Origin of the sequence: Dactylosporangium sp. CS-047395 (genome assembly GCF_050942185.1) — a bacterium.
Taxonomy (GTDB): Bacteria; Actinomycetota; Actinomycetes; order Mycobacteriales; family Micromonosporaceae; genus Dactylosporangium.
Genome location: NZ_CP192015.1, coordinates 6,665,654 through 6,722,876, shown reverse-complemented (window position 1 = coordinate 6,722,876; position 57,223 = coordinate 6,665,654). Strand labels below are relative to the sequence as shown.

The window sequence follows — 57,223 nt, the reverse complement described above, 5'->3', positions numbered from 1 at the left end:
GGCGATCCTGCAGGGCCAGCACGCGGGCACGGCCAACGCCGGCAGCCCGATCTACCGCGCCCCGCTGCTGCCGGTCGCCTCGGCCTCCTCCGCCGGTACCGCGCTGGGCCTGGCCAAGGGCGCGCTCGACGCCTTCCTGGGCCGGCTGCCCGAGCGCAAGATCACCTATACGTCCTACGAGCGGCAGGCCGAGGCGCCGCTGACCCACCACCAGGTCGCGACGGCCACCATGAAGATCGACCAGGCCGAGTTCCACGGCCACCGGCTGACGTCCCTCGTGGACACCAAATGCGCCGACGGTACGGCGTGGACGGTGCTCGAGCGCGCGCAGGCCCGGGCCGACCTCGGCGCGGTCTGCCGGCTCGCCAAGGAGGCGGTCGACATCCTGCAGACGGCCAGCGGCGGCTCCTCGATCTACCACGACGTGGCCATCCAGCGCATCCACCGCGACATCGCGGCGGTGAACCTGCACGCCCTCATGCACCCCGACACCAACGACGAGCTCTACGGGCGCGTGCTGTGCGGCCTCGAGCCCAACACGCTGTACATCTAAGGGGAGAAGCGCCATGACCGACATCCCGCAGGAAGATCTCGCCGCCGTCACCGCGCTGCCGCAGCGGCTCATCGAGGCGTGGTCCAAGGCCGACGCCGCCGCCTTCGGCGACCTGTTCGTCGAGGACGGGACAATGATCATGCCCGGCCGGTACTTCCAGGGCCGCGCCGCCATCGAGGAGTTCATGGCCCAGGCGTTCGCCGGCCCCTACAAGGGCACCCAGGTCACCGGCACCCCGCTGGAGCTCAAGGTGCTCGACGCCAACGCGATCGTGCTGGTGTCGCTGGGCGGCGTCATCGCCGCCGGCGAGGACGAGCTCAGCGAGGCCGCGAAGATCCGGGCGTCCTGGGTCACCACGAAGCGCGACGGTCAGTGGCGCCTCGCGGTGTACCAGAACAGCCCCGTCCAGGCCGCCTGACCGACCGCGATGGAGGCCACCGTGAGCGCACGAGTCGGAGAGTGTGCCGTCGTCCTGGGCGGCGGCATGGCGGGCATGCTGGCGGCCCGGGTGCTCGCCGACGCCTACACCGAGGTTCTCGTCATCGAACGGGACAACCTGACCGGCTCCACCGGTCCGCGCAAGGGCGTGCCGCACGGCCGGCACGCCCACGCGCTGCTCGCCGCCGGGCACCAGATCATCGAGGAGCTCTTCCCGGGCCTCATCGACGACCTGGTGGCCTCGGGGGTCCCGGCCGGCGACCTGGCGCAGAACCTGCGCTGGTACGTCAACGGCCGCCGCCTGCAGCCCGCCCCGGCCGGCCTGATCAGCCTCTCGGCCACCCGCCCGGTCCTCGAGGACGCGGTGCGGGCCCGGGTGAGCGCGCTGCCCAACGTGAACATCGCCGACGGCTGCGACATCACCCGCGTCACCACGACGAAGGACCGCTCCCGGGTCACCGGCGTGCGGTACGTCCGCCGCGAGGACGGCAACACCGACGAGGAGGAGGTGGCGGCCGACCTCGTCGTCGACGCCACCGGCCGCAGCTCGCGCACCACGGCGTGGCTGGCCGAGCTGGGCTACGCGCAGCCGCCGGAGACCCGCGTCAAGGTCGGCCTGGCCTACACGACCCGGCACTTCCGGCTGCGCACCGACCCGTACGGCACCGACCTGTCGATCAACCCGATCGCCACCCCGGACAACCCGCGCGGCGCGTTCTTCCCGAAGCTGCCCGGCGACATGAGCATGTGCTCACTCACCGGCCTGCTCGGCGACCACCCGCCGGCCGATCTCGAGGGCTTCCTGGCCTTCGCGAAGTCGCTGCCGGTACCGGACATCTACGACGCCATCCAGGACGCCGAGCCGCTCGACGAGGGCGTCACGTTCCGCTTCCCGGCCAGCGTCCGCCGCCACTTCGAGCGCCTCACCGCGTTCCCGGACCGGCTCCTCGTCATCGGCGACGGGGTGTGCAGCTTCAACCCGGTCTACGGCCAGGGCATGACGGTCGCCGCCCAGGAGGCCATGGCCCTGCGTTCGCAGCTGCGCTCGGGCCGGGCGCCGGACAGCCGTCGCTACTTCTCCGACATCGCGAAGATCATCGACGCCCCCTGGGAGATCTCGGCGGGTGCGGACCTGGCCTTCCCGCAGGTCGAGGGCAAGCGCACGCTGAAGGTCCGGATGGCCAACAAGTACATGTCCAAGCTGCACGCCGCGGCCACCCAGGACGGCACGCTGACGGCCGCCTTCATGCGGGCCGCCGGTCTGGTCGACCCCCCGACGGCACTCATGCGCCCGAGCGTGATGCTGAAGGTCCTCCGGGCGCCTTCGAACTGACGCCGAACCACGAACAGCGGGGCCGTCCACTTCGGACGGCCCCGCCGCCGTTGACGGGCCGTTGGCTTTACTGCTTTACTACGTGCCTAGTAAAGCGGGAGGTCAGGTGTTCCATTTCCGGCTCGACACCAGCTCCGGCGTGCCGCCGTACCTGCAGCTCGTCCAGCAGGTTCAGCAGGCCGTCCTGCTGGGTTTCCTGCAGCCCGGCGACCGCCTGCCCCTGATCCGGGAGGTCGTCGAGTCCCTCGCCATCAACCCGAACACGGTGGCGAAGGCGTACCGCCAGCTGGAGCAGGAGCGGCTCGTCACCGGCCGGCCGGGACACGGCACGTTCGTCACCGAGACGCTGCCGGCCGCGGTGCTCCCGGCCACCTACACCGCGCTGCGGCACGGCCTGCAGACCTGGCTGCGCCGTGCCTACGCCGCCGGGCTCGACGATCGCGCGATCGCCGCACTGTTCGCGAGCGTCCATCACCAGACGAATCCGGAGACGGGCACGGAGGCGGAGACGGCATGACGGACCAGCCCGCGCTGCGCACCCGGAACGCCGGCAAGCGGTACCGCAAGGCCTGGGCCCTGCGCGACTGCACGCTGGAGCTGCCGCCGGGGAGCGTCACCGCGCTCGTCGGCCCGAACGGGGCCGGCAAGACCACCCTGCTGCGGCTGTCGGTCGGGCTGCTCGCGCCGACGGCGGGATCGGTCGAGGTGTTCGGCGAGTCGCCCGCCACGAACAGCGTGGAGGTCCTGGCCCGGATCGGCTTCCTGGCTCAGGACCACCCGCTCTACCGGCAGTTCACCGTGGCGGACCTGGTGCGCTTCGGCCGCTCGTGCAACGTGCGCTTCGACCGCGAACTGGCGGTAGCGCGCCTGACCCGGCTGGGCATCGCGCTGGACGCCCGGGCCGGCGCGCTCTCCGGCGGGCAGCGGTCCCAGGTGGCGCTCGCGCTGGCGCTGGTCAAGCGGCCCCGGCTGCTGGTGCTCGACGAACCGATGTCCAGCCTGGATCCGCTGGCGCGGCAGGAGTTCCAGCAGACCCTCATGGGCGCGGTCGCCGACGGCGAGCTGACCGTGTTGTTCTCCTCCCACGCCGTGCACGAGCTCGAGCGGGTCTGCGACCACCTCGTGGTGATCAACCACGGCCGGGTCGTGCTCAGCGGTGACATCGAGTCGCTGCTGGCCGAGCACCGCCTGCTCGTGGGTCCGCGGGTCGAGACCGATCCCCGGTCCGTGGTCGAGGTCAAGCACAGCGACCGGCACACCACCTTGCTGGTACGCCAGGCGGCGGCGCCGGTCATGCCCGGTTGGCAGGCCGGCCCCGTCGGGCTGGAAGAGCTGGTCCTGGCCTACCTGCGCCGGCCCGCTGCGGACGAGGAGGAGGCGGCATGACGTGGATGGTGTGGCGCCAGCATCGCGCCGAGGCCCTGGCCCTGACGCTCCTCGTCGGCGTCGTCGCCGTGGCGCTGCTCGTGCTCGGCCGGCCGATGCACGCCCTGTTCCCGCTGGGCCCGGCGCACTGCCTGACCACGCCGCTGGATCAGGGCTGCCGCGCCGCGCTGGTCCGGCTCCGGGAGGACTACGGCTACAGCACCACGATGCTGATCCTGCTCAACTTCGCGCCGTACGCGATCGGCGGGTTCCTCGGCGCGCCGCTGCTCGCCCGCGAGCTCGAGGCGGGCACCTGGCAGCTGGCCTGGACGCAGGCGGTGCCCCGCCGGCGCTGGCTGGCGTTCAAGATCGGGGCGCTCGGCACCGTCAGCGTCCTGCTCGCCGCCGGCCTGGCCGCCGTGATCGCCTGGTACCGGCAACCGCTCGATCTGCTGGGCGGCGGGCTGGACATCACCGCGTTCGATCTCACCGGCACCGCGCCCGTGGCGTACACGCTGTTCGCGTTCGCGCTGGGGGTCGCGGCCGGGGTGGTGCTGCGGCGCAGCCTGCCGGCGGCCGCCGGGGCGCTGCTGGTCTTCGTGGCGGTGCGCGTCACCGTCGCCGGCTGGATCCGTCCGCACTTCGTCGCGCCGGTCACCCGCATCGAGGCGTTCGTGCCGGGGTCCGGCGACATCCCCGAGGGCACGTCGAACGTGCGGGACATGGTCCTGGACCAGGGCTTCGTCGACGCCGACGGCCGGCGCATCACCGGGCTCGCCGCCGTCGTCCTCGAGGGCCGGGCCCGGGAAGGGGGCGGCGACCCGAGCGTCTACCTCCACGACCACGGTATCCAGCACTGGGTCGTCTACCAGCCCATGGAGCGGTACTGGACCTTCCAGCTCATCGAGAGCGTCACCTTCGCCGTACTGGCCGTGCTCCTGCTGGCGCTGGTCTTCCGGCGGATCCGCCGTCCCGCGTTCTGAACCTGGACGGACGCGGGACGGCGGATGCGTGGTGCCGGGCCCGGTCTAGGACCGCGAGGCGGCGGGGGAGAACTGGCCGGGACGGCGGCCCTCGCCGGCCGGGCCGCGGTAGGCCTGCGCGATGTCCAGCCAGCCCTCCGCGACGGCCCCGGTCGCCTCGAGCGCGAGGTCGTCCCGGTGCCGGCGGCGGGTGACGAGCAGGCAGAAGTCGACCGCCGGGCCGCTGATCCGCTCGGTGGCGTCCGCCGCGCCGAGCTGCCACGGGGCGCCGGACGGGGCGATCAGGTCGAAGCCGAGCGAAACCTCCGGCGTCGCGAGACCGCGCGAGATGTACCCGAAGTCCCAAACCCGCACCGCGAACTCGCACAGGTACCGCAGCCGGTCGCTGTGGGATCGGGTCACGCCGAGCCCGTCGGCGATGTCCTGGCCGTGGCCGAAGAGCTCCATCATGCCCGCCATGGCGAGGACCGGCGCCGGGATGGGGCGCACCAGCCACGGCACGACCTGCCCCTCGGGGACGGCGGTCAGGGCCGTCTCGGCCGCGATCCGCTCCTCGCGGAAGCGGCGCAGCAGCACGGCGGGCTCCTCGGCCAGGTACGGCGCCATGGCCCGCTCCACGTTGCCGCTGAAGTCCTCGTTGAGGTGCGCGAGGAGCTGGCGGAACGCGTCGGGCTGGCCGGCCGCCATCGCGGCCATGCGGAACGTGGCGGCGAGGTGGGCGACCTGGTGGGCGACGGTCCAGCGCGGCGCCGGGGTGGGCCGGGTCCACTGGTCGGCGGGCAGGTCGGCGACCAGCCGGTCGACGTCGGCTCCGTCGGCCGCCAGCGCGGCGATGACATTCTGTCCGGTCATGCGAGGTGCCTTTCGGTGAGAGGGGTGAGCAGGGCGGCGGTGCGCCGGCGGGCCGCGGCGAAACTCGCCCAGGCGGTCACCGCGATGAGTGCGTCGTCGGTGGGCAGGGCCGCGCGGGCGCTCGCCACGATGCCGTCGGTCATCCGGTACGCCGCGATCGCCGTCAGCAGCGCCAGATCCGCGACCGGCCGCTCCTGCGCCGGCAGCCCGGCGGTCGCACCGTCGAGCCAGGGACGGCTCCCGACCGCGATGTCGGCCTCCACGTCGAGCCGTGACTGGACCAGCCGCAGCAGCGCGTCGGACAACCACGGCCCCGCCCGCAGCGCGAGGACCGAGACGGCGTGGGTCACCGCCTCGGCCACGTGCGGCGCCGGGGCGGCCCAGGCCAGGTCGGACGGCAGCGCGGTGCCGCTCAGCAGCGGCTCGTGGGCCGGGCCGGGTTGCACGACGGTGCGGGCCATCGAACCCATCAGGCGGGCGGCGACCTTCGTGACGAACGCCGGGGCGCGCGCCGGGATCGGTGACGGCGGCAGGAAGACGCTCACCATCCGGTTGAGGTAGTGGAACGTGAGAGCCACGCCGGCCAGTTCGGCCCGCGCGGCCGGGGACAGGTCGCGGATCAGCCGCAGCTGCGCCGGATCGGCCCGGCCGGCGGCCCAGGCGGCAGCGGCGGGGATCAGCGGGTCGGCGGCCGGGCGCAGGCCGTCGAGGGTGGCGCTGTGGACGGTCACGCAGTACGGGCACTGGTTGGCCCGCGAGACGCCCGCGGCCACGGCCTCCTTCACCGCGCGGGCGGCCGCGCCGGTGGCGAGCAGCGACTCGCGGAGCAGGCACCAGGCCGCGCCGAGGACGGCCGGGTCGGCGGCGTGCAGGGCGATCGGCGGGGCGAGCATGCCGAAGTCGCGTTCCACCTGTGCGTACACCGCGGCGACCGGGGCCGGAGCGCCGGTCGCCGCGATGGCACGGACATGGCGGATCTGCTGCAGCGGCACGCGGCGCGCGACGGGGCGGATCAGCCGGTTCATGGGCTCAGACCACGGTCGTGGTCAGACCGGCGCGGGCGATCGCGTCGCGGGCCGTGGTCTCCCCGGCCGGGCCGGGGGCGCCGCCGCGCACGGCGATCCCGCGCTCCTGGGCGGCGCGGATGATGCCGGGGATGGCCCGCTCGGCCAGGGCGGCGATGGTCAGCGCCGGGTTCACCGTCAGCGCGGTCGGCACCGCCGAGCCGTCGGTGACGAAGATGCCCGGGTGGTTGCGCAGCTGGTGGCCGTCGTCGAGGGCGGAGGTGGCCGGGTCGTCGCCGATGCGGCACGAGGAGAGCGGGTGCACCGTGTAGGCGCCGACGACGTCGTTCGTCCACGGCATGACCCGCGACAGGCCGTCCCGCTCGAGGATGTCCTTGATCTCGGCGTCGGCCAGTTCCCAGCCGCGCCGGGTGTTCTTGGTCGGCTGGTACTGCAGCGTGCCGTACCCGAGCATCTGCTGCGAGAAGCGGTGCGCGTTGCCGGTCTCGGGCGGCGGGCCGAAGACGCCCTCGTTGTCGTCCTCGGACATCGTGAAGATGGTCAGCCACGACTGCCAGCGCCGCAGCATCTCCTTCTTCTCCTTGCCGAACCAGCTCGGTCCGGACGCGTCGGGGATCTGGGCCAGGATCGTGCCGAGGCCCGGCGGGAAGTACAGCTGCTCCAGCGAGAACCGCTCGTACTCCGGCAGCGTCCCGTCGAGCTTGTCCCAGCTCGCGACCGTCGGGCCGCGGCCGATCTGGTTGGCCGCGTAGGCCTTGCCGTCGGCGCGGGACAGGCCGAGCACCTCGCGCACCCGATCCTCGTCGAACACGGCGGTGTTGAGCCGCTCGCCGTTGCCGGAGAAGTACCGGCCGACGCCGTGCGGCATCGGGCCGAGGTGCGGCTCGGAGCGCTGCAGGATGACCGGGGTGGCCCCGGCGCCGGCGGCGACGATGACGATCTTCGCGTCGATGGCGCCGGCGTCGTGCAGGATGCGGTAGTCCTCGCCGTCGACGACGCGGTAGTGCACGCGGTAGCCGCCGTCGCCCGTCCGCTCCAGGTGCTGGACCTCGTGCAGCGGGCGGATCTCGGCGCCGTGGGCCAGGGCCGCAGGCAGGTAGTTGAGCAGCAGCGAGCGCTTGGCGTCGAACTTGCAGCCCGACATCATCCAGTTGCAGTTGGTGCACAGGTCGACGTCGACGGCCGAGGGCACCGGGTTGGCGGTCCGCCCGGCGTGGGCGCAGGCGGCGCCGAAGAGGCCGCCGGCGAACGGCACCCGCTCCCACTGCTGCTTGGTGATCGGCAGCGCCTCCTCGACCCGGTCGTACCACGGGTCGAGGGTTTCCCGGGACACCGCGCCCGGCCACACGCGGCGGCCGATGCTGCCCTGGCGCTCGAAGACGAAGCTCGGCGTGCGGGGCATGGTCGCGAAGTACACGACGCTGCCGCCGCCGACGCAGTTGCCGCCCAGCACGCTGATCCCGTCGCCGATGACGAAGTCGAAGATGCGGGTGCCGGACTTGCCCAGCTCGAAGTCGTGGTCGAACTCGTCGGCGGCCAGCCACGGCCCGCGCTCCAGCACGACGACCCGGGCGCCGCCGGCGGCCAGGTGGTACGCGGCGATGGCGCCGCCGAAGCCGCTGCCGATGACCAGGACGTCGGTGGACTCGATGCTGCTCATGCCGGGCTCCCGGAGGCGGTGGTGTGCGGATGCATGGGTGCGAGCGGGCGGCCGTACGAGGCGGGCTCGAAGCGCCACAGCCTGTCCGGCCCGGGCGGCGCGTAGCCGATGGTCAGCAGGCCCGGGTGGCCGGCGGCAAGGGCGTCGGCGGTGCTGATGTGGGCCGCGCTGTCGAAGGCCATGTTGCTGAACAGGGCCAGGCCGACCCACATGCCCTTCTCGGGGTTCTCCGGGCCGACGAGCTGCTGCACCAGCGCGGTGCGGTGTTCGAAGGGCAGGGCCACGAACGGCGGCAGCGCCTCGTCCAGCGCCAGGCTCTGGGCCTGGGCGTAGCCGGCGGCCTGGGCGTTGAGGCCCATCGACAGCGGCTCGAGCACGTCGGCGAGGCCGCCGGCCGGGTGGGACAGCAGCTCGAGCGCCCCGGACGTGACCGCGCCGCCGCCGGTGGACACGCCCGCGATGGCGTGGTCGTCCGGGTGGCGCTTCTCGCCGGGCACGATGGTGTCGGCGAACGCCTCGAGCGTCATCAACGCCACGGGATCGGCCACCGGGGGGCCGGGTTGAGGGTGCACCACAGGTTCCTCCTGTCGCGAAACGGGGATCGCGCGGGGGCCGGCCGGCCGCCGGTTCATCGTTCCCGCGGGCTTGACGGGGCCGCATCTCCGTGCGTGCGGGGGAGCACAGGGCCGAAACGCCCCGCCGGCCATCAGAGCAATCTGGAAGAACTGCCGGGGCGGGAAGGACGAGAGGATCGGCGGCGGAATGCGCACTCGCACCGTGACGCTGCGTCGACAACCCGGGGAGTGGCCCATGGCTGCCAACGACTCATACCTGCCCGCCGCCGCCGGTTTCGCGGCACCGGGCGGCCTGACCGGCTGGCTCAGCGGCAGCCGGCACCGCACCGCGGTCAACCTGTTCATGGTCGTCGTGCTGGCCCACTGGGCCGAGCACGTGGCGCAGGCGTTCGAGATCTACGTGCTGGGCTGGAAGCTGCCGGCGGCGCGCGGGGTGCTCGGCCTGCCGTTCCCGTGGCTCATCAAGTCGGAGTGGATGCACTACGGCTACGCGCTGATCATGATCCTGGCGCTGTGGTTCCTGCGCGCCGGCTTCCACGGCCGGGCGAAGACCTGGTGGATGGTCGCGTTCGGCATCCAGTTCTGGCACCACATCGAGCACCTGCTGCTGTTGCTGCAGGCGCAGACCGGGCACTTCCTGTTCGGCAAGGCGGTCCCGACCAGCGTGCTGCAGCTGGTCTTCCCGCGCGTCGAGCTGCACCTGTTCTACAACACCATCGTCACCATCCCGATGGTCATCGCCATGTACTACCACCTGCGGCCGAACAAGGCCGAGCAGCAGGAGGCCACGTGCACCTGCGCACCGGAGTCGCGGCCGCTGGCCTCCGCGGGCGTATGAGGCGTCGCCTGCTGCGGGCCGGGGCGCTGCTGGTCGTCGCCGGGGTCGCGGTGCTGATGGTGCTGGGTGCGGTCCGCCCGACCCAGCTGCGCACCGTGAGCCCCGGCGACGGGGCCACCCTGACGGCCGGTCCGGACGAGGTGGCGCTCACCTTCGACGGCACCCCGGCCCTGGCCGAGTTCCACCTCTCCGTCACCGGACCCGACGGGCGCCTGGTCAGCCAGGGCGACCCGCGGCTGACCGACCGCCGCCTGGCCGTGCCGGCGCGGATCGCGGGCGACGGGACGTACCAGATCGCCTATCACGTGCTCTTCACCGACGGCCGTGAGGTCACCGGGAGCACCGGATTCACCGTCGCCGCGGCCGGCGTCGCCGCACCGGGCAATCCCGCGATCACCGTCGCGGCCACCCAGTCCGACCACGACCACAGCGGCGGGGGCGACCCGTTCAACGCCTTCCTGGCCGTCCTCGGCGTCGTGCTCGCCCTGACCATCGTCGCTCTGCTCCTGTGGCGGCCCCGGCCCGAGCGCCGGCAGGCCCTGCGCGACGCCCTCGCCGGGAGCCGCCCGCCCAGCTGACTTTCGAGGAGGCCCGACGTGGCAACACTGTTCGGATCCGTACGGCGGCACATCTTCACGCCGTCCCTGCACGACGTCACCTTCGCCGCCCGCGGGTTCCCGGTCACGCCGAGCGCGGCCACCCGCCGGCTCGAGGCCATCCCGCAGTCCGTCATCTGCGGCTTCGAGTGGGGCATCGAGACGAAGACCAACGACGAGCTCGAGCGGCGCCTGGAGTTCATCGACGCCCCGCTGCGCGGCTTCGCCTACGAGGGCGCGGCGATGGCCCTCACCGTCCTGGACGCGATGCGCCCCGGCAGCCGCAGCCGGGCCCGCGAGCTGCTCACCGGGGCCGGCCGCCCGCACACGCTGCTCACCTACATCGGCATCGGCTTCGCGATGTCGCACCTGCCGCGGCCGTTGTGGCGCAACGTGATTCCAGACCTCTCCGGTACCGCGTACTACCCGACGATGAGCTGGCTCGCCGTCGACGGCTACGGCTTCGACCTCGCGTACTTCCACACCGACAAGTGGGTCCGCCAGCAGCGCCGGCCCGCCCCGTACGCGTGGGAGGGCGACCCCGACTACTTCCTGCGCGCCTGCGACCAGGGCGTCGGCCGCGCGCTGTGGTTCATCCACGGCGGGCAGCCCGCCGACGTGGCCGCGACGGTCGCGAAGTTCGCCGAGCACCGCCGGGCCGACCTGTGGAGCGGCGTCGGCCTGGCCGCCACGTTCGCGGGCGGCACCGATCCCGAGGGGTACGCCACCCTGCGCAAGCTCGCCGCCGGCCACGTCCCGGAACTGGCGCAGGGCGCGGTGTTCGCGGCCAAGGCGCGCGACCTCGCCGGCTGCGTGCCCGAGCACACCGGCGAGGCGGTGGGCGCGCTCACCGGGCTCAGCGTCGCCGTCGCCTCGAAACTCGCCGACGACGTCGCGGCCGGCGGGCTGCGCGGCGACGGCGTGCCGGCCTACGAGGTGTGGCGCCGGCTGCTGCACGCGCACTTCGCGGAAATGGCGACCGTCACTCACTAGTTCCGATTCATCAAGCGCCGCGGGCTCGGCCCGCGGCGCTTTTCCATGACCGAAATTGCGCAGGTCGCCGGTCCGCACAAGTGAAGAAGACATTGGTGTACGCGCATGCGAGCGTAGGAAACCAGATCGAGTTTGAGGGGCCTCGAATGACTGTATTCGGAAAGCTTCGTCGTGCGTTGCTCACCCCGAACGTCAAAGAGACGACGATGGCCGTGCGGGGATTCCACGTCAAGAACGACACCGGCCGGGATCTGCTGGAGACGGTGGGCAAGTCCTTCCTGGACGGCTTCGCGGAGGCCGCCGAGGCCCGCACCGTGCAGGACGTCGTGGCGCCGCTGGCCGACGTGCCGGTCCGGTTCCGCGGCTTCGCCTACGAGGGCGCGGGCATGGCCTTCGCCATCCGCGACGCCACCGGCCTGGGCCGCGGCCTGACCCGCGCGTTCCTGGAGGGGCCGGGCCAACCGCACATCTACATGGCCTACGTCGGCGTCGGCTGGGCGATGGCCCGGCTGCCCCGCCCGCTCTGGCGCGGCCTGTACGCCCCGGACCCGCTGCTGCGCTGGCTGGTGCTGGACGGCTACGGCTTCCACCAGGCGTACTTCCAGACCAGCCGGTACGTGTTCGAGCAGTACCGGCACACGAACTTCCCCTGGCCGTCCGGCGGGCCCGGCTGGTACGCCGACCGCGTCATCGACCAGGGCGTCGGGCGCGCGATGTGGTTCGTCGGCGGCGCCGACCCGCAGCTGGTGGCCCGGATGATCGACCGGTTCGCCGAGGACCGCCGGGCCGACCTGTACGCCGGGGCCGGGCTCGCCGCCACCTACGCCGGAGCGGCCGGCGAGGACGAGCTGCGCGACTTCCGCGAGCGCGCCGGGCAGTACCGCCCGGAGCTCGCCCAGGGCTGCGCGTTCGCCGCCGCCGCAAGGGTCAAGGCCGACCTGCTCATGCCCCACAACAGCCTCGCCACGCAGGTGTTCTGCGGCACCACGCCGCAGGAGGCCAGCGACATCACCGACGTCACGCTGGAGCAGCCCGGGACCGCTCCCGCCGGCACCACCGTGCGGCCCGGCACACCCGAGTACGAGCTGTGGCGGCAGCGCATCGCCGGCCAGTTCGTCGCGCTGGGGCGGTGCTAGGCGTGCCCACCGCCCCCGATTCGCTCAGAGCCGCCGCATGTGCAGCAGGAAGGGTGCTCACACGATGACCAGGATCGCTGTCATCGGGATGGCGTGCCGGTACCCGGACGCCACTTCACCGAAGGAACTGTGGGAGAACGCGGTCGCCGGCCGCCGCGCGTTCCGGCGCCTGCCGGACGGCCGGATGCGGCTGGAGGACTACTGGTCGCCCGACCCGGCGGCGCCGGACCGGTTCTACGCCCGCAACGCGGCGGTCATCGACGGCTACTCGTTCGACCGGGTCGGCTTCAAGGTCGCCGGCAGCACGTTCCGCTCGGCCGACATGACGCACTGGCTGGCGCTGGACATGGCCGCCACGGCGCTCGCCGACGCGGGCTTCCCGATGGCCGAGGGGCTGCCGCTGGAGCGCACCGGCGTCGTCGTGGGCAACACGCTCACCGGCGAGTTCTCGCGGGCCTCGCAGCTGCGGTTGCGCTGGCCGTACGTCAAGCGCACCGTCTCCGCCGCGCTGCGCCAGGAGGGCTGGGACGACACCCAGCTCGCGGCGTTCCTCGGCAAGTACGAGACGGCCTACAAGTCGGCGTTCCCGGAGGTCGACGAGGACAGCCTCGTCGGCGGGCTGTCCAACACCATCGCCGGGCGGATCTGCAACTACTTCGACCTCAAGGGCGGCGGGTACACCGTCGACGGGGCCTGCTCCTCGTCGCTGCTGTCGATCGCCACCGCCTGCAAGGCCCTGGAGGCGGGCGACCTCGACGTCGTCGTGGCCGGCGGGGTCGACCTGTCCATCGACCCGTTCGAGATCATCGGCTTCGCCAAGACCGGAGCCCTCGCGACCGGCGAGATGCGCGTCTACGACAACGGCTCCAACGGCTTCTGGCCCGGCGAGGGCTGCGGCATGGTCGTGCTCATGCGCGAGGACGACGCCCGCACGAGCGGCCGGCGGCAGTACGCCACCGTCGCCGGCTACGGCATCTCCTCCGACGGCAAGGGCGGCATCACCCGGCCCGAGGTCAACGGCTACCGCCTCGCCCTGGCCCGGGCGTACGAGCGGGCGGGCTTCGGCGTGGAGACCGTCGCGCTGTTCGAGGGGCACGGCACCGGCACCAAGGTCGGCGACGTCACCGAGCTGACCGCGCTGTCCCAGGCCCGCGAGCAGGCCGACCCGCAGGCGCCCCCGGCCGCCATCAGCTCCATCAAGGGCATGATCGGGCACACCAAGGCCGCGGCCGGGGTGGCGGGATTCATCAAGGCCGTCATGGCGGTACACCATGAGGTCCTTCCGCCCTCGCTCGGCACCATCCAGCCGCATCCGGTGCTCACCGAGGACGGTGCCCGCCTGCGCACGCTGCGCAAGGCCGAGGCGTGGCCGACCGACCGCCCGGTGCGCGCCGGCATCACGGCGATGGGCTTCGGCGGCATCAACAGCCACGTCATCGTCGAGAACCCCAACCCGCGGCGGGCGGCGATGAACGTGCGCACCCGCGCGCTGGCCGCCTCGCTGCAGGACGCCGAGCTGCTGTGCCTCGACGCCGCCTCGCCGCGCGAGCTGCGCGACCGGCTGAGCACGCTCATCGAGTTCGTGCCGCAGCTGAGCTACGCGCAGCTGGGCGACCTGGCCGCGACGCTGCACCGGGACCTGCGCGAGCTGCCGTACCGGGCCGCGGTGGTGGTCAGCTCGCCCGAGGACGCCGTGGCGCGCCTGACCAAGGTGCGCGACATCCTCGACGGCGACGAGACCACCCACTTCTCCGGCGACGGGCGCACCCTGCTCGGGCACGCCTCCGGCCGCGGCCGGGTCGGGCTGCTCTTCCCCGGCCAGGGTTCGGGTCGCGGGGTCAGCGGCGGGGCGATGCGCCGGCGGTTCGCGGAGGCCGACGGGGTGTACGAGCGCGCCGGTCTGCCCACCGGGGCCGACAGCGTCGCGACCGAGGTGGCCCAGCCCCGCATCGTGACCGGCTCCGTCGCGGGCCTGCGGGTGCTCGAAGCGCTCGGCATCGACGCGTCCGTCGCCGTCGGGCACAGCCTCGGCGAGCTCAGCGCCCTGCACTGGGCCGGCGCGATGGACGAGCGGCAGCTGCTGCGCATCGCCGGGCAGCGCGGGCGCACCATGGCCGAGCACAGCGCGTCGGGCACCATGGCGAGCATCGCCTCCTCGCCCGAGGCGGTCGCGCCGCTGCTGGCCGGGCTGCCGGTCGTCATCGGCGGCTACAACGGCCCGACCCAGACCGTGGTGGCCGGCCCGATCGACGCGATCGGCGAGGTGGGCCGGCGGGCGGCCGACGCCGGGCTGCACTCGGCCCAGCTGCGCGTCTCCCACGCCTTCCACTCGGCGCTGGTCGCCCCGGCCGCCGAGGCCTTCGCCGGCGTGTTGGAAGCGGAGTCATTCGGTACCGTCGACCGCCGCATCGTCTCGACCGTGACCGGGGACGTGCTGGCCGCCGAGACCGACGTGCGGGACCTGCTGCACCGGCAGATCGTCGACCCGGTGCTGTTCGCGCAGGCCGTCGCGCTGGCCGCCAAGGACGTCGACCTGCTCGTCGAGGTCGGCCCGGGCCGGGTGCTCAGCGGCCTGGCGGCCAGCACCACCGACGTGCCCGCCGTGGCCCTGGACACCGACAGCGAGTCCCTCGCGAACCTGCTCGGCGTGGTCGGCGCGGCCTACGTCGTCGGCGCGGCTCCGGTCGACCCGGCGCTGTTCCACGGCCGGCTCGTCCGCCCGCTCGAGGTCGGCGCCGAACTGTCCTTCCTGGAGAACCCGTGCGAGCGGGCGCCGGTGTCCACTGTGGACGCGGTGGCCGCGGTCGAGGTCGCGGCGCCCGTCGAGGTCGCGGCCGACCCGTCGGCCACGAGCCTGGACCTGCTGCGCCGGCTCGCCGCCGAGCGGGCCGAGCTGCCCCTCGACCTCGTCGGCCCGGACAGCCGGCTGCTGGACGACCTGCACCTGAGCTCGATCACCGTCGGCCAGGTCGTCAACCAGGTCGCCGCCCAGCTCAAGGTGGCCGGCTCGCAGCTGCCGACGAACTTCGCGGTCGCCACCGTCCGCGAGCTCGCCGAGGCCCTGGACAACGTCGCGGCCACCGACACCGGCACCGGCGGCGCGGGCGGCGACGTCGTGCACGGCGCGGCCGCCTGGGCCCGGGCCTTCCGGGTGCAGCTCGACCCGCTGCCGCTGCCCGGCGTCGAACCGGCGGACGAGGTGGGGACCTGGCGGGTGTACGCCGGGCCGGACAGCCTGCTCGCCGAGCCGCTCCGGCACGCCCTCGCGCGCACCCGGGTCGGCGGCGGCGTGCTCGTCTGCCTCCCCGAGGGCTGCACCGAGGAGCAGCTGCAGCCGGCCCTGCACGCGGCCAAGGCGGCCGCGGCCCAGCCCGCCGGCGGCCGGTTCGTGCTCGTCGAGCACGACCGCGGCGCGGCCGGTCTGGCCAAGACCCTGCGCCTTGAGGCCCCGCACCTGCGGGTGACGATCGCGCACGTGCCGGCGATCCCGGCCGCGACCGACTGGGTGGTGGCCGAGGTGGCCGCGACCAACCGGTTCAACGAGGCCTTCTACGACGCCGACGGGGTGCGCACCGTCCCGACCCTGCACCCGATGCCGGTCACCCCGGCCCGCACCGAGGCCCCGCTGACCGCGGACGACGTGCTGCTGGTGACCGGCGGCGGCAAGGGCATCACCGCCGAGTGCGCCCTCGCGCTGGCCGGCGACAGCGGCGCGACCCTGCTGCTGCTCGGCCGCTCCGACCCGGCCGAGGACTCCGAGCTCGCCGCGAACCTGGAGCGGATGCGCGGCCAGGGCGTGCGGGTGCACTACGGCCGGGCCGACGTCACCGACCCGGCCGCGGTCCGCGCGGCCGTCGAGGGGCTGACCCGCGAGTCCGGTCCGGTCACCGCGCTGCTGCACGGGGCCGGGCGCAACGAGCCGGCCGCCCTGCACAGCCTGGACATGGACGCGTTCCGGCGCACGTTCGCGCCGAAGCTCGACGGGCTGCGGGCGGTCCTCGACGCCGTCGACCCCGAGCGGCTGCGGCTGCTCGTCACGCTCGGCAGCATCATCGGCCGGGCCGGGCTGCGCGGCGAGGGACACTACGCGACGGCCAACGACTGGCTGGCGGGCGAGACGAGCGCGCTGGCGCAGCGGTACCCGAAGCTGCGGGCGATCTGCCTCGAGTGGTCGGTCTGGTCCGGCGTCGGCATGGGGGAGCGGCTCTCCGTGGTCGAACAGCTCAACCGGGACGGGGTCGTGCCGATCACCCCCGACCAGGGCGTGGCCATGCTGCGGCGGATCCTCGCCGACCCCGACGCCCCGAGCGTGGTCGTCATCAGCGGGCGCACCGAGGGCATCGACACGGTCCGCCGCAACGCCCCGCAACTGCCGCTCCTGCGCTTCGTCGGGCGCCCGCTGGTGTACTACCACGGCGTCGAGCTCGTCACCGAGGTCGACCTGGACGCGGGCACCGACCTGTACCTCGGCGACCACGAGCTGGACGGCAACCTGCTCATGCCGGCGGTCTTCGGCATGGAGGCGATGGCCCAGGTCGCGTCGGCGGTCACCGGCATCGAGGCGGTCCCGACCGTCGAGGACGCCCGGTTCCTGCGCCCGATCGTGGTGCCGCCGGGCGGCTCGACCCGGGTGCGCATCGCCGCCACCGTGGTCGACGACGACCAGGTCGAGGTGGTCATCCGCAGCGCCGAGACGTCGTTCGCGGCCGACCACTTCCGGGCCCGGCTGCGTCTCACCGGCGCGGTGCCGCCGGAGGGGGCACCGGAGCAGGTCGACGCCGGGCTGCCGGTCGTCCCGCTGGTGCCCGCCGAGGCACTCTACGGCGACGTCCTGTTCCAGGGTCCGCGTTTTCAGCGGTTGTACCGCTACCACCACGCCGCCGCCCGCCGGGTCGACGCCGCACTCGTCGAGTCCGGGCCGGTCGGCTGGTTCGCCGGGTACCTCCCGTCCCGGCTCCTGCTCGGCGACCCCGGCGTGCGGGACACGCTCATGCACGGCAACCAGGTGTGCGTACCCCACGCGACGCTGCTGCCCGAGGCGGTCGAGCGCATCCACCCGGCCGGCGAGCACGGGATGGACGCCGGCGAGCTGCGCTACTGCGCGACCGAGCGCAGCCGGGACGGGGACAGCTACGTGTACGACGTGGTCCTGCGCGACGGTTCCGGCCGGGCGGTGGAGCGCTGGGAAGGGCTGCGGCTGCGGGCGGTGCGCAAGAACGACGGGCGCGGGCCGTGGGCGCCGGCCCTGATCGGGCCGTACCTGGAGCGCAGCCTCGGCGACCTGCTGGGTGCGAGCCCCGCGGTGGTCGTGGAACCGTCCACCGTGGACGGCGGCGGGGACTTCGTGGCGCAGCGGCGCGCGTCGACCGCGGTGGCGCTGAGCCGGGCGGTGGGCCGGGTGGTCGAGGTGCGGTACCGGCCGGACGGGCGCCCGGAGGTCGACGGCGTCGACGCGGTCTCGGCCGCGCACACCGACGGGCTGACCTTCGCCGTCGCCGGGAGCGGGGCGCTCGCCTGCGACGTCGAGGTGGCCGCCGAGCGCGACCCGGAGACGTGGAGCGGGCTGCTGGGCGCCCACGCCGGGCTGGCCCAGCTGGTGGCCGGGATGGACGGCGAGCCGCCGTCGACCGCGGCGACCCGGGTCTGGTCGGCCGTCGAGTGCCTGCAGAAGGCCGGGCGGCTCGGCTCCGACCCGCTCACCCTGCTGCCGGAGAGCCGCGACGGCTGGATCGTGTTCGGCTCCGGCGACGCGCGGATCGCCACCTTTGCCACGACCGTGCACGGCCGGCCCGAGCCGGTGGTGTTCGCGATCCTGACCCAGGAAGGAAAGTAGCGGTGGGCGCGTACTTCGAGTACCTGCACACGGTCGGCTTCGAGGAGACCAACCTCGTCGGCAACGTCTACTACGTCAACTACCTGCGCTGGCAGGGCCGCTGCCGGGAGATGTTCCTCAAGACCCGGGCCCCCGAGGTGCTGGCCGACCTGCAGCAGGACCTCAAGCTGTTCACGCTGAAGGTCGACTGCGAGTTCTTCGCCGAGATCACCGCGTTCGACGAGCTGTCGATCCGGATGCGCCTCGTCGAGCTGGGCCAGACCCAGATCCAGTTCGCGTTCGACTACGTGCGGCTCGACCCGGACGGCACCGAGGCGCTCATCGCCCGGGGCAGCCAGCGGGTGGCCTGCATGCGCGGGCCGAACACCCGCACCGAGCCGGCCCGCGTGCCGGATGCGCTGGTGCGTGCGCTGGCGCCGTACACCGAAATGGCTCAGGTCTGAACATCTGCTGTTGGTTTGTGGAGGCCCGCGTGGACGTCCAGCAAGAAGCACCGACCGGCACCCTCGACACGCGCGTGCTGCGCACCACGTTCGGGGCCTTCGCGACCGGCGTCACCGTGGTGACCGTCGGCGGCGCCGCACCGCACGGCATGACCGCGAACTCCTTCACCTCGGTGTCGCTCGACCCGCCGCTGGTGTCGGTGTGCGTGGAACGCCAGGCCATCATGCACGCCTCGCTCACCGACGCCGGCCTCTTCGGCGTCTCGGTCCTGTCCGCGCGGCAGGAGGCCGTCGCGCGGCACTTCGCCAACCGGCACCGCCCGCTGGGCCGCCAGCAGTTCGACGCCGTCGACTGGCTGCCCGGCGAGCGGACCGGCGCGCCCCTCATCGCGGGCGCCCTGGCCCACTTCGAGTGCCGCGTGTGGCGCCGCTACGACGGCGGCGACCACACCATCTTCCTGGGCGAGCTGCTGGCGGCCGGCGGCGGCGTGGCCCCCGGCGACGCCCTGCTGTTCCTGGCCGGCCGCTTCCACGCCCTCGAGCCCGTTCCCACGGAGGCGCCCCGATGACCGTTGTCGACGCACGGGCCCGGCGGTTCCCGCCGGGCCCGCCGCGCTCCCAGGCGATGCGCATGCTGCGCGTCATGAACCGCGACCGGCTCGGCATGATGACCGACGCCGCCGCCCAGTACGGCGACGCCGTGCGCATCCCGGTCGGCCCGAAATGGCTGTACTTCTTCAACCACCCCGACCACGCCAAGCACGTCCTGGCCGACAACGCGGGCGCGTACCACAAGGGCATCGGCCTGGTCCACGCCCGCCGCGCCCTCGGCGACGGCCTGCTCACCAGCGAGGGCGACCTGTGGCGCAAGCAGCGCAAGGTGATCCAGCCCGCGTTCCAGAACCGCCGCATCGTGCAACAGGCCGGCGTCATCGCCACCGAGGCGGCCGCCCTGGTCGACCGCCTGCGCGCCAACGCCGCCGGCGGCCCGGTCGACGTCGTGCGCGAGATGACGGGGCTGACGCTGGGCGTGCTCGGCGCCGCGCTGATGGACACCAACCTGCGCGCGTTCGCCAATGTCGACGCGTCCTTCGCGGCCGTGCAGGAACAGGCGATGTTCGAGCTCGCCACGCTGGGCTCGGTGCCGATGTTCCTGCCGCTGCCGCACCAGCTCCGCTTCCGCAAGGCCAAGCGCGAGCTGCAGGGCATCGTCTCCCAGCTGGTCGCCGAGCGCGGCGCGAATGTCGAGGGCCGCGACGACGTGCTGTCCCGCCTGATCCTCTCGGTCGCGCAGGAGTCCGACCCGCGGGTGGCGAAGCAGCGCCTGAACGACGAGCTGGTGACGCTGCTGCTGGCCGGCCACGAGACGACGGCGAGCACGTTGAGCTGGTCGCTGTACCTCATCGACGCCCACCCCGAGGTCCGCGCCCGCTTGCACGAGGAGGCCGTCGCCGTGCTGGGCGACCGCCTGCCGGTCGCGGACGACCTGCATCGGCTGCGGTACACCCACATGGTCATCGAGGAGGTCATGCGGCTGTACCCGCCGGTCTGGATCCTGCCGCGCGCCGCCCAGTCCGCCGACGAGATCGGCGGCTACCACGTGCCTTCGGGCGCGGACGTGCTGATCTGCCCCTTCACGATGCACCGCCACCCGGACTTCTGGCCGGACCCGCTGCGCTTCGACCCGTCCCGCTTCGACCCGGCGGCGGTGAACGACCGGCCCCGCTATGCGTACCTTCCGTTCGGCGCCGGGCCGCGCTTCTGCGTCGGCAACCACCTCGGCATGATGGAGGCGGTCCTCGTGCTGGCGACGCTGATGCGGGATCTGGAGCTGCGCCTGCTGCCCGGCCGCGAGGTCGTCCCCGAGCCGATGATGTCCCTGCGCCTCCGCGGCGGCCTCCCGATGACGGTCCACGACGCCAAGTCCTGACGTCACGCACGAAAGCCGGCCGGTTCCCTGGGGAGCTGGCCGGCTTTCGTATGCCCCGTCTCAGCGGAGGCGGTCCAGGAGGGCGAGCAGGGCCAGCAGCGTCGTGCCGTCGGTGACCTCGCCGGCGGTGATGAGACCGCGGAGGTCGTCGAGCGGGACCCAGACGATGCGGTCGGACTCGAACTCGTCGGCCGGCGGGCCCACGCGCACGGCGCCGAAGCCCAGGAACACGTGGTGGTGGGCGCTGACCAGGCCGGCCATCGGGAAGAACTCCGCGAGGGGCTCCAGCGTGCCGGCCGGGCGCCAGCCGGTTTCCTCGGTGGCCTCGCGGGCGGCGGCGAAGTCGGGCTGCTCGCCGGGTTCGATGCGGCCGCCCGGGACCTCCCAGCCCCAGGTGTCGGGGATGAAGCGGTGCCGCCAGAGGAGGAGCACGTGGCCGTCGACGACGATGAGGGCGTAGGCGCCGTTCGCGCTGCGGATCAGGCGGTGGTCGAAATGGTGGCCGCCCGGGGCCTCGACGTCGGCGGTCTGCAGGTGCACCCAGCGGTCCTGGTACAGGGTGCGCGTCTGGCCTACGGTCCACCGCATGGGGGGCCTCCGTGGGATGCGCTACTCGTCGTAGGCGTCGAACCGGAATCCTAGGGCGGCCCAGTTGGCGCCGTGGCCGACCGCGCGGGCCGTGAGGGCGTCGATGAGGGCGTTGACGTGGGACCGGGCCGCGCGGCAGGTCTCCAGGGCGAACAGGGCGGCCATCAGGGGGTCGGCCGCGGGGCCCTCGCCGTCCGGGTCTTCTTCGGCCGTGCGCTCGATGGCCTGCAGGGCCGCCATCGCGTGGTCGAGGTGGGAGCGCCACGCGGTGTCGTTTGCCACGCATTCAGCATGCGCAATTCGCGACCCGGAAAGCGTCTTCGACATTGCCCAAGGACGAGGGAACGCGCGGTGGGACGGCCCGGCGCCGGGCCGGGCCGTCCCGGGGGCGGTCAGGCCGCGGCCAGCTGGGTGTGGCGCGCCGGGTCGTCGGCCATGCGCTGCAGGGCCGTCTTGCGGGCGTCCTGCAGGGCCAGCAGGACCGGCAGGTCGAGGCGCCCGACCGGCTGGAGCATCACGTCGAGGTTCAGGCGCGCCTCGCGGTCCACGGTCAGCGGGCCGCAGGTGGCGACCGTCAGGTTGGGCTGCTGGGCCGCTTCCGGGTCACCGGTCACGCCGTGGGCCAGCAGGTAGTACTGCTCGCCGGGGACGGCGCGCAGCTCGTAGCCGCCGGGCCCGTGCAGGACCGCGCAGCTGACCGGGCGGCCCTCGGGGATGGGGGTGGGGAACAGGCCGATGAAGATGAGACCCGGCCGGCGCAGCTGCGCGGGCAGGCCGATCCGGCCACTGATGCGGGCCGTGTCCGGGCCGCACGGGTCCTGGCTGGGAATGGTGGCGATGTACCCGCCGAGCCGCCGGTACGCCGTCGGGGAGACCCCGACGCTGCGCGAGAACCGGCTGCTGAACGTCCCGACGCTGTTGTAGCCGACCCGCATGCTGATGTCCGCCACGTTGAGCGAGGTGGTGAGCAGCAGGTGCTTGGCCTCCTCCAGGCGGATGGCCGAGAGGAAGCGGCCCGGCGACACGCCGGTGACGCGCTGGAACATGCGGGAGAAGTGGAACTTGCTGAACATCGCCGCCCGGGCCAGGTCATCGATCGTCACGGGCTCAGCTAAATTGCTGCGCATCGTAGCGATTGCACGTCCAATGGCATCTTCGACAGTGCTTTGCACGACGAACCTCCGGCATTCAAAGCAAAAGATTCGGTCATATGACCAGAGGGAGAATCACCCGGTAATCCCCGCCCGAGACGTCGGTGTGATCGACGTAGATGCTAGCGGAGGGTATGTCCGGAGGCAACACTCTGCGACGCGGCGACGGCGCTTTTCGTTGTGGCACAAGCGATGTGGCGGGCAAACTTCCGGACGGCCGCGAGAGTGGCGATTCCTGCTATCCGGCAGTGTGCCGCAGGTCGGCGTAGATATCGACACTCTCCATTCCTTCTTTGTCCGGATTGAACGGTGTTCACTGTGGTGGACGGTAGTAATCGCCGGATCTTCGTGGCAGAATTCGAACCAGCTTCGTCGATGCGGGGGAGGCAAGGTGCGGATCTCTGCGCTCAGTGCTCGATGCGGTGTGTCCGTGCCGACCATCAAGTTCTATCTGCGCGAGGGACTGTTACCCCCGGGCGTGCCGACCGCCCGCAACCAGGCCGATTACGACGAGACCCACCTCGAGCGGCTGCGGCTGATCCGGCTGCTCACCACCGTCGGCCAGCTGGGCCTGGCCGCGGTGCGCGACATCCTGGAGGCCGTCGACGACAAGACGCTGACCCGGGCCGAGCTCTACCAGGCGGTCAACGGGGTGCTGTACGCCGACCGCGTCGACGGCCGCCTGCACGAGGACGTCGGCAACGCCCGGCAGCGCGTGAATGAATACCTGAATGCCCTTCATTGGGACGTGGCGGCCACCTCACCGGCCCGCGAGACCCTCGCCCACGTCCTGGTCTCCTTCTGCCGCTCCGGCTGCGCCTCCGAGCGCGAGATCCTCGGCCCGTACATCGAGGCGGCCCGGCGCCTGGCCGCCCACGAGCTCGAGCTGCTCGGCGACGGCGACGACGTCGGCCCGGCGGTGACCGCGGTGCGCACGGTGCTCTTCGACGTGGTCATGACGACCATGCGCCGGCTCGCGCAGGAGGCCCAGACCGTCCACGGCCCGGGGTGAGCCGGCCCGCGCCGGCCGGCTGGGTGGGCGCGGTACCAAATGAGATCCCTTCGGACCCGAAGGGATCTCGTTGTGCTTTTCGGCGCGTTTGTAAAAGTGTCAGGAAAGCGACAATGGGCGATGCCTGATTTCATGCAGGTTACCGGATGTTTGCTCCGGGTAAACGACCGCGTGATATGGCGACCGTATTTGCGATTGATGCGAAAAGACCTGGCGCTGAATCGCGTGCAAGGTGCGTTTGCAATTGCGGATGCACGTGAACGTTCGTATTCAGCAATACGAACATCGCGATGTGGATCGTGATATCGCTCCCACGACCCGAGAATAGTTGACGCAACAGCGAACGACCACCGTCACCGGTGGCCGTTCGGAGTTTTGTGCACGCGGTATGCAGTTAGGACTGGTCCAGCCGGGAAATGGCGCCGGTGGGGCAGAGGTCGATGGCGTCGAGCACCGCGTCGCGGGACTCGGGCGGGACGGAAACGCACTGGAGCCGTACCAGACCGTCGTCGTCCTGGTCGAAGACCTCGGGCGCGTTGGTCACGCAGTTGCCGGAGCCGCAGCACAGGTCGCGATCGACGCTCACGCGCAGGCCACTCATGACCGCATCACCACCGCACGAACAGCTTGTGCACGCCGTAGATGAACGAGTCCGGCCGCAGCACCGTCTGGCCGGCCTCCGGGGCGAGGGCCAGCCCGGGCAGCCGGGCCGCCAGCCGGGTGAACGCGATGCGCAGCTCCGCGCGGGCGAGCGGCTGGCCGATGCACTGGTGCATGCCGAAGCCGAACGACACGTGCTGCTGGGCCCCGCGGTCGACGTCGAAGCGGTCCGGGTCGGCGAAGACCGCCGCGTCCCGGTTGGCCGCCGAGAGCAGCACGATGACCCCCTCGCCGGCGCGCACGAGCTGCTCGCCGACCTGCACGTCCTGCGTGGCGATGCGCGGGAGGCCGTGGTGCACGATCGTGAGGTACCGCAGCAGCTCATCGACCAGTGCCGGCGCGCGCTCGGGCCGGGAGACCAGCGCCGCCCACTCCTCGGGATGCGACCGCAGCAGCAGGAACGTGCCCAGCCCGAGCATGTTCGCGGTGGTCTCGTGCCCGGCGATGAGCAGCAGCAGGGCGACCCCGACCACGTCGTCGTGGGTGAGCGTGCCGGCGTCGAGCTGCTGGGCGAGACGGCTGGTCAGGTCGTCGGCCGGTTCCCGGCGCTTGAGCTCGACCAGTTTGCCCAGCGACTCGCGCAGGTCGCCCATCGCGGCCATCATCGCCTCGGGCGCCGCGTGGTTGTCCAGCAGCGTGTGGCTGTTGCGCTGGAAGAACTCGTGCTCCTCGTACGGCACGCCCAGCAGGTGCGAGATGACCATCGACGGCACCGGCAGCGCGAAGTGCTCGACGAAGTCCGCGGGCGCGCCGGCCGCCTCGAGCTCGTCCAGGAAGCGGTCCACGGTCTGCACGATGAGCGGCTCGAGGCGCTGCACCGCCTTGACCATGAATTCCGGGGTCAGCAGCCGCCGGTACAGCGTGTGCTCCGGCGGGTCCATCCGGATGAACGCCCCGGCGCGGCTCTTGTCGTCCTGCGGCGGCACCGGGCCGACCAGCGGGAACCCGGGGGCGGTGATGTCCGCGCTGAACGACGGGTCGCGCAGCACCTGGCGGACGTCGGCGTGCCGGGCGGCGAGCCAGGTCACCCCGCCGCCGGGCAGGGCCACCCGGCTCATCGGCGTGCTCAGCCGGTAGGCGCGTTCCTCGTGCGGCGGGTCGAACGGTCCGCTGCGCGGACAGCCGAACGGGAAGGCCTGAAGTTCGGAGTCGGTGGAGTGCGCCATCGCCTGCCCCTCGTGGTCGCGGGTGCGCTGAACGGCTCGACGGTATCGACGGATCGAAAGGCGTACATCCTTCAAGTTGCGGATGACTCGAAGTGGAACGCGGCCAGGAACGGCCCGAGCAGCGCCGCGTCGCCGTCCAGGCGCAGGACCCCGGTGCGCAGCGCCTCGCCGGGGTCGAGCTCGCCGGTGAGGATCGCGGCGAGCTCCTGCCCGGTGTGGATGACGAGGTCGGCGCCGCCGGTCGCGCCGGGCGCGGTCTCCAGCACGCCGTGGCGCACGCACAGGGTCGCGGCGACCTCGCCGACGTGCAGCTCGAAGATCGCGTCGAGCTCCTGGCGGGCGAACGGGTCGAACATGGTGCGCATCGCGATCACCAGGGTGTCGGTGGTCAGCGGGTCGGGCTCGCCGCCGCTGGTCAGGGCGCGCGCCCCCCAGCGGCCGAGGGCGATGATGATTCCCTCCAGGCCCTTGCCGCGATCGGTGAGCTCGTAGACCACGGCGTTGGCCGGGCGGGGCAGCACCCGGCGGCCGACGATGCCCTCCGCCTCCAGCTCGCGCAGCCGCGCGGCGAGGGTGTTCGTCGGGATCGGCGGCTCGCCGTTGCGCAGGTCGGTGTAGCGCCGCGGGGACACCAGCAGATCCCTGATGATGCGCAGGGTCCAGCGCTCGCCGACGAGGTCCAGCGCCCGCGTGATCCCGTTGAAGTGTCCACCGGTTCGGTCAACCATACTTCGCAGCATAGATGAAGCAACCGTTTGACATACCCCACTTGTTTTCGGCAAGCTTGGTTCCGATCGATGCGGGTACGGCCTCGCGGGCCCGACCCCCGCCCACCTGACGTGCTTGCGTGCTCCGCCCACATGATCACGCACGTCGCCCTGTCCCGTACCGACCGATGAAGTGATCATCTGGAGGGGCTCATGGAGCGCGCTTCCGGCCCGGCTCGAATCGTCAGCGGGCGATGGACGAAATGGATCGTCCTCGTCGTCTGGATCGTGCTCGGATTCGGCGTCGCCGGCCAGCTGTCGGCGAAGTTCCCCGACGTGCAACAGAACGACCAAGCGCAGTGGCTGCCCAGCGGGGCCGAGGCCACCCAGGTGGTCGAGCTGCAGGAGAAGTTCAACACCGCGGACATCGCCGCCGCGGTCATCGTCTACGAGCGGCCCGACGGGGTCAGCTCGGCCGACGAGTCGAAGGCCGCCGCGGACGCCGGCAAGCTCGCCGGGGTCGACGGCGTCGCGGGCAGCATCATCGGCCCGCTGAAGTCCGACGACGGCAAGGCGATCCAGGTCATCGTCCCGGTCAAGATGGGCGCCGACGGCTTCACCAAGGCGCCGGACCGGGTCAAGGCGATGAAGGAGATCGTCGAGGCGAACACCAACGGCCTCAACGTGTACGTCTCCGGCCAGGTCGGCGTCGCCGGTGACAACGTCAGCTCGTTCTCCGGCACCGACCAGGCGCTGCTGCTCACCACGGTCGTCGTGGTGATCATCATCCTGCTCTTCGCCTACCGCAGCCCGTTCGCGTGGATCCTGCCCGTCATCTCGGCCCTGGTCGCGCTCAACGTCACGCAGGCGTTCATCTACCTGCTGGCCAAGAACGCCGGGCTCACCGTGAACGGCCAGAGCGCGGGCATCCTCACCGTGCTGGTCTTCGGGGCGAGCACCGACTACGCCCTGCTGCTCATCGCGCGGTACCGCGAGGAGCTGCGCCGCCACGCCGACCGGCACAAGGCGATGGCGATCGCCCTGCACCGCGCCGGACCGGCGATGCTGGCCAGCGCCGGCACCGTGGCCGTGGGCATGCTGTGCCTGATGGTGGCCGACATGAACTCCACCAAGGGCCTCGGCCCGGTCTGCGCGATCGGCATCGGCATGGGCTTCCTGTCCATGATCACCCTGCTGCCCGCGCTGCTGGTCATCTTCGGCCGCTGGATCTTCTGGCCGGTCAAGCCGAAGGTCGGCACCGAGGAGAAGAGCGCGACCGGCGGGCTGTGGAGCCGGCTCGGCCGCGCCATCGCCGGCAGGCCGCGCACCGTCTGGGTCGTCACCGCGGCCGCGCTCGCGATCTGCGCGCTCGGCCTGACCCAGCTCAACGCGACCGGTCTGTCCGTCACCGACTCGTTCGTGGACAAGCCGCAGGCGATCGTCGGGGCCGAGGTCGCCGCGAAGCACTTCCCGGGCGGCGAGGGCCAGCCGGTCGTCGTCATCGGCAAGGCGAGCGCGAGCGAGGCGCTGACCACGGCGATCCGCGGCACCGACGGCATCGCCGAGGTCGGCCCGCCGCTGGTCGCCGGGGACCTGGTGATGCTGCAGGGCGTGCTCAAGGACCTGCCGGACACCAGCGCCGCGGAGGCGACGGTGCTGCGGGTGCGCGACGCCGTGCACGCCGTGGCCGGCGCGGATGCGAAGGTGGGTGGGCCCACCGCCAGTACCATCGACATGAACAAGGCCAACCGGCACGACAACATGCTGGTCATCCCGCTCGTGCTCGCCGCCGTGCTGCTGATCCTCGGCCTGCTGCTGCGCGCCGTGGTCGCCCCGCTCCTGCTCATCGCCACCGTGGTGCTGTCCTACGCCGCGGCCCTGGGCATCAGCGCGGTGGTCTTCAAGGGCGTGTTCGGCTTCGACAGCTCCGACAGCTCGTTCCCGCTGATGGCGTTCGTGTTCCTGGTCGCCCTCGGCATCGACTACAACATCTTCCTGATGACCCGGGTCCGGGAGGAGGCGCAGGTCGTCGGCACTCGCCGCGGCATGCTCACCGGCCTGGCCACCACCGGTGGCGTCATCACCTCGGCTGGCCTGGTCCTCGCGGCGACGTTCGCCGTGCTGGCCAACCTGCCGCTGGTGTTCTTCGCGGAGCTCGGCTTCGCGGTCGCGCTCGGAGTGCTGCTCGACGCCCTGATCGTCCGCTCCGTGCTGGTGACCGCGCTGAACCTCGACTTCGGCAAGCGGATCTGGTGGCCGAGCCCGCTCGCCGCCAAGGACGACGACCCGGAGCCCGACCCCATCGCGGACGCACCGGAACGCCCGGTCGTGCCGGCCTAAGAGCAGGTTGCGATGCCGTCCCCCGGTGCACGACCGGCCGGGGGACGGCACTCGCGCGTTCAGCCCAAAATTCAGGAAGGACGATGGAATGCCCATCCGCATCGCCGGCGCCCGGGTGCACAACCTCAAGGACGTCACGCTCACCCTGCCCGAGTCGAAGATCACCGTGTTCGTCGGGGTGTCCGGCTCCGGCAAGTCCTCGATCGTCTTCGACACCGTCGCGGTCGAGTCCCAACGCCAGCTCAACGCCTCGTACAGCTGGTTCATCCGCAACCAGCTGCCGAAGTACGAGCGCCCGCAGGCCGACGCGATCGAGGGCCTGACCACCGCGGTCATCGTCGACCAGCAGCCGATCGGCGGCAACAGCCGCTCCACCGTCGGCACGATCACCGACGTCGCCCCGGTCCTGCGCGCCCTCTTCGCCCGCCACGCCGAGCCGACCACCGGCCTGGTGTCCAGCTACTCGTTCAACGACCCGCGCGGCATGTGCCCGGAGTGCGAGGGCATGGGCCGCACCGTCCAGCCCGACGTCGAGCGCATGCTGGACAAGTCGAAGTCGCTCAACGGCGGGGCGATCCTGCTGCCCACGTACAAGGTCGGCACCCCCGACTGGCAGATCCTGGCCGGGGACAGCCGCCTCGACGCCGACAAGCCGCTGCGCAAGTACACCAAGGACGAGTGGCACACGCTGCTGCACGGTACCGGCGGCAAGGTCGAGGTGAAGACCAAGAACGCCACGATCAAAATCAACTACGAGGGCCTGGTCGACAAGTTCGTCCGGCTCAACCTCAAGCGGGACACCAGCACGCTGAGCGAGAAGACCCGCGAGGCGATCCAGCAGTTCATGACCGAAGGCCTGTGCCCGCTGTGCCACGGCGCGCGGCTGAGCCAGGAGACGCTGAACAGCCGCATCGACGGGCGCAACATCGCCGAGATGTCCGGGCTGTCCATCGACGAGCTGATCCCGGTGCTGGCCAAGCTCGACAGCCCGATCGCCGAGACCGCCCGCACCGCGCTCGAGCGGATCTCCGGCATGGGCCTGGGGTACCTCACCCTCGACCGCCCCACCGTCACGCTCTCCGGCGGCGAGGGGCAGCGGCTCAAGATGGTGCGGCACCTGGGCTCCACGCTCACCCACCTGACGTACATCTTCGACGAGCCGAGCGTCGGACTGCACCCGCGCGACGTCGGCCGGCTCAACGAGCTGCTGAAGGGCCTGCGCGACAAGGGCAACACCGTGCTCGTGGTCGAGCACGACCCCGACGTCATCGACATCGCCGACCACGTGGTCGAGGTCGGCCCGGGCGCGGGCGGGCACGGCGGTGAGATCGTCTTCGAGGGTACCGTCGCCGCCCTCGCCAAGGCCGCCACCCGCACCGCGACGGCGCTCGGCGAGCGGGGCGCGGTGAAGAAGACGTTCCGCAAGGCCGGCGGGCAGCTCAGCATCAAGGACGCCGACCTGCACAACCTCAAGAACGTGTCGGTCGACATCCCGACCGGCGTGCTGACCGCGGTCACCGGCGTCGCGGGCTCCGGCAAGACCAGCCTCATCTCCGGCGTGTTCGCGGCCCAGCACCCGGCGGCGACCTTCGTCGACCAGGGCCCGATCACCGCCTCGTCGCGCTCCAACCCGGCCACGTACCTCGAGCTCATGGACGGCATCCGCAAGCTGTTCGCGAAGGCGAGCGGGCAGCCGGAGGCGCTGTTCAGCTTCAACTCCAAGGGCGCGTGCGAGGAGTGCCAGGGCCGCGGGGTCATCATCACCGAGATCGCCTTCATGGACCCGGTGACCACGCACTGCGAGACGTGCCACGGCCGGCGGTTCAAGGAGTCGGTGCTGGAGCACCAGCTGCGCGGCAAGTCCATCGCCGACGTGCTGGAACTGCCGGCCGAGGAGGCCGTCGGCTTCTTCACCGAGAAGGCGCTCAAGCCGAAGCTGCAGGGCCTGGTCGACGTCGGGCTCGGCTACCTCACGCTCGGCCAGCCGCTCAGCACGCTGTCCGGGGGCGAGCGGCAGCGCATCAAGCTCGCCACCCAACTGCACAGGACCAGCAGCGTGTACGTGCTGGACGAACCGACGACCGGCCTGCACATGGCCGACGTGGGGACGCTGATGGCGCTGCTGAACCGGATCGTCGACGACGGCAACACGGTCGTCGTCATCGAGCACAACCTGGACGTCGTCCGGCAGGCGGACTGGGTCATCGACCTGGGTCCCGACGGCGGCGCCGGGGGTGGCGAGGTCGTGTTCACCGGCACGCCCAAGCAGCTGCTGGCCAACAAGAAGTCGGTCACCGGCGAATACCTGCGCAAGTACGTCGGCTGATTCGCTCACCACGTGCGCGGCCGCCCGGCTGCGCACGTGGTGAGATGCCCCGAACGCGCCTTTCCGGCCACGCTGTTGCGCATGGCATCGGACATCGTGGTGGACGTGTGGTTCGCCGACTACCCGTTCCAGACCAACCGGGGCGAGCCGTTCCTGCAGCCGCTGCGCGCGCAGGCCGCCGCGTTCGAGGCCCGGCACCCCGGCTGCCGGATCCGGGTCCGCGGGGTCGACTTCTGGACGATGACCCACGAGGTCTCCGAGGCCGTCAAGCGCGGCGACGCACCGGACGTGGCGGGCTACTACGCGTCCGACACGCGGATGGCGCTCGACACCAAAACGCTGCAGGGCCTTCCACGGTACGTCAGTGTCTCCGCCGCCATCGCCGGCCGCACCTCGGTGCTGGGCGAGCCCGTCCTCCTCGACGACCTCGAGCCCGCCGTCCGCGACTACTACACCGTGGCGGGCGATCTGCCGTGCGTGCCGCTGTCCGCAACGACCACCGTGCTGTACAGCAACCTGACACTCCTGCGCCGCCACGGCCTGAGCGAGCCGCCGCGCACGTGGCACGAACTGCGCACGGCGAGCGCGGCGGCCGGCGTCACGTGGGCCAACCACGGATGGCTGTTCCAGCAGGCCGTCGCCGCGCAGGGCGGGCTGCTCGCCGACGCCGGCAACGGCCGCCGCGGCACCGCGCGCACCGTCGACCTCGCCGGCCCGGAAATGCTCGCGTGGGTCGAGTTCTGGCGCGACCTGCACGCCGACGGGCTGTTCCGCTACAGCGGGACGATCGAGGACTGGGAGGGCGGCTTCCGCGCGTTCGCCGGCGGCGAGGTGGCGTTGCTCATCGACTCCTCCAAGGCGGCCGGAGACCTGGTCGGCATCGGGCGCGAGGCGGGGTTCGAGGTCGCCGTGAGCGACGTGCCGCACAACGAGCACGCGCGGTACGCCGGAAACTTCGTCTCGGGCGACGCGCTGTGGCTCGCCGACGGGCCCGACCGGGTCAAGCGGGACCTCGCCCTGGCGTTCATGCTGTCGCTGCTGCGGCCGGAGGCGGTCGCGGAGTGGCAGCGCAGCAACGGCTTCCTGCCCGTGACCCGCGCGGGGCAGCGGGTCCTCGACGACGAGGGCTGGTTCGCGGCGCACCCGCACGAACGCGCGGCCCTCGCGCAGCTGCGGCGCTCGGACCGCTCACCGGCGGCGCTCGGCCCGGTCGTCGGCGGGCTGACGCGCATCGACGAGGTGCTCGCCGCGGCCATGCACGACGTGCTCGTCGCCGGCGCCGACCCGGCCGAACGCTTCGCCGCGGCCACCGTCGCCGCGCAGCGCATCGTCGCCGAGCACCTGCAGTCCACTGTGGACTGAGCGTTCGTCGGCACGCACGAAGATGCAGGCCACGGGCGGGCTCGGCGAGGCTTGACGAGTCCGCCCCCGGCACCACCGTGAGGAGCACCAGGCGTGGTCACCATGTCCGACGCGGACTACCTGCGTCTCATCATCCACGGCGCGACCGCGTTCGAGCTCGTGCACGCGGCGCTTCAGCTCGACCTGTTCGAGGCGCTCGAACAGCACGGCGCGATGTCCGTGGCGGACACCGCGAAGGTCCTGCACATCGAGGAGCAGCCGGCCCGGATCCTGCTGCTGGGCCTGGCCTCCCTGCAGCTGCTCGAGACCACGCCGCCGCTGTACCGCAACACGCCCCTCGTCCGCCGCAAACTCCTGCGCGCCGGCGACACGTTCCTCGGCCCGCTCGTCGACGTGCAGTCCGCCATCATCAACGCCGCGCTGCCCGCGTTCACCGACGCGCTGCGCACGAACACGAACGTCGGGCTGCACCGCACCGCCGGCGCGCACGGCACCCTGTACGAGTGGCTCGGTTCGCAACCCGAGCTGCAGCGCACCTTCTACGCGAACATGGGCGACGTCTCCCGCCGCACGTTCGCGCAGATCCTCGACCGGTACGACTTCTCGAACCTGCGCACCGCGGTCGACTTCGGCGGCGGCGACGCCACCAACGCGATCGAGCTCGCCCGCCGCTTCCCGCACCTGCACGTGCGCGTGTTCGACGCACCGGCCGTGCGCGAGGTCGCCGAGCAGCACATCGCACAGGCGGGACTGAGCGACCGCGTCACGTTCCACGCCGGCGACCTGTTCGCGGATCCGCTGCCGCGCGGCGCGGACGCGGTGCTCGTGTTCCACGTCTTCGAGATCTGGTCGATGGCGCGCAACACCGAGCTGCTGCGCCGGTGCCACGCGGCCCTCGCCGACGGCGGGGTCTGCCTCGTGTACAACTTCGTCTCCGCCGACGACGGCACCGGCCCCCTCGGCGCGGGGCTCCTGTCGCCCTACTTCCTGACCCTCGCCTCCGGTGAGGGCATGGTCTACTCCGCCGCCGACATGGAGCGGGCCGTCCTCGACGCCGGCTTCAGCGGCACCGAGCGCCACACCGACTTCGGCTTCGGCCACGCCCTCGTCGTGGGGCGCAGGTAGCACTTCGGCCTCGCCCTGTTCGGGGCCGCAGGTGGAACTTCGGCCACGCCGTTGTCGCGGGCCGCAGGTGGAACTTCGGCCACGCCGTTGTCGTGGGCCGCAGGTAGCACTTCGGCCCCGCCTTGTCGCGGGCCGCGGGTAGAAAGGAATGCTCGGCATGGACCAGACGCCGATCGCCATCGTCGGGATGGGCTGCCGGCTCCCCGGCGGCGTCAACACCGTCGACGAGTTCTGGGGCCTGCTCACCGCGGGCCGGCACGTGAACTCCGAGGTGCCCGCCGACCGCTGGGGCGAGCACGCCGGCGACGCGGCCGCCGAGGCCATCATGCGCCGCACCGTGCGCCGCGGCGCCTTCCTCGACGACGTGCGCGGCTTCGACGCCGAGTTCTTCGGGGTGCTGCCCCGCGAGGCCGAGCTCATGGACCCCCAGCAGCGGCTCCTGCTCGAAGTCGTCTGGCAGGCCCTCGAACACGCCGGCATCGCACCCGACACGCTGGCCGGCACCGACACCGGCGTGTACATGGGCGCGGTCTCCGACGACTACGAGCGCCGCCTCCTCGAGGACCTGCCCGGCATCGAGGCGTGGACCGGCATCTGCACCCAGATGTGCGGCCTGTCCAACCGCGTCTCCTACGCGCTCGACCTGCGCGGCCCCAGCCTCACCATCGACACCGCCTGCTCGGCCTCGCTGGTCGCCCTGCACACCGCCTGCCGGGCGCTGGCCGCGGGCGAGTCCGGCGTCGCGATCGTCGGCGGCGTCAACCTCATCGTCGGCCCGGGCCTCACCGTCATGCTGGAGGCCGCCGGCGCCCTTTCCCCGGACGGCGTGTGCAAGTCGTTCGACGCGAGCGCCAACGGCTACGGCCGCTCCGAGGGCGTCGCGGTCGTCGTCCTCAAGCGCCTGGCCGACGCGGTGCGCGACGGCGACCGCGTGCACGCCGTCGTCACCGGATCGGCCGTCGCCCAGGACGGCCACACGAACGGCATCATGGCCCCCAGCGAGGAGGCCCAGTCCCGCGTCCTGCGGGCCGCCCACGCCGTCGCCGGCATCGACCCGGCCACCATCGGCTACATGGAGGCGCACGGCACCGGCACCCCCGTCGGCGACCCGATCGAGGCCCGCGCCATCAGCGCCGTGATCGGCCGCCGGCGCGCGCCCGGCGACCCGTGCCTGATCGGCTCGGTCAAGTCGAACATCGGCCACCTGGAGGGCGGCGCCGGGATCGCGAGCATCATCAAGGCCGCGCTCGTACTGCAGCAGGGCGTCATCCCCCCGAGCCTGCACTGCGTCACGCCGAACCCCGACGTGGACTGGGAGGCCGGCAACGTCCGCGTGGTGACGGCGACGACCCCTTACCCGGCGGCGAACGGCCCCCGCCGCGCGGGTGTGTCCGGCTACGGCTACGGCGGCACCCTCGCCCACGTCGTCCTCGAGCAGGCGCCGCCGACCGTCGCCCAGCCGAGCGTCGAGCGCGAACAGGCCGTACTGCTGCCGGTTTCCGGTTCGACCGAGGCCGCCCTGCGCGCGAACGCCGGCGCGCTGGCCGACTGGCTGGACGGTGCCGACGCGCCGCTGTCGGCCGTCGCGCACACGCTGAGCCTGCGGCGCGCGCACCTGTCGCACCGCGCGGGCGTGGTCGGCCGGGACCGCGCGCAACTGGCGGCGCGGCTGCGCGAGGTCGCCGCCGGGGACGCGCCGGCCGAGGGTGCGCTGGGGCGGCCGGTCGACGGGGCGGGCGCCGGGCCGGTGTTCGTGTTCTCCGGGCACGGCTCGCAGTGGGTCGGCATGGGGCGCCGGCTGCTCGACACGGACGTCACGTTCACGGCCGTCATCGACGGGCTCGCCCCGGTGTTCCAGGCCGAGATCGGGTGCACCCCGCGGGCCGTCCTGGAAGGCGAGACGCTGCGCGCGGTCGACGTCATCCAGCCGATGATCTTCGCGGTGCAGGTGGCGCTCGACGCGGTGTGGCGGCGGCTCGGGGTGCGGCCGGCGGCCGTCATCGGGCACTCGGTCGGGGAGATCGCGGCCGCGGTCAGCGCCGGGGTGCTCGCCCTCGACGACGCGGCCCGGCTGGTCTGCCGCCGCTCGGCGCTGCTGCGGGCGGTGGCCGGCAACGGCGCGATGTACCTCGCCGCGCTGCCCTTCGCCGACGTCGAGGCCCGCCTGGCCGGGCGGGACGACGTGGTCGCCGCGATCGCCGCCGCGCCGCGCTGGACCGTCGTGTCCGGCGAGCTGGAAGCCGTGGAGGAGCTGGCCGGGGCCTGGGTCCGGGAGGGCATCGTCATGCGCCGCGTCGACTCCGACGTGGCGTTCCACTCGCCGCAGCTCGACCCGCTGGTGCCCGGCATGCTCGAAGCGGCCGGATCGATCGCGCACGCGCGGCCGAGCGTCCCGTTGTACCGCACCGGTCACGCCGACCCGGACACCGACCCGCGCACTGCACCGGCTGACGACGCGCAGTACTGGGCGGCCCAGCTGCGCTCACCCGTACAGTTCGCGGGCGCCGTGGCGGCCGCCGTCGCCGACGGGCACCGCGCGTTCCTGGAGGTGTCCGCGCACCCGATCGTCACCGCGTCCATCCACGAGACGCTGTTCGACGCCGGGGTGACCGACGCCTGCGTCACCGGCACGCTGCGCCGGGCCGCCGACGAGCCGGCGAGCCTGCTGGCCGGCCTCGCCGTCCTGCACTGCCACGGCGTCCCGGTCGACTTCGCCGCGCTGCACCCGGCCCGCGACCTCGCCGACGTCCCCGGGTACGTCTGGCAGCACCGCCCCTTCTGGCGCGCCGCCACCCGCCGGGGCCGCTCGACCGCCGCCCCGATGCGCGAACACACGCTCCTCGGCCGGCTCACGACCGTGACCGGCACCACCCCGCTGCGCATGTGGACCACGGAGCTGGACTTCCCGTCCCGGCCGTACCCGGGCCGGCACGCGGTCCACGGCGTCGAGATCGTCCCGGCCGCCGTGCTGCTGCACACCTTCCACCGCGCGGCCGCCGCCGACGACTCGTCCACCCTGGTCGACATCGTGCTGCGGACCCCGATCTCGCTGTCGGCGGCCCGCGAGCTCCAGGTGTCGTACCAGGACGAGGTCCTGCGGCTGGCCACCCGGCTGGCCGCCGCCGACGACGACGACCAGGAGTCCTGGCTCACCAACACCACGGCGCGGGTGCGGCCGGGGGAGCGGCCGGAGCTGCCGCCGCTGGACGTGGCCGGCCTGCGCGCCCGCTGCACCCGCCGGCTGCCCAGTGACCACGCGTCGACGCTGCTCGCCACGCTCGACGTACCGTCGATGGGATTTCCCTGGACCGTCACCGGACTGTGGGCGTCCGAAACGCACGACCTGCTCGCCGAGGTGAGCGCGGGCGACGGCGTGGAGGGCACCTGGGCCTCGGTCCTCGACGCCGCGCTGTCCCTGCCGACGGCGGTCTTCCGCGGTACCCCGGTGCTGCGCATGCCCGCCGAAATCGAGCAGATCGCGGTGCGCGGCGAGCCCGAACCGCGCGTCCTCGTGCACGTCCAGCTGGTGCAGGAGCCGGACGTCGTGGACACCGTCAACGTCACCGTCGCGCGCCCGGACGGCACGGTCGCGGTCGCCATCACCGGCCTGCGCTTCGGCGTGCCGGACGGCGCCCTCTACACCGAGGACCTCGAGGTCGCCGACGAGGAGCCGGTCCTCGCCTGGCGCACCCTGGACGCCGAGCAGCTGGGCGGGTTCGTGCTCGGCGAGGTCCGCCGCCACGTCGCCGGCGAGGCCAAGCTCGACGTCGACGAGGTCAGCCTGCGCAAGCCGCTCATCGAGATCGGCGTCGACTCGGTGATGACCCTGGCCATCCGTGCCCGGCTGCAGCGGCAGTTCGAGCAGTCGCTGCCCGCGTCGCTGCTGTGGGAGCACCCGACGGTGTCCGCGGTCGCCGACCACTTGACCGGCCTGCTGCGCACCGCACGCGACGGGGACGCCGCGTGAGCGTCGAGACGGCGCCCGGTGTGCCGCCGTGGCCGCCCGAGTTCGCGGCGCGGTACCGCGCGGCCGGCTACTGGCGCGACCAGGACCTCGGCCGTCTGCTGTGGACGGTCGCCGACGCCAACGCCGACCGGGTGGCGCTCGTCGCCGGAGCGCATCGCATCACGTACCGGGAGCTGATGGAGCGCTCCGATGCCCTCGCCGAGGCGCTGCTCGACCGCGGGCTGCGGCCCGGCGACACCGTCGTGCTGCAGCTGCCGAACTGCTGGGAGTTCGTCGCCGTCCTGCTCGCCTGCCTGCGCTCCGGGATCGCGCCCGTGCTCGCACTCGTCGCGCACCGCGAGCACGAGCTGCGCTACCTGGTCCAGCACACCGACGCCAGGCTGCTCATCGTGCCCGACGTCTGGCGCGGCTTCGACCACGAGACCCTGGCCGCCGACCTCGCGGCCCTCGCCGACCTCGCCGACCTCGCCGCCGAAGGCCCGATGGTCGCCGGTGGAGACGCGGCGGTCGGCGTTGGAGGCTCGGCGGTCGGCGGTGGAGATGCGGCGGTCGGCGGTGGAGATGCGGCGGTCGGCGTTGGAGGCTCGGCGGTCGGCGGTGGAGATGCGGCGGTCGGCGGCGGTGGCACGGCGGTCGGCGGCGGCGACACGGCGGGCTTGCGCGTGGCTGTCGTCGGTGGAGCGCCCAGGCCCGGTCATCTCGACGTGCGGGCGCTGCTCCAGCCGAGCGGGGACGCCACCGCGCGCCGCAAGCGGCTCGACGCGGTCGCCCCGGACCCCGATGCGCTGGCGTTCTTCCTGCTCTCCGGCGGCACCACCGGGCAGGCCAAGCTGATCGGGCGCAGCCACAACGACTACGAGTACGCGTGCCGGCGCATGGCCGCGATCGCCGGGGCCGGGCGCGACACCGTCTATCTCGCCGCGCTCCCCGCCGCGCACAACTTCGCGCTCGGCGGGCCCGGGGTGCTCGGGGTGCTCGCCGCCGGCGGGCGGGTCGTGCTGCTGCCCAGCCCGGAACCGGTCGCCGCGTTCCGGGTCGTCGTGGCCGAGTCGCCCACCATCACGTCGCTCGTGCCGGCGGTCGCGCTGCGCTGGGCCGAGCACGCCGCCACCCACCCCGGCGCCCTCGCCAGTCTGCGCATCGTCCAGGTCGGCGGGTCGGTGCTCGACCCGGCCGTGGCCGCCGGGCTGCAGCAGGCGCTCGGGGCGCGGCTCCAGCAGGTGTTCGGCATGGCCGAGGGACTGCTCTGCTGCACGCGACCCGAAGACCCGGACCCCATTGTGTACGGCACGCAGGGCCGCCCCGTCAGCCCCGGCGACGAGATCCGCATCCTCGACCCGGCCGGCGCGGAGGTCGCCGACGGCGAGGTCGGCGAGCTGCTCACCCGCGGCCCCTACACCCCGCGCGGCTACTACCGGTCGCCGGCCTTCAACGCCGAACGCTACACCCCGGACGGCTGGTACCGCACCGGCGACCGCGTCCGCCGCCACCCGTCCGGCAACCTCGTCGTCGCGGGGCGCAGCAAGGACCTGGTGAACCGGGGCGGCGAGAAGATCTCCGCCGAGGAGGTCGAGACGCTCGCCCGTGAGCTGCTCGGGCTGCGCGAGTGCGCGGTCGTCGCGGTGCCCGACGCGCGGTTCGGCGAGCGGGTCTGCCTGGTGACGACGGGCGGCCCGCTCAACCTCGACGACGTCCGCGCGCGGCTGCACGCCGGCGGGGTCGCCAAGTACAAGCTGCCCGAGCAGGTCGAGGTGGTGCCGGCGCTGCCGCTCACCCCGATCGGCAAAGTGGACAAGGTCGCGCTCAGCGCGCAGATCAACGGGGGAACCGGTGCACGACGAGGAGATTCGGAAGGTAGCGGAGCTTGAGGCGACCCACTGGTGGTACCGGGCCCGCCGGGCGGTGCTGACGCGGCAGCTGTCCGCGCTCACCCCCGACGGCGGCCCGGCCATCGACGTGGGCTCGTGCGCGGGCGGCCACCTGCCCCTGCTGCACCGCCACGGCTGGCGGCCCCTCGCGGTGGAGTACAGCGACCTCGGTGTACGCCTCATCCACGAGCAGGGCTGGCCCGTCCTGCGCGGCGACATCCGCCGCCTGCCCTTCGCCGACGGCACGGTGTCGCTGGCCGTGGCGATGGACGTCCTGGAACACATCGACGACGACCGCCTGGCCCTGCGCGAACTGTTCCGGGTGCTGCGCCCGGGCGGGACCCTGCTCATGTCGGTGCCGCAGGACATGCGCCTCTGGTCCGCGCACGACGTCGCCCTGAGCCACTTCCGCCGCTACGACCGCGCGGAGCTGCGCGTGCTGCTGGAGGCGGCGGGCTTCGCGGTCGAGCGCCTGTGGAGCTGGAACGTCCTGCTGCGCCCGGTGGCCGCCCTGCGCCGGCGTCACGGTTCGAAGGGCGGCACCGACATGGAGCGGATGCCCTGGCTGGTGAACACCGGACTGCGGGCGATCGCGGGGGCCGAGCGCCTCCTCCCGGTGGGTCGGCTGCCCGGCCTGTCCCTCATGCTTCGCGCACAGCGGCCGCCGACGGCCTCCGTCGTGACTCCAGCAGCGCAACGGTCGCGTCAGCGAACGTATACGGGTCGGTGACATAGCCGACGTGCCCGCCCGGGAAGTCCACCACGGACTGGTCGAGCCGCTCGGCGAGGGCGGCGGTGCACAGGTACGGGTGGTTCTCCTGCTCGTCGCTGCCGCCGGCGATGACCAGGCGGTCGGTGACGGCGCGCAGGCGGGCGATGTCCGGTTCGAACATCGAGTAGGTGCGCATCTCGTGTTCGAGCCAGTAGCCGTGGTTGCGCTTGATGCGCGCGAGCATCTGTTCGAGCTGCGGCTGGGGCAGCTGCGCGGACTCCGGGGGGCGGGCCGGTTTCGTCATGCCCATGCCCAGCCGGAAGACGCGCATGCCCTCCTGGACGCCCTCGGTCCGGAACGTCTTGTACACCGCGGCGTAGAACTCGATCCACTCGTCCAGGTCGGGCAGCACCGCGGCGACCGGGGGCTCGTGGGCGACCAGCGTCTCGATGCGGTCGGGGTGGCGGACCACCAGGTCGAGGGCGAGAGTCGCGCCGGAGCAGCTGCCGAGCACCACGCCGGGGCCGTCGCCGAACCGGTCGAGCAGCGCCAGCGCGTCCTGCACGTCCTCGTCGAGCCGCCGGGCGTCGTCGGCCGGCCAGTCGAGCACACTGCGCGAGAAGCCCCGGCGATCGTACGTGATGACGGTGTACCGCCGCGCCAGCTCGTCCGCCACCGCGCCGAACGGCCCGGCATCGCCGTTGCCGCCGGCGATGACGAGCAGGGCCGGGCCGGCGCCGCGCACCTCGTAGTAGAGCGACGCGCCGGGCACCGCCAGGTGGCCGGCCTCGGTTGCACTCATGAACGCTCCTCGCTGTAACGTCCGCACCATGGATGCGCCGCCGTGCGCGCTCGGTAGCCCGGGCGCGCACGGCGGCGGTCGGTCAGGCGATCGGCTTGCTCAGGTCGAAGATGACGTCGGTGCCGACCATCACCGGCGCGTAGTGCTGCGCGACCCAGGTCGAGATGGCGATGATGATCGCGTAGTGCTCCTGCACCCACGCGACGATCTGCTCGGGCGTCTTGGTCCCGCCGAACGGATCCATCGGCGCCGCACCACCCGGCTGCTGTCCCGCACCCGCCTGCTGTCCCGCACCCGGCTGAGCACCAGGCTGAGCTCCAGGTTGCGCGCCAGGCTGAGCTCCAGGTTGCGCGCCAGGCTGAGCTCCAGGTTGCGCGCCAGGCTGAGCTCCGGGTTGCGCGCCCGGCTGAGCACCAGGCTGAGCCCCGGGTTGCGCACCGGGCTGAGCAGCGCCCGACGGGATGCCGCTGGGCTGAACCCCGGGCTGCGCACCAGGCTGAGCACCGGGCTGCGCACCAGGCTGAGCACCGGGCTGCCCAGCTCCCGGACCAGCGCCGGGACCAGCGCCCGGACCCATGAGGCCGCCGAAGCCGGAGCCCACGAAGTACCGGATCTCGCCGGCCTGCACGCACATCTGGAAGTGCTCCAGCGTCGGCGTCGGATCCCAGCCCGTGAACCCGCCGATCGCCATGATCGGCCGGTCGCTGGCCAGCTGCAGCGTGGCCGCGTTCGGCGAGGTGAAGGTGGCCGCCGCCCACTTGTTCGAGGTCTGCCGCAGCAACGCCACCACCTCGGGGTTCGCCGCCGACCCGCCGCCCGGCGCCTGCGCACCGCCCGGCAGCCCGCCGGCCCCGGCCGGCAGCGCCGTGTTCTCGGCGGCGGCCGGCCCGGCGGTCGGCACCGCCCCGATGTGCGGCCGCCCAGCGGTCGCCAGGCCGTAGGCGGCCGGCGCCAGCAGGGCGACGGCGACCGCTGCCGCGAACGCCCCGCGCGCCGCCGGGCGGCCCTGCGCCAGCGCCACCAGAGCAAGCAGCGCCACGGCGATCACCAGCACCCGGACCTCCGGGTGCCAGAGGTTCGCCCGGCCCAGGATGACCACGTTGACGATGCTCGTCACGGCGACGATCACCGCGAGCGACACGCGTGCGAAGCCGGCGGTGCGGTGCTGCCACAGCTGCCGGCCGCCCACCGCGATCAGCGCGGCGATCGGCGGGGCGATGGCGATCGTGTAGTACGGGTGGAAGATCCCTTGCATGAAGCTGAAGATCCCGGCCGTCACGACCAGCCAGCCGCCCCACAGCACGATCGCCGCGCGCGTGCGGTCCGTCCGCGGCGCGCCCCGCGACAGCACGAACCCCGAGACGATCAGCAGCAGCGCGGCCGGCAGCAGCCAGGTGACGTTCGCGGCGACGACCGAGCTGAACATGCGCCCCACGCCGGGCTGGCCGCCGAAGAAGGCGTTGATGGCCCCGAGGTCGTTGTCGTCGCCGCCGAACACGCGGCCGATGCCGTTGAAGCCGAAGGCCAGGCTCAGGAAGCTGTTGTCGGTCGACGTGCCGATGTAGGGGCGGCTGTCGGGCGACACCGACTCGACGATCGCGACCCACCAGCCCGCCGACACCACCATGGCCAGGCCGCCGGCGAGGACGTGCAGGATGCGGCGGCCCAGCGCGACGGGCGCGGCGAGCAGGTACATGGCGACGAAAGCCGGCAGTACCGTGAAGGCGCCCAGGGTTTTGGTCAGGAACGCGAAGCCGACGAGCGCGCCGGTGCCCAGCATCCACCGCACGCTGCCCGCCTCGACGGCGCGGACGATGGCGTAGGCGGCCGCGGTCAGCAGCAAAGTGAGCAGCGCGTCGGGGTTGTTGAAGCGGAACATGAGCACGGCCGCCGGGGTCAGCGCCAGCACGGCGGCCGCGAGCAGGCCGGCGGCCGGGCCGAACCAGCGGCGGACGGCGGCGTAAAGCAGCGCGACGGACGCGACGCCCATGAGGGCCTGCGGGACCAGCATGCTCCAGGCGTTGAAGCCGAAGATGCGCCCGGACAGCGCCATCACCCACAGGGCGGCCGGCGGCTTGTCGACGGTGATGAAGTTCGACGGGTCGAGGGAGCCGTAGAAGAAGGCCTTCCAGTCCTCGGTGCCGGCCTGGACCGCGGCCGCGTAGAAGTTGTTCCCCGGGCCGGACTTGCCCAGGTCCCACAGGTACAGCACGGCGGTGAGGGCCAGCAGCAGGAACAGGGCCGGGCGGGCCCAGGCCGGGTTGGCGGGCGCGGCGGGTTCCGCCGGGGTCGGCGCGGATTCCACCACGGGCGGGATTTCAGTTGTGGAGCTCATACGCTCTCTCCTTCGAACCGGCAGCGGTACGGCCAGGGCGGCCGAGCCAGAAGCGCAACAGCAGGAACCGCAGCGCCGTGGCGGCGAAGCTGGAGACCACCAGCACCGCCAGCTCGAGCGGGGCCGCGGGCGGGTGCACCGCGTGCAGCAGCACCAGCGACCCGCTGGTCAGCGCGAGCCCGAGGCCGAACAGCAGCAGGCCCTGGGCGAGGTGTCGCAGCAGCTTGCCCGGGCCGCGCACGCCGAAGGTGACCCGGCGGTTGACGAGCGTGTTGGCGATCGCGGACACCAGCAGGGCGGTGAAGTTGGCCGTCTGGGCGGCGAACTCGATGCGCAACAGGGCGTACAGGACGGCGAAGAAGACGGTGGAGGCGATCCCGATGCCGATGAAGCGCACGAGTTGGCCGCCGAGACCGGCCGGCACGCCCGGCAGGAGGGGGCTGCGGCCGAGGTCGTGGCGCAGCAGGGCGAGCGGCAGGCGGCGGGTCACGAGGGCCCGGCCCAGGCGCCAGATGCCGCGCACGTCGGCCAGCGCGGCGGAGACCACGTCCACCCGGGAGTCATCGTCGTCGATCCAGTCAACGGGCACCTCGTGAATGCGCAGGTTGGCCCGCTGGGCCAGGATGAGCAGCTCGGTGTCGAAGAACCAGCCGGTGTCCTGCACGTACGGCAGCAGGCCCCGCGCGATGTCGTGCCGGATCGCCTTGAAGCCGCACTGCGCGTCGGAGATCCGCATCGCGAGCGTGCCGCGCAGCAGCAGGTTGTAGGCGCGCGAGATGGCCTCGCGTTTCGGGCCGCGCACCACGCGCGAGCCGCGCGCGAGCCGGGTGCCGATGGCGATGTCGGAGTGGCCGGTGATGAGCGGCGCGATCAGCGGCAGCAGCGCGGCCAGGTCGGTGGACAGGTCGACGTCCATGTACGCGAGCACCGCCGCGTCCGAGCCGCTCCACGCGGTGCGCAGGGCCAGGCCCTTGCCGGCCGCCTCGATGCGCACCATCGACACCTCGGGGAACTCGGCCACCAGCTCCTTGGCGATGCCGGGCGTGGCGTCGGTGCTGCCGTTGTCCGCGATCGTGATCCGGAAGGTGTACGGCAGGTTCGCGCTCAGATACGCGTGCAGCCGGCGGATGCACGGCTCGAGGTCGCGCTCCTCGTTGTACACCGGGATGGCCACGTCGAGGACCACGGCTGCGCACATGCGTGTATCGTCCCGTTTGCGGCCGCGTGCCCACATCTCCCACCGTGCGCAGCGCTCCCACGGTCATCCACAGTGGACAGCGGGCCGGACGAGGACGCGAAAACGAGCGCCCCGGCGGCGTGGCGCGACCGCCGGGACGCTCGTATCAGTGGGAGCCTACGGCTCAGATGGTGCTGCGGTCCACCGCGGTCACCGGTGCGGGGGAGACCGGCGCGTCCGCGACCGGCGGGTGCGGCAGCGGGTTGGACTCCACCACCGGGGTGCGCCCGGTCGCGGCCTGGTTGCGCTGGTACCGCCAGCGCGCGATCGGCCGCTCCAGCGCGTAGTAGCTCACCGTGGCGATCGCGACGCTCGTGAGCAGCGTCAGCGTCATCAGCGGCCAGAAGTCCATCAGGCCGCGGCTGAACGGGCCGGTCTTCGGGATGTTGCCGAAGATGCTGCCCTGCCCGAGCACCAGGTAGATGGCCGCGATGTGCCACAGGTAGATGCCGTAGGAGATCCGCCCGAGGTACCGCATGACCGGGTTGGCCAGGACGAACTCCAGGTACGCCGACTTGATGCCGGGCACGGTGAGCGGGGCGATCAGCAGCGCCGCGAAGACGAGCACGAACAGCGTCTGCACGTGCGACTGGATCATCGCGCCGGTGGTGCCGACGCCCAGGTCGCCGAAGGTCTTGGGCAGGTTGAGCGCGTAGGCCACCAGGGCGAGGCCCCACAGCGCGAGCGGGTGGCGCTGCACGAAGCGGTGCAGGGCCGGCGGCTGCCCGGTCACGTCGGCGTACGCGGACAGCGTGGCCAGGGCCATGCCGACGGCGAACGCGGTGTAGTACGCGAACGGCCAGTACCACAGGTTCCAGGACGCCACCGTCATGATCTGCGAGGGCAGCAGCACGTAGATCTGCCAGGCCAGGCCGATCGCGAACAGCAGGTAGGTCGAGACCATCGAGCGGCGGGCCCGCTGCAGCGGCGTCGCGCCGCCGCGGGCGGCGAGCCAGGCGATCCCGGCCAGCAGCGGCAGGGACAGATAGAACAGGATCTCCGTCGGCACGGTCCAGGTCGGCTCGATGCCGATGATCCAGGGCTCGTTTGGCGGGTAGTAGAAGTGGATCATCAGGAAGGGCCGCAGCACGTGCCAGAAGCCGTCGATGCGGCCGTAGCTGAACGCCGGCAGCGCGAAGGCGAGCAGCAGCCAGTACGCCGGCAGCAGGCGCAACAGGCGGCCGAAGATGAACGAGCCGCCCTTCGGCCGCGGGGTGCCGGCGATGACCGAGCGGACGAACGGCCGGTACAGGAACCAGCCGGAGAGGACGAAGAAGGGCGGCAGGCACACCGACAGGCCGTCGACCAGGGTCGTCCAGATGCCCGCCGGGTGCTCGTCGAGGAAGCTGCTGATTTTCGCCGTGAACGCGACATGGAAGACCATGACGCCGAGGGCCAGATACCCCCGGATCCCTTCGAGTTTGGGATCCCGTTTCGCCTGTGTCGCACGCGCTGTCGTCGCTGTCGCATTCAACTCGGGTGCCGTCACCGCTCGCTCCTCTCTACCTCCCGGCCGGACGAGGCCAGCCTGGGACAAGGAACGGGCCGGGCGCATCTTCCGTCGTGCGGAGCCATCCGGTCCACAGTGGATGGTCCAGCGACGCAGTCTGGAAGGTGCGCGGGCAGCGCGGCGGCGCGCAGACTGCTGGTCAGAGCTGGGCAGCGCACGGGCTGCACCCAGGTGAGGAGCTGAGATGACCAATGTGGCCGTTGCGCCGCCGGTGCGCGACCGCGCCTCCTCGGCGCGGCTGTCGGAGCTCGCCGACTACGTGGTGCCGTTCATGCTGCGGGCGGTGGCCGACCTGCGGGTCGCCGACCACCTGCGGGAGGGGCCGCGCACCGTCGACGAGCTGGCCGCGGCGACCGGGGTGCAGGCCCTGCCGCTGTACCGCGCGCTGCGGGCCCTCGCCTGCCGGGGCGTCTTCACCGAGGTGGAGCCGCAGACCTTCGCGCTGACCCCGCTCGCGCAGCCGCTGCGCACCGACCACCCCGAGTCGCTCGCGGACGCGTACCCGCTGCTGGAGGCCGACATTCGCGCCTGGGCCGGGTTCGGGCACAGCCTGCGCACGGGTGAGGCCGCCTTCGACGCGGTGCACGGGGTGGACTACTGGACCTACATGGCCGCGCACCCGGACGAGTCGGCCCGCTTCGACGCCTCGCAGCAGTCGGTGACCAAGCGCGAGCTGCGCACGATGCTCGACTCGTACGAGTGGTCGGAGTTCGGCACGATCGTCGACGTCGGCGGCGGCAACGGCGCGTTCCTGGCCGGCATCCTCAAGCGCTACCCGGGGGTGCGCGGGATCGTGTTCGACCAGCCGCACGTGGTCGCCAACGCGCCGGAGGTGCTGGCCGAGGCGGGCGTGGCCGAGCGCTGCGAGGTGGCCGGCGGCAGCTTCCTGCGCCGGGTGCCCGACGGCGGGGACGCGTACCTGCTCAAGCGCATCATGTACGCCTGGAACGACGAGGACGCGGTCCGCATGCTGCGCACGATCCGCGCCGCGATGCGCCCGTCGAGCCGGCTGCTGCTCATCGAGCCGCTGATGGAGCCCGGCGACGCGTTCGACTGGGGCAAGCTCTACGACGTGCTGCTGCTGGCCATGGCCGGCGGCGGCGGGCGCAGCCTGGAGCAGCTCAAGGTGCTCTTCGCCCAGGCCGACCTGCGCCTGGTCCGAGTCGTCAACACCCGGATGTCGCCCATCATCGAGGCGCGTCCTGTGTAGTCGTTTGGACCGCACCGGATGGTCTTACCGGCTCTCTTGGATACCCCTCGATGTCCTGAAAAACAGTGGGGGAGCTCCGCTCCACCCACACCCCCTCAAAACCGCACCAGGTCCTACGACGAGGGGGCAGGTCCCGCCCGGACCTGCCCCCTCGTCGGATCAGCCCCTCGTCGGATCAGCCGGCGACGAAGGCGTTGAACTGCGGCAGCAGGGCCTTCGGGTTCATCAGGACCACGCCGTGGCCCTGGCCCTTGAGGACCTCGTGGCGGCCGTCGGCCAGCACCTCGACGAGGGCGTCGGCGCCGCGGTGGAAGAACTGCTCGCTGCGCCCGCCGGTCATGACCAGCACCGGCGCCGAGACGGCCTTCCAGCGCTCGGCCGGCAGCGGCGTGCCGTCCTGGGTGCCGCGCATGAGCTCCAGGTCGTGCGGCAGTGTGTGCGCGGCGGCGCGCATGCTCGACCAGCCGGGCATGATCGACATGATGTTCACGGCGAACTTCGGGATGCCCATCGTCTTGTGCATGAACAGCTTGACGACCGCCCCGGGCTGCTGCTCGGCGATGAGCTTGCGCACGTCGGCGTCGAGGTCGGCCGGCATCGGCTCGCGGCTGTCGTCGACGATGAACGGCGGCTCGAACACCACCACCTTGCTCACCTTGTCGCCGAGCCGGTTGGCCGCGTCCAGCGCGAGCACGGAGCCGGACGAGCTGCCGAACAGCACCGCCTGCCCGCCGGCCGCGTCGATGAGGGCCTCGATGTCGTCGACCTCGCGCTGCACGTCGTAGGGCTCGTGCTCGGTGCTGTCGTTGCGCCCGCGGCGGTCGAAGTTGATCACGGTGTACTCCGGGGCGAGCGCCTTGGCCAGCCGCCGGGTGCCGGTGCGGTCGGCGAGCGCGGCCGCGACCAGGATGACCGGCGCGCCCTCGCCGGAGCGCTCGTAGGCGATGGACGAGCCGTCCTTCGAGGTCACCCGCAGCACCTGCTGCTCCTGGACCTTCGTCATGATGCGATCCCCTCTCATGCGTTCGCGGTGTATGCGCTCGCGGTGTAGTGGTCCAGCCGTTCGAGCGTCTCGGACCAGCCGGTCCTGACATTGGCGTTGCGCGCGTCGCTCCAGGACCCCGACTGCCGCAGCTGTACCACGCACTGTCCGTGCAACTCGGTGAAGTGGACGGTCACCACGGCGGTGCCCTCATCCGTCGGCGTCGCGTCGAAATTGCCCCAGCCGAAGACCAGCCGCTCGGGCTCCACCACCTCGTGGTAGGTCATCTCCGACGGGAACTCGGTGCCGTCGGCCTCGCTGACCATGCTCATCCGCCAGTGTCCGCCCGGCCTGGCGTCGATGGACATGCGCGACAACGGCGTGCTGACCCCGTGCGGACCGAACCACCCGGCGAGCCGCTCGGGCTCGATCCAGGCCCGGAAGAGCTCACGGCGGGGCGCGTCGAAGACCCGCCCGACCGTGAACTCGCGCGGGCCGGGCCGGGTGGTGTCGGGCCGCAGCCGTCCGACCGCCGCGTCCAGCCGCTCGAAGCGGGTCAGCCACATCTCGCGGTTGTGGCCGATCCAGCCGGTCGCCTCGCCCAAGGGGGCCGGCTCGAGCGTGCAGGGCCGCCACTTGCCGGTGCGGCCGCGGCGGATCAGGCCGGCCTGTTCCAGCACCCGGAGGTGCCGGGACACGGCCTGAGCGGTGATGTCGAACGGCTCGAGGAGCTCCTTGACCGTCGCCTCGCCCCGGGCGAGGCGCTGCAGGATCTCCCGCCGGGTGGGGTCGGCGAGGGCGGCGAAGGTCGTGCTCAGCGTGTCCGTCATGTCGTCCCCGCCATACGCTCAACCTTACCGTTTATAAACCGACGTGTTTAGTGTATGACCAGGGCAACCCCTGTCAAGTTGATCGCCCGGGATCACCGCTGCGGGTGACCCTGCGGACCCGGCAACCGGCACTGCGCACTATCCGTAATTGCCCGGCCACTACCGCACGATTCGAGAAGACTTCCCTGTTGGGCTACGTGAAGATGGCCATGGCCATCAATGTCGTGGCATTGATCGGCAGGTGGCCGGACGCGAGCTTGCACAGGTGGAGCCCGTGTCGAGCGCTTCCGTGACCCTCCGGAGCCGGTGCGGAAAACGGTCGCGGAATGCCTTACGGAATTGTCGCCGAGTGGACCGTACAAATGCTGCGGTCTGCTTTTGTGCGCCCGAATCGAAGGGGGAACCGTGCCCTCGCAACCCGTCGGTGTCCTGCGCCGACTCATCCCAGCGTTCGCTGTGCTCGTGCTCATCGTCGGCTTCTACGGCGCGGCGCGGTTGCCCGAGGCGTCGGCCGACACCCGGGCGAGCATGGCCAAGCGGTACCAGTTCACCGAGATGCCGATCGCGCTGCCGCCCGGGCTGCCGATGAAGACCGTGCGCGAGGTGAACCCCGCGTACGAGCACATCAAGTCGTGGATCTCCTCCGTCGGGGCCGCGATCGCCGTCAACGACCTCGACGGCGGCGGCGTCGCCAACGACATCTGCCTCGTCGACACCCGCAGCGACTCGGTCGTCGTCACCCCGGCCCCGGGCAGCACCGGCACCTACCAGCCGTTCGTGCTCACCCCGGCCCCGCTGGCGAGCGGCCCGGCGATCGCCCCGATGGGCTGCACGCCGGCCGACCTCAACGGCGACGGCTGGAACGACCTGCTCGTCTACTACTGGGGCCGCACACCGGTGCTGTTCCTGAAGAAGCCCGAGCCGGGCCCGCTGTCGGCCGCCTCCTACACGCCGACCGAGCTGGTCCCGCAGGCCGTCCCGACCGACGGGCTGTACCGGGGGCCGCTGTGGAACACCAACGCGGTGGCCGTGGCCGACTTCGACGGCGACGGGCACCCGGACGTCGGCGTCTTCAACTACTTCCCGGAGACGCAGGTCCTCGACCCGCACGCGCCGCCGAACGTGTCGATGAACCACTCGATGTCGCACGCCCGCAACGCCGGCGGCGCGCACGTGCTGCGCTGGACCGGCGCCACCGGCGGCAGCCAGCCCAGCGTGCAGTTCCAGGAGCAGCCGGCCATCGACCCGGCCTTCGCCAGCGGCTGGACCCTCGCCTCGGCCTCGGCCGACCTCGACGGCGACCTGCTGCCCGAGCTGTACCTGGCCAACGACTTCGGCCACGACCGCTTCTTCCGCAACGTCTCCACCCGCGGGACCATCAAGTTCGACCTGGTCGAGGGCGATCGCGGCGCGTTCGACCCGAAGTCGCTGGTGATGGGGCACGACTCGTTCAAGGGCATGTCCATCGAGTTCGGGGACCTGTCCGGCAACGGGCGCTTCGACGCCTTCGTCAGCAACATCACCGAGTCGTGGGGCCTGGAGGAGAGCAACCTCGTCTGGCGCAACACCGCGGCCAGTCCCGAGGACGCGCGGACGGCGCTGGCCAAGGGGGTCGCGCCGTACAAGAACGTGGCCGCCGAGACCAACCTGGCCTGGGTCGGCTGGGGCTGGGACGCCAAGATGGCCGACTTCGACAACAGCGGTCACCTCGCCGTCGTGCAGGCCTGCGGCTTCGTCAAGGGCGAGATCAACCGGTTCAACTGGCTGCAGGAACTGGCGATGTCCAACGACCTGATGCTGCAGAACCCGGAGATGTGGCCGAAGGCCGTGCCCGGCGACGACATCGCCGGCGAGAACGAGCTGGCCTTCTGGGCGCCGGAGGGCAACGGCCGCTACGCCAACCTCAACGCCGAGCTGGGCCTGGCCGTGCCGATCCCGACCCGCGGCGTCGGGGTGTCCGACGTCGACGGCGACGGCGGCCAGGACCTGATGGTGGCCCGCCAGTGGGGCGAGCCCGCCTTCTACAAGAACACCGCCACCAACCGCGGTGCCTACGTCGGCCTGCGCCTGTACCGCCCGGCGACGACCGAGAGCACCGACGGTCCGATCGGCACACCCGCCTACGGTGCGGTCGTCCGGCTGACCACGGCCGACGGGCACACCCAGCTCGCGCAGCTCGACGGCGGCGGCGGGCACTCCGGCAAGCGCAGCTTCGACGTCTTCTTCGGCCTCGGCGGGCAGGGCAGCCAGCCGGTGCAGGCGGAGATCAGCTGGCGCGACACCAGCGGCGCCACGCACCGCCAGACGGTGCAGCTGACGTCCGGCTGGCACGACCTGATGCTGACCGACCAGGCGCGCGAGGTGACGGCATGACCGACGTACAGGTTCCCACCGAGACCGGCCGTGCGGGCACCGCACCGGCCACCCCCGAGGCCGAGCGCCCGAAGGTGCCCCGCGTCGACCGGCGCGACCCGCGCTACCTGGCGCTGCGCAACTTCGCCATCTCGATGAGCATCTTCAACATCCTCGGCTACACCGTGCTCGGCTTCGAGCAGCCGTGGACCTGGCCGTTCTTCGCGCTGCTGCTCGGCTACAGCATCGAGTTCGGCGCCGAGATGATCGCCGCCTGGGCCAACAAGCGCCCGGCCGCGTTCACCGGCAACGGCGCCTGGGGCGTGTACACGTTCCTGCTGCCGACCCACATCACGGCCCTGGCGGCCAACATGCTGCTCTACGGCAACGACATGTTCTGGCCGATCGCGTTCGCGGTGGCCGTCGCGGTCGGGCAGAAGTACGTGCTCCAGGCGCCCATCAAGGGCCGGCTGCGGCACTTCATGAACCCGTCCAACCTCGGCATCACCGTGGCCCTGCTCGCCTTCCCGTGGGTGAACATCGCGCCGCCGTACCACTTCACCGAGAACGTGCCCGACGTCATCAGCATCATGATCCCGATCATCATCGTCACCGCCGGGACCGTGCTCAACGCGATGCTGACGAAGAAGGTCCTGCTCATCATGGGCTGGGTCGGCTCGTTCGTGATCCAGGGCCTGCTGCGGCACTACATCTGGGACGTGGCCCTGTGGGCGGCGCTGGTCCCGATCACGGGTGTCGCGTTCGTCCTGTTCACCAACTACATGATCACGGACCCGGGCACGACGCCCTCGTCCGGCCGCAACCAGTTCATGTTCGGTGCGAGCGTCGGCATGGTGTACGGCGTGCTGATGCTCTTCAACGTGGTGTACACGCTGTTCTTCGCGGTCACCATCGTCTGCCTCGTCCGCGGCCTGTACTGGTGGGCCAAGTGGCTGCTGGAGCGGCGCAGGAAGGACCTCGTCGACGAGGCGGCCGAGCCGACCCTCATCGCCACCGCCTGAGTCAGGTCCCACCGGGGCGGCTGCCCGCGCGGCCGCCGCCCCCGACCCCTGGAGCAGCATCATGACCGCGCGCCTCGATCTGCTGTCCCGCCCCGGATCCACGGACCCGGCCCGCCCGCGCAACCGTGCGGCGGCCGTGGTCCTCAGCCTCGCCGCCGGACTCGCGCTCGCGATCCTGTGGTCGTTCGAGCTCGTCGACCACGAGATCGGCGACACCGTCGCGAACAACCTGCTCGGCCACGACGCCAAGCAGACGGCCATCGTCGGCACCGCGGCCGGGCTGCTGTTCGCGTTCGTCTCCGGCCTGGCCGGCACGTTCACCGCCTGCAACATCGCCATGGCGGCCGCCGTCGGCCCGCTGACCTCGGCCGGCGCCGCCACCTCGCGCGGCGGGCGGGGCGTGCTGCGGATGCTGGTCCGCCCGACCGCGTGCCTGCTGCTCGGCATGGTCGCCGTGTCGGCGGTCTACGGCTTCGTCGGCGTCCTCATCGGCGACCGTCTGCCGCAGCTGTCCACCGACACGGCCGGCGGGATGCCGGTGCGGATCATCCAGTCGTCGGTCGTCTTCGGCGTCATCGGGCTGGCCCTGCTGTACCTCGGCCTGGCCGCCCTCGGCGTGCTGCCCGACGTGTTCCGCGACCGCCCGACCGCCCGGGTCGTCGCGCTCGGCGGGCTCATCGGCGGCTTCCTCATCGGCCGGCCCTACCCGCTGTTCAACAAGCTCTTCCACTACGCGGCCGACACGCACAACCCGCTCTACGGCTCGCTCGCCTTCGTGCTGCAGTCGCTGGGCAACGTCACGCTCGTGGTGGTCCTGTTCGTGCTCGTCACGCTGCTCACCCGCGGCCGGGTGGTGGCCTGGCTGGCCGGCAGCCCGCGGCGGGCCGCGCTGGTGTCCGGGGTGCTGCTCATCGCCCTCGGCGCGTTCACCGTCGCGTACTGGGACCTGCGGGTGCCGGCGCTGTTCGGGCACGGCTGGTTCCCGACGATGCCGTACAACGCCTGACATGTGGGCGACCGCGCTTTCCTCGGCCGGGCAGCGCTTCACCGCGCTGCTGCGCCATCCGGGTGCGGGCACGGCGATGGCCACCGCGGACTGGTCGGCCGGCGACACCGCGGCCCACGTGCTGACCCTCGCCCAGGTGTACCGCTCGCTGCTGGGCCGGCTCGACCCGCCGGCCCCGCACGTGCCCGACGAGATCCTCGACGTGGTCACCGTCGACACCGTCGCGGACTTCAACGAGATCCTCCTCGCCCAGATCGGCACCCGCGAGCCCGTGCGGCTCGCGGAGCTGATCGAGGAGGAGCTCGCCCGGATGGCCGAGGCCGCCGCCGGGCGCGATCCGGCCGCCACCGTACCGTGGCTGGGCGGCTCGAACGTGCCGGTGGCCGGACTGTTCGGCCACCTCGTCAACGAGCTGCACATCCACGGCCGGGACATCGCCCGCGCGCTCGGCGAGCCGTGGACGATCCCGGCCCCGGAGGCCGCGCTGTTCTTCGAGCTGTTCCTGCTCGGCGTGATCCGGGAGGGGTACGGCACCCTCGTCGACGGCGTCACCCTGCGCGACCCGGCGCGGATCGCGGTCGAGTTCCACTCCGCGCACACCACCCCGGTCACCGTCACCCTCACCGACGACCGGGTGTCCTGGGAGCCGGCCGGCGGCGCGGTCGACGTCCGGGTCCGCTTCGACCCGCCGACGCTCAACCTCATGCTGTTCGGCCGGCTCAGCCGGGCCCGGGCGGTCGCCGGCGGCGGGGTCCGCATCGGCGGACCGCGCCCGTGGAAGATCCTGCCGTTTCTCCGCAAGCTCCGCATGCCGCACTGAACGGGGGCGTCCGATGAAGCTCGGGATGCAGCTGAAGTACACCGGCGAGGTGCTCGGCGCGCTGGACCGGCTGGCCGAGTACGAGTCCGCCGGCCTCGACGTCGTGCACGTGCCCGAGGTGTACTCCTACGACGCCGTCAGCCAGCTCGGGTACATCGCCGCCCGGACCAGCCGGGTGGAGATCGCCTCCGGCATCCTCAACGTGTACACGCGCACCCCGGCCCTGCTCGCGATGACCGCGGCCGGCCTCGACGCCGTCTCCGGCGGCCGGTTCACCCTCGGCCTGGGCTCCTCCGGCCCGCAGGTCGTCGAGGGCTTCCACGGTGTGCGCTACGACGCCCCGGTCGGCCGGCTGCGCGAGGTGGTGCAGATCTGCCGCCAGGTGTGGCGGCGCGAGCCGCTCATCTTCGACGGCCGCCATTACACCGTGCCGCTGACCGAGCCGCGCGCCGCCACCGGCCTCGGCAAGCCGCTGTGGCTGGTCAACCGGCCTCGCCGGGCCCGCATCCCGATCACCCTGGCCGCGCTCGCCCCGCGCGGCGTGGCCCTCGCGGCCGAGCTCTGCGAGGGCTGGGAACCGGCGTTCTACCTGCCCGAACGGGCCGCCGAGGCGTTCGGCGAGCCGCTCGCCCGCGGCCTGGCCCGGCGCGCTGCCGACCTCGGCCCGCTGCGGATCGTGGCCGACACCTGGGCCCACGTCAGCGACGACCCGGCCGAGCTCGCCGCCGCGACCGCGACCGTGCGCCAGATCGTCGCACTGTACGTCGGCGGCATGGGCGCCCGCGGGGCCAACTACTACGCCGCCCTCATGGAGCGCTACGGCTTCGGCCGGGTCGCCGCCCGCATCCAGGACCTCTACCTCGCCGGCCAGAAGCCGGACGCCGCCGCCCTCGTGCCGCAGGAGCTCATCGACGGGATCGCGCTGATCGGCCCGGCGGCCTGGGTGAAGGACCGCGTCCACGCGTTCGCCGCGACCGGCGTCGGCACCCTCAACGCCACCCCGGTCGGGCGGACGCACCGGCAGCGGCTGCACACGGTCGAGGCGATCCGGGGCATGCTGGACTGATCGTGTGGCAACCTGGTCGGGTGCCGCCGACCACGATCGCGCACGCCGACCTCGACGCGTTCTACGCCTCTGTCGAGCAGCGCGATGACCCCAGCCTGCGGGGCCGCCCGGTGCTCGTGGCCACCAGCATCGTCTTCGCCGCCAGTTACGAGGCCCGCGCGTTCGGTGTCCGCTCCGGCATGGGCCGCCAGCGCGCCCTCGCCATGTGCCCCGGCGCGGTGCTCGTCAGCCCGCGGATCCCGCACTACCTGGCCCAGAGCGAGGCCGTGTTCGACCTCTTCCGGGCCGGCGGCGACCTGGTCGAGGGCGCCTCCATCGACGAGGCGTTCCTCGACGTCACCGCCCGCTGCCGGGCCCCCGGCGACGCCGAGCGGATCGGGGCCGGCCTGCGCGCGGCCGTGCGCGACGGGGCCGGGCTGCCGGTGACCGTCGGCGTCGCCCCGACCAAGTTCATCGCCAAGATCGCCAGCCGGACGGCCAAGCCGGACGGGCTCATCGTGGTGCCGCACGGCGAGGAGCACGCGTTCCTCGATCCGCTGCCAATCGACCGGATGTGGGGCGTCGGCCCGGTCACCACGGCGAAGCTGCGCGAGCACGGGGCGCGCGTCATCGGCGACCTGACCGGGCTGCGCGAGGCCGACCTGATGGCCATCGCCGGGCTGGCCGCCGGGCGGCGCATCTTCGACCTGCTGCACAGCCGCCGCCCGCAACCGGTGCGCCAGGCCCGCCGCCGCGCCTCGTTCGGCGCCCAGTTCGGGGCCGGGTCGGCGGTCATCCCGCCCGACGACGTCGATTCGCTGCTGCACAGCCTGGTCGAGCGGGTGGTCTGGCGGATGCGGGAGGCCGGGCGGATCGGGCGGATCGTCGAACTGCGGCTCCGGTACGGCGACTACACCGCGTCCACCCGCGCCCGCACCCTGTCCCGGCACACGGCCGAGCAAGCGGCGCTGCTCGCGGTCGTGCGCGGGCTCTATCGCGAGGCGGCGCCGGACGCCGAGGCGCGCGGGATCACACTCGTCGGCGTGGGCGTGCGCGACCTCGAGGACGACAGCGCGACCCAGCTGGAGCTCTTCGAACTGCCCGCGCCGCCGGAGCCGGAGCCGGTGCGGAGCGGCGAGATGGAGCGCCGCCGGGAGGCGGAACGCAAGCGGCTCGGCATGCCCGACCACATCGATCTGCGCAAACCGGCCGACGGGTAATTGAGCACGCTGGAAGAAGGCCTCCGGTTGCGGCCGTGCCAGGGTTCGGCCATGGCTCACATCGACCTCGGCGTGGACGAGAAGGAATTTCCCGGCATCACCGGTCCGATGCGGTACCGGCCGGAGACGGCGCAGCACCTCAACGGGCTCGCGGAGACGCTGCTGCGCGCACCGCACTCGCTGCCCCCGGGCGAGCGCGAGCTCATCGCGGCCTATGTCTCCGGCCTCAACGAGTGCACGTTCTGCTGCTCGTCGCACTCGGCGTTCGCCGCGGTGCAGCTCGACGCGGGCCTGCCCCTCGTCGAGCAGGTGCGCGCCGATCTCGACGGCGCGCCGATCTCGGCGAAGCTGCGCGCCCTGCTGCGCATCGCGGGTGCCGTGCAGCAGACCGGGCGGGCGGTCACCCCGGAGCTCATCGCGGCCGCGCGGGCCGAGGGCGCCACCGACCTCGAGCTGCACGACACGGTCCTCATCGCGGCGGCGTTCTGCATGTTCAACCGGTACGTGGACGGCCTCGGCACGTTCGCGCCGCCGGCCCAGGAGGACTACCTGCCGATGGCCGAGCGGATCGTGCAGCAGGGCTACGGCGTCTGAGGGCTTTCGCTCAGGGCGGGTGGGCACGCACGAAGATGCCCGCCCGCCTTCCGCGTTTCTAGCATCGGCGTACCGCAGCCCCTCGGCTCCAGGAGGCCAGCATGACCAGAGTGCCCGCGGCGCCGAGCATCGCCGGATTACCGCCCTGGCCGCCGGAGTTCGTCGCGCGGTACGTCGCCGAGGGCCACTGGAGCGGCCGCACCCTGGTCGACGCGGTGTACCGAGCCGACCCCGCCGCCACCGCCGTCGTCGACGGCGCGCACCGGCTGACCTACGCCGAGCTGCTCAGCCGGGCCGACGGCGCGGCCCGCCGCCTGCTCGCGCTGGGCCTGCGCCCCGACGACCGGATCGTGGTGCAGCTGACCAACGGCTGGCCGTTCGTGGTGCTCACCCTCGCCTGTCTGCGCATCGGCGTCGTGCCGGTGCTGGCGCTGCCCGCGCACGGGCGGCACGAGCTGACGTTCATCGCGCAGCACGCCGAGGCCCGGGCGGTCGTCGTGCCCGGCGGCGGGAAGTACGCCGGGCATCTGGACGTCGCGCGCGACGTCGCGGCGGCCGCCCCGACCGTCGAGCACGTGTTCGTCGACGACGTGCAGGGGCTGCGCGAGCTGTGCGCGCCCGCCGCCGGTCCCCTCGACGCGCCGGCGCCGTCCAGCCGGGACATCGCGCTCATGCTGCTGTCCGGCGGGACGACCGGGCTGCCGAAACTCATCGCCCGCGC

At 72.5% G+C, this 57,223-nt stretch carries 47 protein-coding genes (2 of these 47 cut by a window edge); 31 read left to right on the top strand and 16 right to left on the bottom strand.

What is annotated here, in order from left to right; genetic code table 11:
* From ACQP00_RS31660 to ACQP00_RS31635, 6 genes are all read left to right on the top strand, one after another.
* Window positions 1-553, top strand: the 3' portion of a protein-coding gene (locus tag ACQP00_RS31660; protein ID WP_433202059.1) for an acyl-CoA dehydrogenase family protein. 656 nt of this gene lie to the left of the window's left edge; only the last 553 of its 1,209 coding nucleotides appear in the window; the start codon falls outside the window, past its left edge; it ends in the stop codon at window positions 551-553.
* A gap of 13 nt (window positions 554-566) precedes the next feature.
* A complete protein-coding gene (locus tag ACQP00_RS31655; protein ID WP_433202056.1) occupies window positions 567-971 on the top strand; it encodes an SgcJ/EcaC family oxidoreductase in 405 nt (134 codons plus the stop codon).
* A gap of 66 nt (window positions 972-1,037) precedes the next feature.
* On the top strand, window positions 1,038-2,324 hold the full coding sequence (locus tag ACQP00_RS31650; RefSeq protein ID WP_433224064.1) for an FAD-dependent oxidoreductase: 1,287 nt from the start codon (window positions 1,038-1,040) through the stop codon (window positions 2,322-2,324).
* Window positions 2,325-2,430: 106 nt separating this feature from the next.
* Complete coding sequence (locus ACQP00_RS31645; RefSeq protein ID WP_433202053.1) at window positions 2,431-2,841, top strand: GntR family transcriptional regulator; 411 nt, start codon at window positions 2,431-2,433, stop codon at window positions 2,839-2,841.
* Window positions 2,838-3,710 carry an ABC transporter ATP-binding protein gene (locus tag ACQP00_RS31640; RefSeq protein WP_433202050.1) on the top strand — a complete coding sequence of 291 codons (873 nt, stop codon included), beginning with the start codon at window positions 2,838-2,840 and terminating at the stop codon, window positions 3,708-3,710. The genes ACQP00_RS31645 and ACQP00_RS31640 overlap by 4 nt, the downstream gene beginning before the upstream one ends.
* Window positions 3,707-4,672, top strand: a complete 966-nt coding sequence (locus ACQP00_RS31635) for an ABC transporter permease subunit (protein WP_433202047.1) — start codon at window positions 3,707-3,709, stop codon at window positions 4,670-4,672. Before ACQP00_RS31640 ends, ACQP00_RS31635 begins: the two co-directional genes overlap by 4 nt.
* Before the next feature lie 45 nt (window positions 4,673-4,717).
* Here the strand turns inward: ACQP00_RS31635 and ACQP00_RS31630 are convergent, their stop codons facing one another.
* From ACQP00_RS31630 to ACQP00_RS31615, 4 genes are read right to left on the bottom strand one after another with little or no spacing between them, the layout of a single operon-like run.
* The gene (locus ACQP00_RS31630; RefSeq protein ID WP_433202044.1) at window positions 4,718-5,524 is read right to left on the bottom strand and encodes a TIGR03084 family metal-binding protein; all 807 of its coding nucleotides are present in this window, start codon (window positions 5,522-5,524) and stop codon (window positions 4,718-4,720) included.
* Entirely contained in the window at window positions 5,521-6,549 is a 1,029-nt protein-coding gene (locus tag ACQP00_RS31625; RefSeq protein ID WP_433202042.1) for a carboxymuconolactone decarboxylase family protein, read from the bottom strand. Before ACQP00_RS31625 ends, ACQP00_RS31630 begins: the two co-directional genes overlap by 4 nt.
* A 4-nt stretch (window positions 6,550-6,553) precedes the next feature.
* On the bottom strand, window positions 6,554-8,209 hold the full coding sequence (locus ACQP00_RS31620; RefSeq protein WP_433202039.1) for an FAD-dependent oxidoreductase: 1,656 nt from the start codon (window positions 8,207-8,209) through the stop codon (window positions 6,554-6,556).
* Window positions 8,206-8,736, bottom strand: coding sequence for a DUF5987 family protein (locus tag ACQP00_RS31615; RefSeq protein ID WP_433202036.1), 531 nt, complete (start codon window positions 8,734-8,736; stop codon window positions 8,206-8,208). Before ACQP00_RS31615 ends, ACQP00_RS31620 begins: the two co-directional genes overlap by 4 nt.
* A 283-nt stretch (window positions 8,737-9,019) precedes the next feature.
* On the opposite strand from ACQP00_RS31615, the gene ACQP00_RS31610 reads away from it, so the two are divergent.
* From ACQP00_RS31610 to ACQP00_RS31575, 8 genes are all read left to right on the top strand, one after another.
* Window positions 9,020-9,622: a hypothetical protein gene (locus ACQP00_RS31610; RefSeq protein ID WP_433202033.1), complete on the top strand. Its 603-nt coding sequence runs from the start codon at window positions 9,020-9,022 to the stop codon at window positions 9,620-9,622.
* Window positions 9,619-10,200 (top strand): copper resistance CopC family protein, encoded by a 582-nt coding sequence (locus ACQP00_RS31605; protein ID WP_433202030.1) that lies wholly within the window; start codon window positions 9,619-9,621, stop codon window positions 10,198-10,200. The genes ACQP00_RS31610 and ACQP00_RS31605 overlap by 4 nt, the downstream gene beginning before the upstream one ends.
* A gap of 18 nt (window positions 10,201-10,218) precedes the next feature.
* Complete coding sequence (locus ACQP00_RS31600; RefSeq protein WP_433202027.1) at window positions 10,219-11,211, top strand: DUF1702 family protein; 993 nt, start codon at window positions 10,219-10,221, stop codon at window positions 11,209-11,211.
* A 146-nt stretch (window positions 11,212-11,357) separates the two neighbouring features.
* Window positions 11,358-12,347, top strand: coding sequence for a DUF1702 family protein (locus ACQP00_RS31595; RefSeq protein WP_433202024.1), 990 nt, complete (start codon window positions 11,358-11,360; stop codon window positions 12,345-12,347).
* Between the two features lie 64 nt (window positions 12,348-12,411).
* Window positions 12,412-18,180, top strand: coding sequence for a type I polyketide synthase (locus tag ACQP00_RS31590; RefSeq protein WP_433202021.1), 5,769 nt, complete (start codon window positions 12,412-12,414; stop codon window positions 18,178-18,180).
* Window positions 18,181-18,182: 2 nt separating this feature from the next.
* On the top strand, window positions 18,183-18,623 hold the full coding sequence (locus ACQP00_RS31585) for an acyl-CoA thioesterase (protein WP_433202018.1): 441 nt from the start codon (window positions 18,183-18,185) through the stop codon (window positions 18,621-18,623).
* Between the two features lie 29 nt (window positions 18,624-18,652).
* Window positions 18,653-19,192: a flavin reductase family protein gene (locus ACQP00_RS31580; RefSeq protein WP_433202015.1), complete on the top strand. Its 540-nt coding sequence runs from the start codon at window positions 18,653-18,655 to the stop codon at window positions 19,190-19,192.
* The gene (locus ACQP00_RS31575) at window positions 19,189-20,553 is read left to right on the top strand and encodes a cytochrome P450 (protein ID WP_433202012.1); all 1,365 of its coding nucleotides are present in this window, start codon (window positions 19,189-19,191) and stop codon (window positions 20,551-20,553) included. The genes ACQP00_RS31580 and ACQP00_RS31575 overlap by 4 nt, the downstream gene beginning before the upstream one ends.
* 60 nt (window positions 20,554-20,613) lie before the next feature.
* On the opposite strand, the gene ACQP00_RS31570 is transcribed toward ACQP00_RS31575, so the two are convergent.
* The 3 genes from ACQP00_RS31570 to ACQP00_RS31560 form a co-directional block, all read right to left on the bottom strand.
* Complete coding sequence (locus ACQP00_RS31570) at window positions 20,614-21,141, bottom strand: NUDIX hydrolase (protein WP_433202009.1); 528 nt, start codon at window positions 21,139-21,141, stop codon at window positions 20,614-20,616.
* 21 nt (window positions 21,142-21,162) lie between these two features.
* Window positions 21,163-21,423: a hypothetical protein gene (locus ACQP00_RS31565; protein ID WP_433202006.1), complete on the bottom strand. Its 261-nt coding sequence runs from the start codon at window positions 21,421-21,423 to the stop codon at window positions 21,163-21,165.
* Window positions 21,424-21,533: 110 nt separating this feature from the next.
* Entirely contained in the window at window positions 21,534-22,268 is a 735-nt protein-coding gene (locus tag ACQP00_RS31560) for a helix-turn-helix domain-containing protein (protein ID WP_433202004.1), read from the bottom strand.
* Window positions 22,269-22,722: 454 nt separating this feature from the next.
* Between ACQP00_RS31560 and ACQP00_RS31555 the strand changes: the two genes are divergently transcribed.
* Entirely contained in the window at window positions 22,723-23,304 is a 582-nt protein-coding gene (locus ACQP00_RS31555) for a MerR family transcriptional regulator (RefSeq protein WP_433202001.1), read from the top strand.
* 394 nt (window positions 23,305-23,698) lie between these two features.
* Here ACQP00_RS31555 and ACQP00_RS31550 read toward each other — a convergent pair whose 3' ends face one another.
* The 3 genes from ACQP00_RS31550 to ACQP00_RS31540 form a co-directional block, all read right to left on the bottom strand.
* On the bottom strand, window positions 23,699-23,905 hold the full coding sequence (locus ACQP00_RS31550; RefSeq protein WP_433201998.1) for a ferredoxin: 207 nt from the start codon (window positions 23,903-23,905) through the stop codon (window positions 23,699-23,701).
* 7 nt (window positions 23,906-23,912) lie between these two features.
* Window positions 23,913-25,130: a cytochrome P450 gene (locus ACQP00_RS31545; protein ID WP_433201995.1), complete on the bottom strand. Its 1,218-nt coding sequence runs from the start codon at window positions 25,128-25,130 to the stop codon at window positions 23,913-23,915.
* A gap of 71 nt (window positions 25,131-25,201) precedes the next feature.
* Entirely contained in the window at window positions 25,202-25,858 is a 657-nt protein-coding gene (locus ACQP00_RS31540; RefSeq protein WP_433201992.1) for a winged helix-turn-helix transcriptional regulator, read from the bottom strand.
* 192 nt (window positions 25,859-26,050) lie between these two features.
* Between ACQP00_RS31540 and ACQP00_RS31535 the strand changes: the two genes are divergently transcribed.
* From ACQP00_RS31535 to ACQP00_RS31505, 7 genes are all read left to right on the top strand, one after another.
* Complete coding sequence (locus tag ACQP00_RS31535; protein WP_433201989.1) at window positions 26,051-28,177, top strand: MMPL family transporter; 2,127 nt, start codon at window positions 26,051-26,053, stop codon at window positions 28,175-28,177.
* Window positions 28,178-28,265: 88 nt separating this feature from the next.
* Window positions 28,266-30,503 carry an ATP-binding cassette domain-containing protein gene (locus ACQP00_RS31530; RefSeq protein WP_433201986.1) on the top strand — a complete coding sequence of 746 codons (2,238 nt, stop codon included), beginning with the start codon at window positions 28,266-28,268 and terminating at the stop codon, window positions 30,501-30,503.
* An 81-nt stretch (window positions 30,504-30,584) separates the two neighbouring features.
* Window positions 30,585-31,865, top strand: coding sequence for an extracellular solute-binding protein (locus tag ACQP00_RS31525; RefSeq protein WP_433201983.1), 1,281 nt, complete (start codon window positions 30,585-30,587; stop codon window positions 31,863-31,865).
* 102 nt (window positions 31,866-31,967) lie between these two features.
* Window positions 31,968-32,990 (top strand): methyltransferase, encoded by a 1,023-nt coding sequence (locus tag ACQP00_RS31520; protein WP_433224062.1) that lies wholly within the window; start codon window positions 31,968-31,970, stop codon window positions 32,988-32,990.
* A 157-nt stretch (window positions 32,991-33,147) separates the two neighbouring features.
* Window positions 33,148-36,957, top strand: a complete 3,810-nt coding sequence (locus ACQP00_RS31515; protein WP_433201980.1) for a type I polyketide synthase — start codon at window positions 33,148-33,150, stop codon at window positions 36,955-36,957.
* Window positions 36,954-38,825 (top strand): (2,3-dihydroxybenzoyl)adenylate synthase, encoded by a 1,872-nt coding sequence (locus tag ACQP00_RS31510; protein ID WP_433201977.1) that lies wholly within the window; start codon window positions 36,954-36,956, stop codon window positions 38,823-38,825. Before ACQP00_RS31515 ends, ACQP00_RS31510 begins: the two co-directional genes overlap by 4 nt.
* Window positions 38,788-39,555, top strand: coding sequence for a class I SAM-dependent methyltransferase (locus ACQP00_RS31505; RefSeq protein ID WP_433201974.1), 768 nt, complete (start codon window positions 38,788-38,790; stop codon window positions 39,553-39,555). Before ACQP00_RS31510 ends, ACQP00_RS31505 begins: the two co-directional genes overlap by 38 nt.
* Here ACQP00_RS31505 and ACQP00_RS31500 read toward each other — a convergent pair.
* From ACQP00_RS31500 to ACQP00_RS31485, 4 genes are all read right to left on the bottom strand, one after another.
* Window positions 39,467-40,339 carry an alpha/beta fold hydrolase gene (locus ACQP00_RS31500; protein ID WP_433201972.1) on the bottom strand — a complete coding sequence of 291 codons (873 nt, stop codon included), beginning with the start codon at window positions 40,337-40,339 and terminating at the stop codon, window positions 39,467-39,469. The genes ACQP00_RS31505 and ACQP00_RS31500 overlap by 89 nt on opposite strands.
* Window positions 40,340-40,421: 82 nt before the next feature.
* Entirely contained in the window at window positions 40,422-42,674 is a 2,253-nt protein-coding gene (locus ACQP00_RS31495) for a glycosyltransferase family 39 protein (RefSeq protein ID WP_433201969.1), read from the bottom strand.
* A complete protein-coding gene (locus ACQP00_RS31490; RefSeq protein WP_433201967.1) occupies window positions 42,658-43,872 on the bottom strand; it encodes a glycosyltransferase in 1,215 nt (404 codons plus the stop codon). Before ACQP00_RS31490 ends, ACQP00_RS31495 begins: the two co-directional genes overlap by 17 nt.
* A gap of 163 nt (window positions 43,873-44,035) precedes the next feature.
* Window positions 44,036-45,295, bottom strand: a complete 1,260-nt coding sequence (locus ACQP00_RS31485; RefSeq protein WP_433201964.1) for an acyltransferase family protein — start codon at window positions 45,293-45,295, stop codon at window positions 44,036-44,038.
* A gap of 310 nt (window positions 45,296-45,605) precedes the next feature.
* Between ACQP00_RS31485 and ACQP00_RS31480 the strand changes: the two genes are divergently transcribed.
* Window positions 45,606-46,631 (top strand): methyltransferase, encoded by a 1,026-nt coding sequence (locus tag ACQP00_RS31480; RefSeq protein WP_433201962.1) that lies wholly within the window; start codon window positions 45,606-45,608, stop codon window positions 46,629-46,631.
* 175 nt (window positions 46,632-46,806) lie between these two features.
* On the opposite strand, the gene ACQP00_RS31475 is transcribed toward ACQP00_RS31480, so the two are convergent.
* Both ACQP00_RS31475 and ACQP00_RS31470 read right to left on the bottom strand, forming a co-directional pair.
* Window positions 46,807-47,634: an alpha/beta fold hydrolase gene (locus ACQP00_RS31475; protein ID WP_433201959.1), complete on the bottom strand. Its 828-nt coding sequence runs from the start codon at window positions 47,632-47,634 to the stop codon at window positions 46,807-46,809.
* A gap of 14 nt (window positions 47,635-47,648) precedes the next feature.
* The gene (locus tag ACQP00_RS31470) at window positions 47,649-48,443 is read right to left on the bottom strand and encodes a metalloregulator ArsR/SmtB family transcription factor (RefSeq protein WP_433201957.1); all 795 of its coding nucleotides are present in this window, start codon (window positions 48,441-48,443) and stop codon (window positions 47,649-47,651) included.
* Between the two features lie 405 nt (window positions 48,444-48,848).
* Between ACQP00_RS31470 and ACQP00_RS31465 the strand changes: the two genes are divergently transcribed.
* From ACQP00_RS31465 to ACQP00_RS31430, 8 genes are all read left to right on the top strand, one after another.
* Window positions 48,849-50,816, top strand: coding sequence for a CRTAC1 family protein (locus tag ACQP00_RS31465; RefSeq protein WP_433201954.1), 1,968 nt, complete (start codon window positions 48,849-48,851; stop codon window positions 50,814-50,816).
* Window positions 50,813-51,817 (top strand): enediyne biosynthesis protein, encoded by a 1,005-nt coding sequence (locus ACQP00_RS31460; RefSeq protein WP_433201951.1) that lies wholly within the window; start codon window positions 50,813-50,815, stop codon window positions 51,815-51,817. Before ACQP00_RS31465 ends, ACQP00_RS31460 begins: the two co-directional genes overlap by 4 nt.
* A gap of 61 nt (window positions 51,818-51,878) precedes the next feature.
* Window positions 51,879-52,823, top strand: a complete 945-nt coding sequence (locus tag ACQP00_RS31455) for a hypothetical protein (RefSeq protein ID WP_433201948.1) — start codon at window positions 51,879-51,881, stop codon at window positions 52,821-52,823.
* Between the two features lies 1 nt (window position 52,824).
* The gene (locus ACQP00_RS31450) at window positions 52,825-53,643 is read left to right on the top strand and encodes a maleylpyruvate isomerase N-terminal domain-containing protein (RefSeq protein ID WP_433201945.1); all 819 of its coding nucleotides are present in this window, start codon (window positions 52,825-52,827) and stop codon (window positions 53,641-53,643) included.
* 13 nt (window positions 53,644-53,656) lie between these two features.
* Window positions 53,657-54,709, top strand: coding sequence for an LLM class F420-dependent oxidoreductase (locus tag ACQP00_RS31445; RefSeq protein WP_433201942.1), 1,053 nt, complete (start codon window positions 53,657-53,659; stop codon window positions 54,707-54,709).
* Window positions 54,710-54,729: 20 nt separating this feature from the next.
* A complete protein-coding gene (dinB, locus tag ACQP00_RS31440) occupies window positions 54,730-55,908 on the top strand; it encodes a DNA polymerase IV (RefSeq protein WP_433201939.1) in 1,179 nt (392 codons plus the stop codon).
* Between the two features lie 51 nt (window positions 55,909-55,959).
* Window positions 55,960-56,502: a carboxymuconolactone decarboxylase family protein gene (locus tag ACQP00_RS31435; RefSeq protein WP_433201936.1), complete on the top strand. Its 543-nt coding sequence runs from the start codon at window positions 55,960-55,962 to the stop codon at window positions 56,500-56,502.
* A gap of 101 nt (window positions 56,503-56,603) precedes the next feature.
* On the top strand, window positions 56,604-57,223 hold the beginning of the coding sequence (locus tag ACQP00_RS31430; RefSeq protein WP_433201933.1) for a (2,3-dihydroxybenzoyl)adenylate synthase. 1,021 nt of this gene lie beyond the right edge of the window; the window shows 620 of its 1,641 coding nt (coding positions 1-620); it begins with the start codon at window positions 56,604-56,606; the stop codon falls past the right edge of the window.

What these genes read in the sequence shown, in the direction of transcription:
- ACQP00_RS31610 (WP_433202033.1), top strand. Translation starts at nt 9,020, where the DNA reads ATGGCTGCCAACGACTCATACCTGCCCGCCGCCGCCGGTTTCGCGGCA.
- ACQP00_RS31500 (WP_433201972.1), bottom strand. Translation starts at nt 40,339, where the DNA reads ATGAGTGCAACCGAGGCCGGCCACCTGGCGGTGCCCGGCGCGTCGCTC.
- ACQP00_RS31570 (WP_433202009.1), bottom strand. Translation starts at nt 21,141, where the DNA reads ATGCGGTGGACCGTAGGCCAGACGCGCACCCTGTACCAGGACCGCTGG.
- ACQP00_RS31490 (WP_433201967.1), bottom strand. Translation starts at nt 43,872, where the DNA reads ATGTGCGCAGCCGTGGTCCTCGACGTGGCCATCCCGGTGTACAACGAG.
- ACQP00_RS31515 (WP_433201980.1), top strand. Translation starts at nt 33,148, where the DNA reads ATGGACCAGACGCCGATCGCCATCGTCGGGATGGGCTGCCGGCTCCCC.
- ACQP00_RS31620 (WP_433202039.1), bottom strand. Translation starts at nt 8,209, where the DNA reads ATGAGCAGCATCGAGTCCACCGACGTCCTGGTCATCGGCAGCGGCTTC.
- ACQP00_RS31495 (WP_433201969.1), bottom strand. Translation starts at nt 42,674, where the DNA reads ATGAGCTCCACAACTGAAATCCCGCCCGTGGTGGAATCCGCGCCGACC.
- ACQP00_RS31590 (WP_433202021.1), top strand. Translation starts at nt 12,412, where the DNA reads ATGACCAGGATCGCTGTCATCGGGATGGCGTGCCGGTACCCGGACGCC.
- ACQP00_RS31655 (WP_433202056.1), top strand. Translation starts at nt 567, where the DNA reads ATGACCGACATCCCGCAGGAAGATCTCGCCGCCGTCACCGCGCTGCCG.
- ACQP00_RS31535 (WP_433201989.1), top strand. Translation starts at nt 26,051, where the DNA reads ATGGAGCGCGCTTCCGGCCCGGCTCGAATCGTCAGCGGGCGATGGACG.
- ACQP00_RS31435 (WP_433201936.1), top strand. Translation starts at nt 55,960, where the DNA reads ATGGCTCACATCGACCTCGGCGTGGACGAGAAGGAATTTCCCGGCATC.
- ACQP00_RS31475 (WP_433201959.1), bottom strand. Translation starts at nt 47,634, where the DNA reads ATGACGAAGGTCCAGGAGCAGCAGGTGCTGCGGGTGACCTCGAAGGAC.
- ACQP00_RS31530 (WP_433201986.1), top strand. Translation starts at nt 28,266, where the DNA reads ATGCCCATCCGCATCGCCGGCGCCCGGGTGCACAACCTCAAGGACGTC.
- ACQP00_RS31445 (WP_433201942.1), top strand. Translation starts at nt 53,657, where the DNA reads ATGAAGCTCGGGATGCAGCTGAAGTACACCGGCGAGGTGCTCGGCGCG.
- ACQP00_RS31480 (WP_433201962.1), top strand. Translation starts at nt 45,606, where the DNA reads ATGACCAATGTGGCCGTTGCGCCGCCGGTGCGCGACCGCGCCTCCTCG.
- ACQP00_RS31470 (WP_433201957.1), bottom strand. Translation starts at nt 48,443, where the DNA reads ATGACGGACACGCTGAGCACGACCTTCGCCGCCCTCGCCGACCCCACC.
- ACQP00_RS31560 (WP_433202004.1), bottom strand. Translation starts at nt 22,268, where the DNA reads ATGCGCAGCAATTTAGCTGAGCCCGTGACGATCGATGACCTGGCCCGG.
- ACQP00_RS31455 (WP_433201948.1), top strand. Translation starts at nt 51,879, where the DNA reads ATGACCGCGCGCCTCGATCTGCTGTCCCGCCCCGGATCCACGGACCCG.
- ACQP00_RS31525 (WP_433201983.1), top strand. Translation starts at nt 30,585, where the DNA reads ATGGCATCGGACATCGTGGTGGACGTGTGGTTCGCCGACTACCCGTTC.
- ACQP00_RS31450 (WP_433201945.1), top strand. Translation starts at nt 52,825, where the DNA reads ATGTGGGCGACCGCGCTTTCCTCGGCCGGGCAGCGCTTCACCGCGCTG.
- ACQP00_RS31520 (WP_433224062.1), top strand. Translation starts at nt 31,968, where the DNA reads ATGTCCGACGCGGACTACCTGCGTCTCATCATCCACGGCGCGACCGCG.
- ACQP00_RS31630 (WP_433202044.1), bottom strand. Translation starts at nt 5,524, where the DNA reads ATGACCGGACAGAATGTCATCGCCGCGCTGGCGGCCGACGGAGCCGAC.
- ACQP00_RS31625 (WP_433202042.1), bottom strand. Translation starts at nt 6,549, where the DNA reads ATGAACCGGCTGATCCGCCCCGTCGCGCGCCGCGTGCCGCTGCAGCAG.
- ACQP00_RS31575 (WP_433202012.1), top strand. Translation starts at nt 19,189, where the DNA reads ATGACCGTTGTCGACGCACGGGCCCGGCGGTTCCCGCCGGGCCCGCCG.
- ACQP00_RS31650 (WP_433224064.1), top strand. Translation starts at nt 1,038, where the DNA reads ATGGCGGGCATGCTGGCGGCCCGGGTGCTCGCCGACGCCTACACCGAG.
- ACQP00_RS31460 (WP_433201951.1), top strand. Translation starts at nt 50,813, where the DNA reads ATGACCGACGTACAGGTTCCCACCGAGACCGGCCGTGCGGGCACCGCA.
- ACQP00_RS31545 (WP_433201995.1), bottom strand. Translation starts at nt 25,130, where the DNA reads ATGGCGCACTCCACCGACTCCGAACTTCAGGCCTTCCCGTTCGGCTGT.
- ACQP00_RS31595 (WP_433202024.1), top strand. Translation starts at nt 11,358, where the DNA reads ATGACTGTATTCGGAAAGCTTCGTCGTGCGTTGCTCACCCCGAACGTC.
- ACQP00_RS31635 (WP_433202047.1), top strand. Translation starts at nt 3,707, where the DNA reads ATGACGTGGATGGTGTGGCGCCAGCATCGCGCCGAGGCCCTGGCCCTG.
- ACQP00_RS31485 (WP_433201964.1), bottom strand. Translation starts at nt 45,295, where the DNA reads ATGGTCTTCCATGTCGCGTTCACGGCGAAAATCAGCAGCTTCCTCGAC.
- ACQP00_RS31615 (WP_433202036.1), bottom strand. Translation starts at nt 8,736, where the DNA reads ATGACGCTCGAGGCGTTCGCCGACACCATCGTGCCCGGCGAGAAGCGC.
- ACQP00_RS31550 (WP_433201998.1), bottom strand. Translation starts at nt 23,905, where the DNA reads ATGAGTGGCCTGCGCGTGAGCGTCGATCGCGACCTGTGCTGCGGCTCC.
- ACQP00_RS31540 (WP_433201992.1), bottom strand. Translation starts at nt 25,858, where the DNA reads ATGGTTGACCGAACCGGTGGACACTTCAACGGGATCACGCGGGCGCTG.
- ACQP00_RS31605 (WP_433202030.1), top strand. Translation starts at nt 9,619, where the DNA reads ATGAGGCGTCGCCTGCTGCGGGCCGGGGCGCTGCTGGTCGTCGCCGGG.
- ACQP00_RS31640 (WP_433202050.1), top strand. Translation starts at nt 2,838, where the DNA reads ATGACGGACCAGCCCGCGCTGCGCACCCGGAACGCCGGCAAGCGGTAC.